Annotated in this window: 51 protein-coding genes, 1 tRNA gene and 1 pseudogene (1 of these 53 only partly in view); 29 read left to right on the top strand and 24 right to left on the bottom strand. The window is 71.9% G+C overall.

Translation table 11 applies throughout. The features are described 5' to 3' along the window. Positions 1 to 36, bottom strand: partial view of a lipase family protein gene (locus tag ACM9LD_RS20040; protein WP_415678305.1) — the start only. The gene continues 1,266 nt to the left of window position 1, outside the view; only the first 36 of its 1,302 coding nucleotides appear in the window; its start codon is at positions 34 to 36; its stop codon lies beyond the left edge, outside the window. A 224-nt stretch (positions 37 to 260) separates the two neighbouring features. Between ACM9LD_RS20040 and ACM9LD_RS20035 the strand changes: the two genes are divergently transcribed. After that, positions 261 to 404 (top strand): hypothetical protein, encoded by a 144-nt coding sequence (locus tag ACM9LD_RS20035; RefSeq protein ID WP_415678304.1) that lies wholly within the window; start codon positions 261 to 263, stop codon positions 402 to 404. A gap of 37 nt (positions 405 to 441) precedes the next feature. Here the strand turns inward: ACM9LD_RS20035 and ACM9LD_RS20030 are convergent, their stop codons facing one another. Beyond that, positions 442 to 1,065, bottom strand: a complete 624-nt coding sequence (locus ACM9LD_RS20030) for a TetR/AcrR family transcriptional regulator (RefSeq protein WP_224644870.1) — start codon at positions 1,063 to 1,065, stop codon at positions 442 to 444. A gap of 60 nt (positions 1,066 to 1,125) precedes the next feature. Between ACM9LD_RS20030 and ACM9LD_RS20025 the strand changes: the two genes are divergently transcribed. From ACM9LD_RS20025 to ACM9LD_RS20015, 3 genes are read left to right on the top strand one after another with little or no spacing between them, the layout of a single operon-like run. Then, entirely contained in the window at positions 1,126 to 2,016 is an 891-nt protein-coding gene (locus tag ACM9LD_RS20025) for an SDR family oxidoreductase (protein WP_415678303.1), read from the top strand. After that, positions 2,013 to 2,930 (top strand): patatin-like phospholipase family protein, encoded by a 918-nt coding sequence (locus ACM9LD_RS20020; RefSeq protein ID WP_415678302.1) that lies wholly within the window; start codon positions 2,013 to 2,015, stop codon positions 2,928 to 2,930. The genes ACM9LD_RS20025 and ACM9LD_RS20020 overlap by 4 nt, the downstream gene beginning before the upstream one ends. Continuing rightward, entirely contained in the window at positions 2,927 to 4,393 is a 1,467-nt protein-coding gene (locus ACM9LD_RS20015) for a flavin-containing monooxygenase (protein ID WP_415678301.1), read from the top strand. The genes ACM9LD_RS20020 and ACM9LD_RS20015 overlap by 4 nt, the downstream gene beginning before the upstream one ends. A gap of 3 nt (positions 4,394 to 4,396) precedes the next feature. Here the strand turns inward: ACM9LD_RS20015 and ACM9LD_RS20010 are convergent, their stop codons facing one another. The 3 genes from ACM9LD_RS20010 to ACM9LD_RS20000 form a co-directional block, all read right to left on the bottom strand. Then, positions 4,397 to 4,603: a sigma factor-like helix-turn-helix DNA-binding protein gene (locus ACM9LD_RS20010; protein WP_415678300.1), complete on the bottom strand. Its 207-nt coding sequence runs from the start codon at positions 4,601 to 4,603 to the stop codon at positions 4,397 to 4,399. Positions 4,604 to 4,680: 77 nt separating this feature from the next. Then, positions 4,681 to 5,424, bottom strand: a complete 744-nt coding sequence (locus ACM9LD_RS20005; RefSeq protein WP_415678299.1) for a TSUP family transporter — start codon at positions 5,422 to 5,424, stop codon at positions 4,681 to 4,683. A 47-nt stretch (positions 5,425 to 5,471) separates the two neighbouring features. Beyond that, on the bottom strand, positions 5,472 to 7,325 hold the full coding sequence (locus ACM9LD_RS20000; protein ID WP_415678310.1) for an alkyl/aryl-sulfatase: 1,854 nt from the start codon (positions 7,323 to 7,325) through the stop codon (positions 5,472 to 5,474). Between the two features lie 378 nt (positions 7,326 to 7,703). Between ACM9LD_RS20000 and ACM9LD_RS19995 the strand changes: the two genes are divergently transcribed. Then, a complete protein-coding gene (locus ACM9LD_RS19995; RefSeq protein WP_415678298.1) occupies positions 7,704 to 8,297 on the top strand; it encodes a TetR/AcrR family transcriptional regulator in 594 nt (197 codons plus the stop codon). A 15-nt stretch (positions 8,298 to 8,312) separates the two neighbouring features. Here ACM9LD_RS19995 and ACM9LD_RS19990 read toward each other — a convergent pair whose 3' ends face one another. Both ACM9LD_RS19990 and ACM9LD_RS19985 read right to left on the bottom strand, forming a co-directional pair. Next, positions 8,313 to 9,332 (bottom strand): agmatine deiminase family protein, encoded by a 1,020-nt coding sequence (locus ACM9LD_RS19990; protein ID WP_415678297.1) that lies wholly within the window; start codon positions 9,330 to 9,332, stop codon positions 8,313 to 8,315. Next, complete coding sequence (locus tag ACM9LD_RS19985) at positions 9,329 to 10,306, bottom strand: nitrilase-related carbon-nitrogen hydrolase (RefSeq protein ID WP_415678296.1); 978 nt, start codon at positions 10,304 to 10,306, stop codon at positions 9,329 to 9,331. Before ACM9LD_RS19985 ends, ACM9LD_RS19990 begins: the two co-directional genes overlap by 4 nt. A 120-nt stretch (positions 10,307 to 10,426) precedes the next feature. Between ACM9LD_RS19985 and ACM9LD_RS19980 the strand changes: the two genes are divergently transcribed. Further along, positions 10,427 to 11,068, top strand: coding sequence for a TetR/AcrR family transcriptional regulator C-terminal domain-containing protein (locus ACM9LD_RS19980; RefSeq protein ID WP_415678295.1), 642 nt, complete (start codon positions 10,427 to 10,429; stop codon positions 11,066 to 11,068). Here the strand turns inward: ACM9LD_RS19980 and ACM9LD_RS19975 are convergent. After that, on the bottom strand, positions 11,039 to 12,565 hold the full coding sequence (locus ACM9LD_RS19975; protein WP_415678294.1) for a PucR family transcriptional regulator: 1,527 nt from the start codon (positions 12,563 to 12,565) through the stop codon (positions 11,039 to 11,041). The genes ACM9LD_RS19980 and ACM9LD_RS19975 overlap by 30 nt on opposite strands. Before the next feature lie 114 nt (positions 12,566 to 12,679). Between ACM9LD_RS19975 and ACM9LD_RS19970 the strand changes: the two genes are divergently transcribed. The 10 genes from ACM9LD_RS19970 to ACM9LD_RS19925 all read left to right on the top strand — a co-directional run bounded on the left by ACM9LD_RS19970 (position 12,680) and on the right by ACM9LD_RS19925 (position 25,924). Beyond that, complete coding sequence (locus ACM9LD_RS19970) at positions 12,680 to 14,107, top strand: aminobutyraldehyde dehydrogenase (protein WP_415678293.1); 1,428 nt, start codon at positions 12,680 to 12,682, stop codon at positions 14,105 to 14,107. 57 nt (positions 14,108 to 14,164) lie between these two features. Further along, a complete protein-coding gene (locus tag ACM9LD_RS19965; protein WP_415678292.1) occupies positions 14,165 to 16,153 on the top strand; it encodes a primary-amine oxidase in 1,989 nt (662 codons plus the stop codon). Beyond that, a complete protein-coding gene (locus ACM9LD_RS19960; RefSeq protein ID WP_415678291.1) occupies positions 16,150 to 17,016 on the top strand; it encodes a universal stress protein in 867 nt (288 codons plus the stop codon). Before ACM9LD_RS19965 ends, ACM9LD_RS19960 begins: the two co-directional genes overlap by 4 nt. Further along, complete coding sequence (locus tag ACM9LD_RS19955) at positions 17,013 to 18,524, top strand: APC family permease (protein ID WP_415678290.1); 1,512 nt, start codon at positions 17,013 to 17,015, stop codon at positions 18,522 to 18,524. Before ACM9LD_RS19960 ends, ACM9LD_RS19955 begins: the two co-directional genes overlap by 4 nt. After that, positions 18,521 to 19,885 (top strand): 4-aminobutyrate--2-oxoglutarate transaminase, encoded by a 1,365-nt coding sequence (gene gabT, locus ACM9LD_RS19950; RefSeq protein ID WP_415678289.1) that lies wholly within the window; start codon positions 18,521 to 18,523, stop codon positions 19,883 to 19,885. The genes ACM9LD_RS19955 and gabT overlap by 4 nt, the downstream gene beginning before the upstream one ends. Beyond that, the gene (locus ACM9LD_RS19945; protein WP_415678288.1) at positions 19,882 to 21,339 is read left to right on the top strand and encodes an NAD-dependent succinate-semialdehyde dehydrogenase; all 1,458 of its coding nucleotides are present in this window, start codon (positions 19,882 to 19,884) and stop codon (positions 21,337 to 21,339) included. The genes gabT and ACM9LD_RS19945 overlap by 4 nt, the downstream gene beginning before the upstream one ends. Before the next feature lie 51 nt (positions 21,340 to 21,390). Further along, on the top strand, positions 21,391 to 21,948 hold the full coding sequence (locus tag ACM9LD_RS19940; RefSeq protein ID WP_415678287.1) for a YdcF family protein: 558 nt from the start codon (positions 21,391 to 21,393) through the stop codon (positions 21,946 to 21,948). A gap of 90 nt (positions 21,949 to 22,038) precedes the next feature. Next, positions 22,039 to 24,162: a DUF6421 family protein gene (locus ACM9LD_RS19935; protein ID WP_415678286.1), complete on the top strand. Its 2,124-nt coding sequence runs from the start codon at positions 22,039 to 22,041 to the stop codon at positions 24,160 to 24,162. Next, positions 24,159 to 24,863 carry an SDR family NAD(P)-dependent oxidoreductase gene (locus tag ACM9LD_RS19930; RefSeq protein ID WP_415678285.1) on the top strand — a complete coding sequence of 235 codons (705 nt, stop codon included), beginning with the start codon at positions 24,159 to 24,161 and terminating at the stop codon, positions 24,861 to 24,863. The genes ACM9LD_RS19935 and ACM9LD_RS19930 overlap by 4 nt, the downstream gene beginning before the upstream one ends. Then, positions 24,860 to 25,924, top strand: a complete 1,065-nt coding sequence (locus ACM9LD_RS19925; protein ID WP_415678284.1) for a threonine aldolase family protein — start codon at positions 24,860 to 24,862, stop codon at positions 25,922 to 25,924. The genes ACM9LD_RS19930 and ACM9LD_RS19925 overlap by 4 nt, the downstream gene beginning before the upstream one ends. Here ACM9LD_RS19925 and ACM9LD_RS19920 read toward each other — a convergent pair. The 3 genes from ACM9LD_RS19920 to ACM9LD_RS19910 are packed head-to-tail and all read right to left on the bottom strand — an operon-like array spanning position 25,902 to position 28,230. Further along, on the bottom strand, positions 25,902 to 26,261 hold the full coding sequence (locus ACM9LD_RS19920) for a hypothetical protein (protein WP_415678283.1): 360 nt from the start codon (positions 26,259 to 26,261) through the stop codon (positions 25,902 to 25,904). The two genes, ACM9LD_RS19925 and ACM9LD_RS19920, sit on opposite strands and share 23 nt — an antisense overlap. Beyond that, a complete protein-coding gene (locus ACM9LD_RS19915; protein ID WP_415678282.1) occupies positions 26,258 to 26,671 on the bottom strand; it encodes a hypothetical protein in 414 nt (137 codons plus the stop codon). The genes ACM9LD_RS19920 and ACM9LD_RS19915 overlap by 4 nt, the downstream gene beginning before the upstream one ends. 20 nt (positions 26,672 to 26,691) lie before the next feature. Beyond that, positions 26,692 to 28,230 (bottom strand): sugar transferase, encoded by a 1,539-nt coding sequence (locus ACM9LD_RS19910; RefSeq protein ID WP_415678281.1) that lies wholly within the window; start codon positions 28,228 to 28,230, stop codon positions 26,692 to 26,694. A 440-nt stretch (positions 28,231 to 28,670) separates the two neighbouring features. Between ACM9LD_RS19910 and ACM9LD_RS19905 the strand changes: the two genes are divergently transcribed. The 4 genes from ACM9LD_RS19905 to ACM9LD_RS19890 are packed head-to-tail and all read left to right on the top strand — an operon-like array spanning position 28,671 to position 32,367. Next, entirely contained in the window at positions 28,671 to 29,918 is a 1,248-nt protein-coding gene (locus tag ACM9LD_RS19905; protein ID WP_415678280.1) for a methyltransferase domain-containing protein, read from the top strand. 3 nt (positions 29,919 to 29,921) lie between these two features. Continuing rightward, positions 29,922 to 30,704, top strand: coding sequence for a glycosyltransferase family protein (locus tag ACM9LD_RS19900; RefSeq protein ID WP_415678279.1), 783 nt, complete (start codon positions 29,922 to 29,924; stop codon positions 30,702 to 30,704). After that, positions 30,701 to 31,354 carry a PIG-L deacetylase family protein gene (locus ACM9LD_RS19895; RefSeq protein ID WP_415678278.1) on the top strand — a complete coding sequence of 218 codons (654 nt, stop codon included), beginning with the start codon at positions 30,701 to 30,703 and terminating at the stop codon, positions 31,352 to 31,354. Before ACM9LD_RS19900 ends, ACM9LD_RS19895 begins: the two co-directional genes overlap by 4 nt. Further along, positions 31,351 to 32,367 carry an NAD-dependent epimerase/dehydratase family protein gene (locus ACM9LD_RS19890; protein WP_415678277.1) on the top strand — a complete coding sequence of 339 codons (1,017 nt, stop codon included), beginning with the start codon at positions 31,351 to 31,353 and terminating at the stop codon, positions 32,365 to 32,367. The genes ACM9LD_RS19895 and ACM9LD_RS19890 overlap by 4 nt, the downstream gene beginning before the upstream one ends. A 5-nt stretch (positions 32,368 to 32,372) precedes the next feature. Here ACM9LD_RS19890 and ACM9LD_RS19885 read toward each other — a convergent pair whose 3' ends face one another. Next, positions 32,373 to 32,927: a dTDP-4-dehydrorhamnose 3,5-epimerase family protein gene (locus ACM9LD_RS19885; RefSeq protein ID WP_415678276.1), complete on the bottom strand. Its 555-nt coding sequence runs from the start codon at positions 32,925 to 32,927 to the stop codon at positions 32,373 to 32,375. A 14-nt stretch (positions 32,928 to 32,941) separates the two neighbouring features. On the opposite strand from ACM9LD_RS19885, the gene ACM9LD_RS19880 reads away from it, so the two are divergent. The 3 genes from ACM9LD_RS19880 to ACM9LD_RS19870 are packed head-to-tail and all read left to right on the top strand — an operon-like array spanning position 32,942 to position 36,482. Next, on the top strand, positions 32,942 to 34,045 hold the full coding sequence (locus ACM9LD_RS19880; protein WP_415678275.1) for a class I SAM-dependent methyltransferase: 1,104 nt from the start codon (positions 32,942 to 32,944) through the stop codon (positions 34,043 to 34,045). Beyond that, positions 34,042 to 35,394, top strand: coding sequence for a glutamate-1-semialdehyde 2,1-aminomutase (locus ACM9LD_RS19875; RefSeq protein WP_415678274.1), 1,353 nt, complete (start codon positions 34,042 to 34,044; stop codon positions 35,392 to 35,394). Before ACM9LD_RS19880 ends, ACM9LD_RS19875 begins: the two co-directional genes overlap by 4 nt. After that, positions 35,391 to 36,482 (top strand): glycosyltransferase family 4 protein, encoded by a 1,092-nt coding sequence (locus ACM9LD_RS19870; protein ID WP_415678273.1) that lies wholly within the window; start codon positions 35,391 to 35,393, stop codon positions 36,480 to 36,482. Before ACM9LD_RS19875 ends, ACM9LD_RS19870 begins: the two co-directional genes overlap by 4 nt. Positions 36,483 to 36,508: 26 nt before the next feature. On the opposite strand, the gene ACM9LD_RS19865 is transcribed toward ACM9LD_RS19870, so the two are convergent. Then, complete coding sequence (locus ACM9LD_RS19865) at positions 36,509 to 37,705, bottom strand: glycoside hydrolase family 5 protein (RefSeq protein WP_415678272.1); 1,197 nt, start codon at positions 37,703 to 37,705, stop codon at positions 36,509 to 36,511. Between the two features lie 99 nt (positions 37,706 to 37,804). Here ACM9LD_RS19865 and ACM9LD_RS19860 point away from each other — a divergent pair, with 99 nt between their 5' ends. Then, positions 37,805 to 38,539 (top strand): WecB/TagA/CpsF family glycosyltransferase, encoded by a 735-nt coding sequence (locus ACM9LD_RS19860; RefSeq protein WP_415678271.1) that lies wholly within the window; start codon positions 37,805 to 37,807, stop codon positions 38,537 to 38,539. Between the two features lie 47 nt (positions 38,540 to 38,586). Here the strand turns inward: ACM9LD_RS19860 and ACM9LD_RS19855 are convergent, their stop codons facing one another. The 3 genes from ACM9LD_RS19855 to ACM9LD_RS19845 form a co-directional block, all read right to left on the bottom strand. Beyond that, positions 38,587 to 39,615: a glycosyltransferase gene (locus tag ACM9LD_RS19855; protein ID WP_415678309.1), complete on the bottom strand. Its 1,029-nt coding sequence runs from the start codon at positions 39,613 to 39,615 to the stop codon at positions 38,587 to 38,589. A gap of 8 nt (positions 39,616 to 39,623) precedes the next feature. Beyond that, the gene (locus ACM9LD_RS19850) at positions 39,624 to 41,612 is read right to left on the bottom strand and encodes a glycosyltransferase (RefSeq protein WP_462933955.1); all 1,989 of its coding nucleotides are present in this window, start codon (positions 41,610 to 41,612) and stop codon (positions 39,624 to 39,626) included. A 179-nt stretch (positions 41,613 to 41,791) separates the two neighbouring features. After that, positions 41,792 to 42,730: a glycosyltransferase family 4 protein gene (locus tag ACM9LD_RS19845; protein ID WP_415678270.1), complete on the bottom strand. Its 939-nt coding sequence runs from the start codon at positions 42,728 to 42,730 to the stop codon at positions 41,792 to 41,794. Positions 42,731 to 42,990: 260 nt separating this feature from the next. Between ACM9LD_RS19845 and ACM9LD_RS19840 the strand changes: the two genes are divergently transcribed. The 3 genes from ACM9LD_RS19840 to ACM9LD_RS19830 all read left to right on the top strand — a co-directional run bounded on the left by ACM9LD_RS19840 (position 42,991) and on the right by ACM9LD_RS19830 (position 47,019). Further along, entirely contained in the window at positions 42,991 to 44,391 is a 1,401-nt protein-coding gene (locus ACM9LD_RS19840; RefSeq protein WP_415678269.1) for an oligosaccharide flippase family protein, read from the top strand. 97 nt (positions 44,392 to 44,488) lie between these two features. After that, entirely contained in the window at positions 44,489 to 45,532 is a 1,044-nt protein-coding gene (locus tag ACM9LD_RS19835) for a hypothetical protein (protein WP_415678268.1), read from the top strand. Beyond that, a complete protein-coding gene (locus ACM9LD_RS19830; RefSeq protein WP_415678267.1) occupies positions 45,529 to 47,019 on the top strand; it encodes an O-antigen ligase family protein in 1,491 nt (496 codons plus the stop codon). Before ACM9LD_RS19835 ends, ACM9LD_RS19830 begins: the two co-directional genes overlap by 4 nt. Here the strand turns inward: ACM9LD_RS19830 and ACM9LD_RS19825 are convergent. From ACM9LD_RS19825 to ACM9LD_RS19815, 3 genes are all read right to left on the bottom strand, one after another. Further along, positions 46,982 to 47,962, bottom strand: coding sequence for an NAD(P)H-dependent flavin oxidoreductase (locus ACM9LD_RS19825; protein WP_415678266.1), 981 nt, complete (start codon positions 47,960 to 47,962; stop codon positions 46,982 to 46,984). The genes ACM9LD_RS19830 and ACM9LD_RS19825 overlap by 38 nt on opposite strands. A 145-nt stretch (positions 47,963 to 48,107) precedes the next feature. Next, on the bottom strand, positions 48,108 to 49,019 hold the full coding sequence (locus ACM9LD_RS19820) for a metal-dependent hydrolase (protein WP_415678265.1): 912 nt from the start codon (positions 49,017 to 49,019) through the stop codon (positions 48,108 to 48,110). Between the two features lie 97 nt (positions 49,020 to 49,116). Next, the gene (locus ACM9LD_RS19815) at positions 49,117 to 49,422 is read right to left on the bottom strand and encodes a hypothetical protein (protein WP_415678264.1); all 306 of its coding nucleotides are present in this window, start codon (positions 49,420 to 49,422) and stop codon (positions 49,117 to 49,119) included. A gap of 510 nt (positions 49,423 to 49,932) precedes the next feature. Here ACM9LD_RS19815 and ACM9LD_RS19810 point away from each other — a divergent pair. Next, positions 49,933 to 50,922: an alpha/beta hydrolase gene (locus tag ACM9LD_RS19810; RefSeq protein ID WP_415678263.1), complete on the top strand. Its 990-nt coding sequence runs from the start codon at positions 49,933 to 49,935 to the stop codon at positions 50,920 to 50,922. Between the two features lie 46 nt (positions 50,923 to 50,968). Here the strand turns inward: ACM9LD_RS19810 and ACM9LD_RS19805 are convergent, their stop codons facing one another. From ACM9LD_RS19805 to ACM9LD_RS19785, 5 genes are all read right to left on the bottom strand, one after another. Next, positions 50,969 to 51,511 (bottom strand): FAS1-like dehydratase domain-containing protein, encoded by a 543-nt coding sequence (locus ACM9LD_RS19805; protein WP_415678262.1) that lies wholly within the window; start codon positions 51,509 to 51,511, stop codon positions 50,969 to 50,971. Further along, entirely contained in the window at positions 51,508 to 52,074 is a 567-nt protein-coding gene (locus ACM9LD_RS19800; protein WP_415678261.1) for a TetR/AcrR family transcriptional regulator, read from the bottom strand. Before ACM9LD_RS19800 ends, ACM9LD_RS19805 begins: the two co-directional genes overlap by 4 nt. 175 nt (positions 52,075 to 52,249) lie before the next feature. Next, a complete protein-coding gene (locus ACM9LD_RS19795; protein WP_415678260.1) occupies positions 52,250 to 53,125 on the bottom strand; it encodes a 3-hydroxyacyl-CoA dehydrogenase family protein in 876 nt (291 codons plus the stop codon). A gap of 208 nt (positions 53,126 to 53,333) precedes the next feature. Next, positions 53,334 to 54,158 (bottom strand): DUF4253 domain-containing protein, encoded by an 825-nt coding sequence (locus ACM9LD_RS19790; protein ID WP_415678259.1) that lies wholly within the window; start codon positions 54,156 to 54,158, stop codon positions 53,334 to 53,336. A 370-nt stretch (positions 54,159 to 54,528) separates the two neighbouring features. Further along, positions 54,529 to 54,614: transfer RNA gene (locus ACM9LD_RS19785), tRNA-Leu, on the bottom strand. A 212-nt stretch (positions 54,615 to 54,826) separates the two neighbouring features. Between ACM9LD_RS19785 and ACM9LD_RS19780 the strand changes: the two are divergent. Beyond that, a pseudogene (locus ACM9LD_RS19780) lies at positions 54,827 to 55,466 on the top strand (DUF3662 domain-containing protein); the annotation flags it as partial. Positions 55,467 to 55,583 lie beyond the last annotated feature (117 nt).

Below are 55,583 nucleotides of genomic sequence, written 5' to 3'. Positions count from 1 at the left end.
CTCGGCGAGCTCCGTGCGGTTCTGCACAGCCGTCATGTCGCGTCCTCCTGATCGGGCGTTCGGAGCGACTGTACACATGTTTGGGACAGATCTGAATAATCTGTCCCATTGCGGTTCGGTTGCGGAACGACCCCGGCGCCGGGGCCACCGCTGCTCGCGCGCACGATCGGGCGCTGTGTGAACATCCGGTGAATCCGTCCGCGGACATCCCCGCGACGGCTAATCTTCAGTTCGCTTAATGGCGGATTGAGGTGAATGGCATGGCCCCTGGCGACCGCGTGCAGTTGCGCGACGAGGTGCTCGGATTCGGAACGGTGCTCAGCGCCGACGACGAGGCGGTGTCCGTCAAGCTCGACGACGGCCGTGCCGTGGCAGTGCACCGCGAGGCCCTCGTCCTCTTGTGAGCCCGATCGCCGGCCCGGGCCGCGGATGGTTCCGCCGCTAAGAGCCGGCTGCCGCCAGCATCATCAGCGTGGCCCGCATGGACTCGATGACGGGCTCGGTGGCGATGGTCGGATCGATCGCGCGCTGAATACCCAGCCCGATCCCGGCCGAGAGCAGCAGCTCCGCGGCGGATTCGAGCGTGCTCCGCAGGTGCGGTTCGATCTCCTCGGCGCCGGACTCGCCCCGCACCAGGTCGACGAGCATCTCGACGACGGTGCTGCGCGCCGCGGCCCGGAGCTCCACGATCATGGCGAGCAGATCCGGGTCGTTGCGGGCGACGGTGATGAACTCGAGTTCGAGCATCGTCCAGCCCACGTCGCCGGCGGTCCGCTGCACCCAGTCGGCGAGCAGATCGATGCGGTCCTGCAACTGCCCCTCACCCGTGACCACGCCGGCGAGCTCGCCGATCTTCTCGTCATGGATGGCCTGCAGCACCTCGCGGCACAGGTTCGGCTTGTCGACGAAGTTGGAGTAGACGGCCCCCTTGGAGTATCCGGCTCGGTCGGCGATGTCCTCCAGGCTCGCGGCGGCGTACCCGACCTCCAGGAAGCGATCGCGCGCGGCGATCAGCAGGTCGGCGCGGGTCTGCGCGCGTTGTTCCACCCTGGTCAGCCTGGCCACGGGAGAAGAATACGCGACAGGGTATTCAAAAACTCGCAGTATTCGGATACTGTCGGTCACATGAACCTGTTCTCTTCTCGCGACCACCTCGCCCGGCTCGACGGTGCGCTCGTCGTCATCACCGGCGGCGCCCGCGGTATCGGCGCCGCCACCGCACGCCTCTTCGCGCAGCACGGCGCCCGCGTCGTGCTCGCCGACGTCGACCTCGACGTCGCGGAGACCACCGCGGCGACGATCCCCGGCTCGCGCGCCGCCCGCCTCGACGTCACCGACCGCGCGTCCTGGGCGGCGCTCGTCGCCGGCCTCGACGCCCCGGTCGACGTGCTCATCAACAACGCCGGCGTCATGCCGCTCGGGCACTTCGAGGAGGAGTCCGAGACCACCACCGACCTCATCCTCGACGTCAACGTGCGCGGCATGCTCAACGGGATGCGCGCGGTGATCCCCGGGATGGCCGAGGCCGGCGGCGGCCACGTCGTGAACGTCGCGTCGATGGCCGGGATGATCCCGATCCCCGGCATGGTCACCTACAACGCCAGTAAGTTCGCCGCGCTCGGCGCCTCCCTCGCCGCCCGCCGCGAGTACGAGGTCGCGGGCGTCGCCGTCTGCGCGATACTCCCGTCCGCGGTCCGCACCGAGCTCTCCTCGGGCGCCCAGCTCGGCGGCGGCATGCCCACGGTCGACCCCGAGGACGTGGCCGCGGCGATCCTCGACACCCTGCGCACCCGCGCGGCGCGCACGTCCGTCCCGAAGTGGGTCGCCCCGGGCTGGAGCCTCGTCGAGGCCTTCGTCCCCGAGCCGATCGAACGCCTCGCCCGCAAGCTGGTCGACGACCGGCGCACGCTCGCCCTCGACGCCGCGGCCCGCAAGGCCTACACCGACCGCATCGCCCGGCAGGCCACCGACCACGCGGATCACGCCGCCCTGACCGACGGGGAGGCCGCCCGGTGACCCGCGCGCTCGTGATCGGTTGCGGCGGCACGATCGGCGGGGCGTGGACCATCGCCGCGCTTGCCGCGCTCGAGGAGCAGCTGGGCTGGGACGTGCGCGAGGCGGACGTGCTCCAGGGCACCTCCGCCGGCTCGGAGATCATCACCGCCCTGCAGGCCTTCTCGGTCCAGGACCTCGTCGCCATGCAGGAGGGGCACGCGGGATCGCCCGTGCTGCACCACCACCTCGCCGCCACGCCGGCGCCGCTGCCGCGGATCCCGTTCTCGCTGCCCGCCGACCCGTCGACCCTGTGGACCCGCCGCGGCGGGCACGCGCCGCTGACCGGCGTCGCCCCGCGCGGCCGCGGTGATGCGACGTGGCTGCAGGAGCTCGCCGACGCCACCGTCGGGCCCGGGGCGCTCGTGCCGCCGAAGGCCCGGCTCGTGGCCTACGAACCCGCCACCGGCGAGCGCGTCGCCTTCGGCGCGCCCGGGGCCCCGAAAGCCACTGCCGGCCAGGCCCTCCGCGCGTCGTGGGCGATCCCCGCGTGGATGCCGCCCGTCGAGATCGAGGGCCGCACCTACGTCGACGGCGGTGCCGCCTCGACCGCCTCGGTCGACCTCGTCACCCCGCAGGACGCGGACGAGATCGTCGCCGTCGTCTCCATGGCCTCGGCGCCCGGCGTCCGCGGCCCGGGCCTCGGCGGCCTCCTGGAGTACGCGGCGCTGCGCCGCCCCATGTCACAGGTCCTCTGGAACGAGGTCGCCGTGGCGCGGGCCCGGGGGCAGAAGGTCACCGTCATCGCGCCCGACGGTGCCGATCTCGCCGGCCTCGGAGCGAACTTCATGGCCCGGGGCAAGCGGGCGGAGGCCTTCGCGGCCGCACAGCGCACCGCCCCGCTCGCCGTCCGCCGCGGACTGGAGGAGGCGCGATGACCGAGCCCCGCATCGTGGTCATCGGCGCCGGCGTCGCCGGCATCTCGACCGCGCACGTCCTGCAGGAGAAGGGATTCACCGACTGGGTGGTCCTGGAGAAGGGCGCCGACGTGGGCGGCGTCTGGTTCTGGAACCACTACCCCGGGCTCACCTGCGACGTGCCCTCGCAGATCTACCAGTTCGCCTTCGCCCCGAAGCCCGACTGGGAGAAGATCTGGGCCACCGGCCCGCAGATCCAGCAGTACCACCGCGACGTGGTCGAACAGCTGGGCCTGCAGGACCGGATCCGCTGCAACACCGAGGTGCTCGCTGCCGAGTTCGACGACGCCTCCGCCACCTGGTCGCTCACCCTGAACACCGGCGAGACGATGACGGCCGACTTCGTCGTCTGCGCCACCGGCGTGCTGCACAACCCCGCGATCCCCGACATCGAGGGCCTCGCCGACTTCGCCGGCGACGTCGTGCACACCGCGCGCTGGGACGACTCCCTGGTCACCGAGGGCCGCCGGATCGCCGTCATCGGCACCGGATCGACCGGCGTGCAAGTGGTCTCGGCGCTGCAGCCGGCGGCGAAGCACCTCACGCACTTCGTCCGGTCGCCGCAGTGGGTGCTCTGGGCACCGATGCGGATCCCCCAGATCGGCGCCGTCACAGCGCTGTTCGAGCGGGTTCCGGGGCTGCTCGACCAGGTGCACCAGGGGCTGCTCTGGGGCTCGGGCATCCTCGCCGACGTCGTGACCAAGCCCTCCTGGCGGCGGCGCGCCGTGCAGGCCTACGCACGGCTGTCCCTCCGCGCGCAGGTCCCGCCGTCGCTGCGGGATGACCTCACGCCCGACTACGAGCCGCTCTGCAAGCGACAGGTCGTCTCCGGCACCTACTACTCGGCGCTCAAGGCCCGCAACGCCTCCCTGGTGACCGACGGCATTCAGCGGATCGAACCGACCGGCATCCGGACCGCCGACGGAAAGCTCCACGAGGCTGACCTCCTCGTGCTCGCCACCGGCTTCCGCGCACACGACTACATGCGGCCCATGCGCGTCACGGGCCGCGACGGCGTGAAGCTCGACGACGCCTGGGCCGACGGCCCCCGCGCCTACTGCATGACGGCGATCCCCGGCTTCCCCAACCTGTTCACCGTGCTCGGCCCCAACTCCCCCACGGGGTCCATCTCCCTGCAGTTCTCGGCCGACCTCACGGCGAAGTACATCGCGCAGTGGCTCGATCGATTCCGCCGCGGCGAGGTCCGGGCGGTGGAGGTCACCGAGGAGGCCACGGCGGTCTTCAACCGGCTGGTGGCGGAGGCCATGGGCCCGACGGTCTGGAACACCGGCTGCAACTCCTGGTACTTCACCGAGGGCGGGTCGATCGACCTGTGGCCCTTCGACCGGAAGACCATGGTGCGCATGCTGTCCGCGCCCGACGACGCGGACTTCCACGTCCGACGGTCCGCCGACCGCACCTGACGATCACGGCGTCCCGAGGCGGGCGCGCAGGACGGAGAGGGCCCGGTGCTGCGTGAGCAGCACTTGGCCCTCCGTCATCGTGAGCACCTCGGCGCACTCGGCGACGCTGCGCCCCTGCACGATCCGCAGGAGCAGGACGACCCGCAGCTCGTCGGGCAGGCGGTCCACCAGGGATCCGCGGGCCCGCGTCGCGGCATCGGAGTCGATCATGACGCGATCCTCCGACGCGGGTGCGGCGGCCGGACCTTCGTATCGTCCCGGCCGCGTCACGATCGTGTCGCAGAACCTCAGAACCACACGCGGGCGAGCCACGCGGCGAGGCCGAGGCCGCAGATCGCCACCACCACCCGCAGCTTCCCAGCGTCGATGCGAGCCACGACGGGCGGGCCGCACCACCCGCCGGCGAAGCCGCCGATCGCCATCGCGATCGCCGCGGGCCAGTGCACGGGCCCGAACACCGCGAACCCGAGCGCGGCCGCGAGGTTCGCGAGGCCGAGGGCGTAGCTCTTGAGCATCGCCGCGCGCCACAGGGGTTCGGACGTGGCCAGCAGGGTGAGCGCCAGGATCAGCACGCCCGCGCCCGCGCCGAAGTAGCCGCCGTACACCGCGACCAGGAAGACGCCCGCCGGGTACAACCGCGCGAGGCGCCGCACCGCCGGGCGCTCGTGCAGGTGCGGCTGCAGCAGGATCGCGATCGCCGCGATCGCGATGAGGACGGGCACCACCCGCTCGAAGGTGTCGCCCGGCGCGAGGAGGAGCAGCGCGGATCCGGCCGCGCCTCCGGCGACCGCCAGCGCGGCCAGCGACCGCATCTGCGAGCGGTCCTTCGCGAGCTCCGACGCCGACGAGGCGATCGACCCGCCACCCACAGCCACCATCGCGACGGTGTTGGTGACGTTGGCCGCGACCGGGGAGAGGCCGAACGCGAGCAGCGCGGGGTAGGAGACGATCGAGGCGAGCCCGGTGATGTAGCCGATGAGGCCCGCGCCGAATCCGGCGATCACCATCGCGGCGATCGTCAACGCCGTCATCGTCTCCCCTGTTCCGGGCGTTCCACCAGTGAGGAGACCCTAGCGCGTCACGGCGTGACGATCGAGAAGGCCGGATCGGGCTCGTCCGTGACCGAACGCAGCGCCGCGAGCGGATCGGGCGGGCCCACGATGCGGAGCTTGCCGGCGTGGACCAGCTCAGTCGCATTCGTCCCGCCGAGCAACTGCGCCAGCGCCTGCTTCGACACCCGCACCACGGTGCCGGCCGCCGGCAGCCCCTCGTACCCCGCCGTCTCGAAGTGGGTGAACACGCCGTTGCGGAGTTCGGTGCGGTACACCTGCCCCGGCACGTCGGTGATCTCCCAGTCGATGACGGCCACGACGTCCCACGCCTTGCGCCCGTCGATCCGCAGCGCGACGGCGTCGAAGAGCTGCGGGACCGTCAGCGCCGCGGTCAGGCTCGGCGTGGCCACGGCCGACGACGGCGGGATCTTGCCGTTGCGCAGTTCGTGGGCGCCACTGAGGTAGAAGTTCCGCCACGTGGCGTTCTCCGTGGCGTACGCCAACTGCTCGAAGGTCGAGGCCTGCAGCCGTTTCGCGGTCTCGTTTCCGGCGTCGGCGAAGATCACATAGTCCGCCACCTGCGTGGCCCACCGGAAGTCGCCGTCGTCGTACGCCTCCTGCGCGATGCGCAGCGCGGCGTCCGCTCCGCCCATCGCCGCCACGTGGCGCGTCGCGCTCTCGACGGGCGGATGCTCCCAGAGGTGCGCCGGATTGCCGTCGAACCAGCCCATGTAGCGCTGGTAGATCGCCTTGACGTTGTGGCTGACGGAGCCGTAGTAGCCTCGGGTCGACCAGGTCCGCTCGAGCGCGGGCGGCAGTGCGAAGTCCTCCGCGATCTCGCTGCCGACCCGGCCCTGGTTGAGTTGCCGGAGCGTCTGGTCGTGCAGGTAGGCGTACAGGTCGCGCTGCGCGCTCAGGTACTGGACGATCCGCTCGGTACCCCAGGTCGGCCAGTGGTGCGAGCCGAAGCAGACGTCGACCCGGCGGCCGTAGAGGTTGATCGTCTCCGTGAGGTAGCGCGCCCACACGCGGGCATCACGGACCAGCGCGCCGCGCAGCGTGAGCACGTTGTGCATGGTGTGCGAGGCGTTCTCCGCCACGCACAGGGCACGCATGCCCGGCAGGTGGATGTTCATCTCGGCCGGGGCCTCGGTTCCCGGGGTCAGCTGGAAGACCAGCTCGACGCCGTCCACCGTCTCCGCCCGGCCCGTCCGATCGATCGACACCGTCGGGGCGATCAGGCCCTTGTCCCCGAGCGACGTGGTCTGTCCGAGGCCGGCGCCCACCGAACCGCGCGGCCCCTTGGGGAGCGCGGCGCCGTACATGTAGGTCGCTCGGCGCGTCATCGCCGTTCCGGCGTAGACGTTCTCGGCGACGGCCTCGTCCATGAAGCCGGACGGGGCGATGACGGCGCACCGGCCCGATTCGACCTCGTCGGCCGTCGTCACCCCCAGGACGCCGCCGAAATGATCGACGTGCGAATGGCTGTAGACCACGGCGACGACGGGGCGATCGGCACCGCGCTGCGCCCGGTACAGACCGAGCCCCGCGGCGGCGGTCTCCTTCGAGATGAGCGGGTCGATGACGATGATGCCGGTGGCGCCCTCGACGACGGTCATGACCGAGAGGTCGAGCCCGCGCAGCTGGTAGATGCCCGGGGCCACCTCGTACAGGCCCTGCCGCGTGTTCAGCTGCGACTGCCGCCACAGGCTGGGGTTCACCGAGGGCGGGCACTCGCCACGCAGGAAGCCGTAGGAGTCCATGTCCCACACCACCTTCCCCTGCTCATCCTTGATGACACCACTCGCGGGACCGCGCAGGAAGCCGCGGTCCGCATCGGCGAAGTCGGTGGTGTCGGCGAAGGGCAGGGCGTCGCGCATCCGGTTGTTGGCATCGATCGCGTGCCGTGTCGGATCGGTCTGCTTCGCCGACGGTGCGAGGGCCGGGCCGGTGGACGTCCCGCCGGTGGAGCACGAGGCGGTGGCGCCGACACCGAAGACGGCCACGGCGGCGGCACCGAGTCCCATCGCGCGGCGGCGGGAGACGACGGTCGGGTCGGCGGGCGGAGTGCTGTGGTCGCGCATGGATGTCCTGGTTCAGTCGGCGGGCGGCGCCGGCGGCGCCACGATCTTTCTATTGCAGTATGACTGCAATAGCGGATCGCGCGCCCGGATCGGCCACAATGGAGGCGCACGCCACCGCACCGGAGGCCCGACCGGGGCACACCGGGCGCACCGTCGACCAGGAGGAGCACGCGGATGCCCGACGCAGCCCCGCGCCGTCGCCGCAATCCCGAGGAGACGCGCGCGGCCCTGGTGGCGGGCGCGTTGGACCTGGTTTCCGCGGGCGCGGGCGATCCCACCGCGAAGCAGGTAGCGGCCCGGGCCGGCACGTCGGAGCGCAGCGTGTACGTCCACTTCCCGGGATTGGACGATCTCCGGACCGCCGTGGCCGAGCGACAGGCGGACCAGGTCCGCGCGCTGGTGACCGCGATCGAGCCGACGGGTCCCCTGTCCGATCGGATCGACGCGGCCGTCGCGCAGAGCATGGCGATCTACCGGCTCCAACGACACGTGCGGCCGGCGGGGCTGATCGCGGCCGTCCGAGTGCCCGCGATCGATGCGTCGATGAGCGAGACCGAGGAGCTCATCCGGTCGACGTGGGCCCGCGCCTTCGCGCCCGAACTCGACCGGGCCCCCGACCCCGGCCTCATCGATGCGATCGACACCGTCCTCGGGTGGAGCACGATCTTCCACCTCGTCGAGCGCCGCCGCCTCTCCGAGGCCGACTGCAACCGGACGCAGGCGCGCATGCTCGGTGCCCTGCTCGGAACCGCCGCCGACGACCGCTGACCGCGGACGGCCCGGTCAGACCGCGGGCTGCTGCTGCGTGATGCAGTGGATGCCGCCGCCGCGGGCGAACAGGGGCCGCGCGTCGACGGTGACGATCTCGCGTCCGGGGTAGGCGGCCGCCAGGACCTCCACCGCCACGGCGTCGTTCGGGTCGTCGAAGGAGCAGGCCACCACCGCGCCGTTGACCACGACGTGGTTGATGTAGCTGTAGTCGACGAAGCCCTCGTCGTCGCGGAGCACCGTCGGGGCGGGGACCGAGAGGACCTCCCAGGCCCGGCCCGCGGCGTCGGTCGACCCCGCGAACGTCTCCCGCAGCGCGGCGCACCGCGGGTGGTCGGGGTGCGACGGGTCGCGCTGGTCGTGCAGCAGGACGGTGCCCGGCGACGGGATGGTCGCGACGATGTCGACGTGGCCGCGGGTGCCGAAGGTGTCGGAGTCGCGGGCGAGCCCGAAGGGCAGCCACACGGCGTGCGTCGCACCGATCGTGCGCGCCATCTCGGCCTCCACCTGCGCCTTCGTCAGGTCCGGATTGCGACCCGGATCCAGCTGGACGGTCTCGGTCAGCAGGACGGTCCCGGCACCGTCGACGTTGATGCCCCCGCCCTCGTTCACCAGCTCGGACCCGATGTACTCGGCGCCGGCGAGGTCGGCGACGAACCGCCCGATCCGGCTGTCCCGGTCCCAGGTCGCCCAGGACTGGCCGCCCCAGCCGTTGAAGACCCAGTCGACGGCGCCGAGCCGGCCGGCCTCGTCGACGACGAAGGTCGGCCCGATGTCGCGCATCCAGGCGTCGTTGAGCGGCGCCTCGGCGATCTCGACGCGGCCGGACAGGTACCCCGCCGCTGCCGCGCGTTCGGCGGGGTCCACGACGACCGTCACGGGCTGGAAGTCGACGATCGCGTTCGCCACCGCCGCCCACGTGGCGCGGGCGGAGTGCTGCTCCTCGGCGGTGTCGCCGAGGGAGTAGCCGGCGGACGGGTAGGCCATCCACGTGCGGGTCTGGGGCGCCGTCTCCGACGGCATGCGCCACGTCATCGCGCACCCCCCAGCGGGCCGTTCGCCTCGACGGGCTCGACGAGCGGGCCGTAGGTGTCGGGCCGGCGCGTGGCGAGGAAGGGGAACAGGGTCAGCCAGTCGCGCCGCTGGTCCAGGTCGAGGTCGGCCACGAGTACGGCCGAGGCGTCGCGGGGCGCCTCGACGAGGATGCGGCCGTACGGGTCGGAGATGAAGGAGCTGCCGTAGAAGGTGATCGCTCCCTCGTCGCCCCACCGGTTGGGCACCACCATGAAGGTGCCACTCGAGATGCCGTTGCCGACGATCACCTGCCGCCACAGCGGGGCGGTGTCGAACTCGGGGTGATCGGGCTCGGAACCGATCGCCGTGGGGTAGGCGATGACGTCGGCGCCGCCCAGGGAGTACGCCCGCGCGACCTCCGGGAACCACTCGTCCCAGCAGGTGGGGAGGCCGAAGCGGGCGCCGCCGAGCTCGGCGGGCGCGTGCACGGGGTACGGGTCGGCACCGTCGGCCTGCGCCGGGCCGCGCAGGAAGTAGGTGTCCTCGTAGTAGCCGGCGGTGACCGGGATGTGCAGCTTGCGGGTGCGCGCCAGCAGCTCGCCGGAAGGGGAGACCATGATCGCGGTGTTGTAGCCGAGCGGCTCCGCGTCGGGGTGGCGCTCGTAGAGCGAGGCGTGCACCACCACGCCGTGCTGCTTCGCCGCGGCGGCCGCGAGGGCGAAGGTGGGCCCGGTCAGCAGGTCCTCGGCGAGGGCGCTGGGCTGCGCGCCGCCGCGCTCGAACGCCGGGTAGCGCAGCAGCGTGATCTCGGAGAGGAAGACGACCTTCGCCCCCGCCCCGGCCGCCTGCCCGATGGCATCGGTGAGCTCGGCCGCCAGCAGCGCGGCGTCGTCGTGCCAGCGGTGCTGCACGAGCGCGACGCGCAGCGGCTCCCGCTCGGGGGCGTCCACGCGGGCGGGCGACGCCGGAACCCCCGGCGCGACGATGAGCTCCATCTCGGTTCCTCCAGAATTTATCGATAGGCTTTCGATAAACGATAGCCCCGGGTGACCGCCGCCACAAGAGGCAAATCGAAAGCCTGTCGATTAGGCCTCGCGTCAGGTAGGTTCGTGCAGGTGAGCAGACGCGTCGGCCGGCCGAGCACCCCGCAACTCGACCGCGCCTCGATCGGCGCGGCGGCCCTGGAGCTCGTCGACCGGGAGGGCGCGCTGAGCATGCCGGCGCTCGCCCGCCGGCTCGGCGTCCAGGTCTCGTCGATCTACCACCACGTCGACGGCCGCGCCGGCGTCATCGGCCTGGTCCGCGACCTCGTGACCGCCGACATCGACGCCACGTGCTTCGCGACGGAGCCCTGGGACCGCGCCCTCGACACCTGGGCCCGCACCTACCGCACCGCGTTCGCCGCGCACCCCGCCGCGGTCCGCCTGCTCGCCACCGAGACCATCGGGGGGCGGCAGAACCTCGCGATGTACGCGGCCGCGACCGCCGGCCTGCTCCGCGCCGGGTTCCCGATCGAGCAGGTCATGGGCATCGTCGTCGGCGTCGAGAACTTCCTCCTGGGGGCGGCGCTCGACGTCTCGGCGCCCGAGGTCCCCATCGCGGTGGACGACGACGAGGCCGCGACCGACGACCTGCGCCGGGCCCTCGCCGCGGCACCGTCGGGCCCGGAGCGCTCGCTGCAGGCCTTCGACCTGGGGCTCGCGGCGCTCATCGAGGGCCTGCGGGCGCTACTCGTCGCCGAGCAACAGCGCCAGTAGCAGCTCGGCCCGCACCCGCGCCGACTTCAGGTCCACCCCGAGCAGCTCCTCCGCCCGCTCCACCCGCGCCCGGGCCGTGTGCCGGTGCACCCCCAGCGCCGCGGCCGTCCCCTCCCACTGGCCGTGGTGCTCGAGGTACGCCCGGAGCGCCTCGGTGAGGCCGTCGTGCGCGCGCAGCGGGTCCAGCAGCGCGCGGTCGAGCCGCGCGAGGGCGTCGCGGGTGCCGGGGTCCGTGAACAGGGTCCGCCCGGCCAGCGCCGCGGCGTCGACGGTGCCGCCCCCCGGCCGCGCCGCGCGGGCCGCGAGTTCCGCCGCCGCGACCGCCTCGGCCACCGCGCCCGGCGCGTGCGGCGCCCCGAGCCCGAGCTGCAGCCGGCCGCGCTCGCCCGGCGCGAGGCCCGCGACCAGGGCGTCGGCGAAGGCGGGGCCGTCGTCGCCGCCGAGGAGCGCCACCACGCCGCCCGGGCCGGCCGCCTCGGAGACGAACACCGGGCGGCCCGCGTCGTGCAGCGCCGCCCGGACCGCGGCGATCACCGCCTCCGGGTCGGCACCCCCGCGGATCATCAGCGCGCGGACCCCGGACGGATCCGCCGCCTCCGCGACCAAGGGCGCGGCCTCGTCGAGGTCCCCACCCGCGGACAGGACCAGGCGCAGGGCCGCGGCGTTCATCCGCCACTGCGCGAGCCGCAGCCGCAGCGGTCGCTCGAAGTCCAGCGCGAGCAGGGAATTGGCGTGGCCGATGAGCACGTGGTCCGTCGCCGAGGGTTCGCGCGGCAGCACCACCCCGAGGTGGCCGTGGCCGCGGTCGCCCACGCGGATGGGCTGGGTGACGATGGTGCCGTGCCGGGCGGCCGGGTCGGTCGACGGCGCCGTCACGGGCCCGACCGCGGACGCCGCGACGTGCGCGCGCGCCTGCTCACCCACCTCGCGCGCGACCGCCGGATCGAGTTCCGCCGGATGCGCCTGGACCACGCGCCCGCCGCGATCCAGGAGGAGTGCCGCGCCACCGGATCCCACCGACAGCTCGCGCAGCGTCGCCGACGGCCCGCCCGCGACCGCCGCGCGGGTCATGCGCTGCTGGGCCCGGCCCGCCGCCGCCTGCGCCGCGTTCGCGCGTCGCGCGATCTCGTCGATGACGGTGCGCGCGACGGCCACGAAGGGCGTCGGCAGGGGCACGTCCACGAGTGCGAGCCCGAACTCGTCGGCCGCGTCGACCAGGGCCGACGGTGCGCTGGCGCGGGAGACGCCCACGCCGAAGCCCAGCCCGGAGACGCCGCGGTCGGTCAGGCGCCGCACGTACTCCCGACAGCCCTCGTCGCCGGGCGGGATGCCGATGCCCGTGGTCAGGAGCATCTCGCCGCCGGTGAGCCACGGGGTGGGGTCGGCGAGCTCGGTGGTGATGACGAAGGTGATCGGGACGTCCGTCGCCGCCGCGCCCGCGCGCAGCCCGAGGCCGAGGTCGCGCTGCCCCAGCAGCCAGCGCACCGTGACCGCCATGCCGCTCCAATCCGTCGAGTCGACGTCGTCGATTTCGCCATTCTGGCAGATGCGCGGCCCAGTGACCCAGCGCACAGTGAGAGGACTTCCCCGTCCCCCACCGAAAGGGCCGCGATGTCCGACCGCCTCCAGAACTTCATCGACGGAGCGTTCGTCGACTCGGCGTCGTCCGCGTCGATCGACATCGTCGACCCGGCCACCGAGGCCGTGGTCGCGGTGTCCCCCGTCTCGACCGACGAGGAGGTGGCCGCCGCGGTCGCCGCGGCCGAGCGCGCGTTCCTCACCTGGGGCCGCACCACGCCGAGCGCCCGCCAGGCCGCGCTGCTCAAGCTCGCGGACGCCATCGAGGAGCACGCCGACGAGATCGTCGCCGCCCAGGTCCGCAACACCGGCCAGCTCGCGGCCATGGTGAAGTCCGAGGAGGTCCTGGTCTGCGCCGACCAGGTGCGCTTCTTCGCCGGCGCCGCCCGCCTGCTCGAGGGCCGCGCGGCCGGCGAGTACATGGAGGGCTTCACCTCGTACGTGCGGCGCGAGCCGATCGGCGTCGTCGGCCAGGTGACGCCGTGGAACTACCCGTTCATGATGGCGATCTGGAAGATCGCGCCCGCCCTCGCCGCGGGGAACACCCTGGTGCTCAAGCCCTCCGACACCACGCCCGAGTCGACGCTGGTGCTGGCGCGGATCGCGCAGGACATCCTCCCCGACGGCGTCCTCAACGTCGTGCTCGGCGACGGTGCCGTCGGCGCCCGGCTGGTCGGCGACCCCGCGCTCGGACTGGTCGCGATCACCGGCTCCGTCCGCGCCGGGATCGCCGTGGCCACCGCCGCCGCGACCGACCTCAAGCGCGCGCATCTGGAGCTCGGCGGCAAGGCGCCCGCCGTGGTCTTCGGCGACGCGGACGTCGCCCGTGCGGCCGAGGGCATCGCGCAGGCCGCGTTCTTCAACGCCGGCCAGGACTGCACCGCCGCGACCCGCGCGCTGGTGCACGAATCCGTGTACGACGCCTTCGTCGCGGCCCTGGTCGCCCAGGCGCAGACCCTGCGGCCCGGCGCCCCCGACGATCCGGACGCCTTCTACGGGGCCCTCAACAACGTGCACCACTTCGGCCGCGTCATGGAGAAGCTGGCGGCGCTGCCCGCGCACGCGACGGTGGCGACCGGCGGGAAGCGCGCGAGCGAGACGGGCTTCTACGTCGAGCCGACGGTCATCACGGGCGTGCGGCAGGACGACGCGATCGTGCAGGAGGAGACCTTCGGCCCCATCATCACCGTGCAGCCCTTCGCGACCGAGGACGAGGCGGTCGCGCTCGCGAACGGCGTGCAGTACGGCCTCGCGTCCAGCGTCTGGACCACCGATCACGCCACCGCGAACCGGATGAGCATCCGGATCGACGCGGGCGCGGTGTGGATCAACTGCCACATCCCGCTCGTCGCGGAGATGCCGCACGGCGGATTCAAGCACTCGGGTTACGGCAAAGACCTGTCGGCGTACGGCCTGGAGGACTACACCCGAATCAAGCACGTCATGAGCAGCAACGACTGACCCCGACCGCACCGCCGATCACCGCCCGCCGAAGCCGCCGAGAAAGGCACCCCCGCGATGCAGAACGCCTCCCCCGCCGCCCACCCGCTCGATCCCCTCTCCGCCGACGAGATCCGCGCCGTCACGGCGCTGCTCGCCCGCGAGCACGGCGTGAACGCCGACTGGCGCTACGCCTCGATCGAGATGTTCGAGCCGAGCAAGGCCGAGATCACCGCCTTCGACACCGACGGGACGCCGGCCGAGCGCGTCGCCGTCGCGGTGCTCTTCGACCGCACCGCCAACCGCACCTACAAGGCCCGCGTCTCGCTGACCTCCGGCACCGTGACGTCGTTCGACCACATCCCGGACGTGCAGGCGAACGTCACCGTCGACGAGTGGGACGAGGCCGATCAGGCCCTGCGCGCGCACCCCGACGTCATCGCGGCGCTCGCCGCGCGCGGCATCACCGACATGTCGCTGGTGTTCATGGACACCTGGACGTACGGCGCGGTGCTCATCCCGGAGGAGTTCGCGGGGCGCCGGATCGGCTGGTCCGACACCTGGGTCCGCGGGTCCGACGGTGCCAACCCCTACGCCGGTCCCGTCAACGGCTTCCACTGCGTGATCGACCTGAACACGATGGAGCTGCTGCGCATCGAGGACACCTTCCGCGTGGACCGCCCCGAGATCATGGGCGAGTACGTGCCGCGGATGCTGCCCAAGGAACTCCGCGAGGCGAGCACCCGCCCCGAGCGCAAGCCACTCGAGATCACCCAGCCCGAGGGCCCCGGCTTCACTCTCGAGGGCAACAAGCTCACCTGGCAGAACTGGTCGCTGCGGGTGGGCTTCAACTACCGCGAGGGCATGACGCTGCACGCGATCACCTACAACGACAACGGGAACGTGCGCAAGATCGCGCACCGGCTCTCCTTCGCCGAGATGATGGTCCCCTACCGCGACCACTGCGAGGATCACTACCGGCGCACCGCCTTCGACATCGGCGAGTGGGGCCTCGGCTTCATGACCACCTCGCTGGCGCTGGGCTGCGACTGCCTCGGCGAGATCCGGTACCTGGACGCCACGCTCCACGACAGCAAGGGCGAGCCCTACGACATCGCCAATGCGATCTGCATCCACGAGGAGGACAACGCCGTCCTCTGGAAGCACGTGGACCACCACGCCGGCGCCGAGGTCCGCCGCATGCGCCGGCTCACGGTCTCCTTCCACGTCACCGTCGCGAACTACGAGTACCTCACCTACTGGCGGTTCTACGAGGACGGCAACATCGAGTGCGAGGTGCGGGCCACCGGCATCATGGTCGTGAGCCACTTCCCCGAGGGCGGCTCGCACCCGCACGGCACCCTCGTCGATCAGCGCACGTACGCGCCGTTCCACCAGCACTTCATCGTCGCACGCATGGACCTCGACGTGGACGGCGAGAACAACACCGTCTACCGGTCCGAGACGCAGATGGTGCCCACCGGGCCGGACAACCCGTACGGCCTGTCGCTGCAGCAGGTGAACACGCCGCTGCGCACCGAGTCCGAGGGCAAGCAGGACCCGCACTACCCCACGCAGCGCTCGTGGAAGGTGGTCAACGACAACGTGAAGACGGGGCTCGGCACGTCCCCGTCGTACAAGCTGGTCGCCTCCGCGAACGTCCCCGCGATGTTCGATCCGGCCTCGCCGATCCTCGACCGCTGCCGCGCCATCGAGCACACGCTGTGGGTCACCCCGAACGACCGCGAGGAGCGCTGGCCCGCCGGCGAATTCGTGAACCAGGGCGGCGGCGGCATGGGCCTGCCTGCGTGGACCGCGGCGAACCGGTCGATCGAGAACACCGACGTGGTGCTCTGGTACACGTTCGGCATCCACCACATCACCCGGCCCGAGGACTGGCCGATCATGCCGGCCGACACGGTGAGCTTCTGGCTCAAGCCCTTCGGCTTCTTCGACCGGAACCCGTCGATCGACGTGGCGCCCACCCCCGCGAAGTCCACGTCCTGCTGTTCCACCGAGACCGACGGTGCCGCCGCCGGATCCGCCTGTTGTGAGGGAGAGAAATGAAGGTCTACGTCGCCTACCTCGCCACCGACGGCGGCCGCGATGCGGTCGCCCTGGGCGTGCAGCTCGCCCGCTCCCTGGGCGCGGAACTCGCGCTCGGCATGGTGGTCCCGCCCGATCAGACCGGCGCCTTCGTCTCCGGCGACCTCGTGGACCAGGTGCTCACCGACCAGGCCGAGGCCTGGCTCGCGCAGGCGCGCGAGCAGGTTCCGGCCGACGTCGAGGTGTCCACGCACATCGGCGTGTACGACTCGATCGCGGAAGGCGTCATCGCCGAGGCGCAGCGCCTCGACGCGGCGATCGTGTGCGTCGGCGCGACCGGCGGCGGCCTCCTGGGCCGGCATTCGCTCGGCCCCGTGGTCAACGACCTCATCCACTCCTCCCCGGTCGCCGTCGCACTGGCCCCGCGCGGCCAGCGGCACAGCAGGGCCGAGCGGGTGCGATCGGTGACCTGCGCCGTGGGCGCGCGGCCGGGCGCGGAGGAGCTGCTCGACGCCGCCATCGCCGGTGCCGAGCGGGCGGGCGTGCCGCTGCGCCTCGTCTCGCTCATCGCCGTCGATCTCATGCCGACGGCCCGGCAGGGCGACGAGGCCAAGCTCGAGGAGGCCCGCCGGCACTCCGCCGCGGTGCTCGACGAGGCCCGGAACCGCCTGTCCGGCACCGTCGACGTCTCCTCGGTGGTCGTCCTGGGCGACACGGTCGAGGACGCCGTCAACGGCCTCGACTGGCACCCGGGCGACCTGATCATGGTGGGCTCGAGCCGCCTCGCCGCACCGCGGCGCCTGTTCCTGGGCTCCACCGCCGCCAAGATGCTCCGCGTCCTCGACGTCCCGATGGTCGTCGTCCCCAGGGCCGGGCTCGCATGACGGAGATCGTCGACAAGGGCCTGGCGAAGGGGCGGATCGGCACCCTCGCGGGCGCCGTGCTCGGCATCTCGACGGTGGCGCCGGGCTACACGCTCACCGCGAGCATCGGCCTGATCGTCGCGTCGGTGGGGCTGAAGATGCCCGCGATCTTCATCGCGGGTTTCATCCCGATGTTCCTCACGGCCTACGCGTACCGCGAGCTCAACGCGCGTGTGCCGGACTGCGGCGCCTCGTTCACGTGGTCCACCAAGGCCTTCGGGCCGTACGTGGGCTGGATGTGCGGGTGGGGCATGGTGCTCGCCACGATCATCGTGCTGTCGAACCTGGCCGCGATCGCCGTCGACTACTTCTACCTGTTCCTGGCCCAGGTCATGAGCAACGACGGCATCGCCGACCTGGCCGGCAACAAGCTCGTGAACATCGCGACCACGCTGGTCTTCATCGTGATCGCCACGTACATCTCGGGGCGCGGCGTCACGACCAGCGCCAAGGTCCAGTACGCGCTGGTCGGCTTCCAGATGGTGGTTCTCGTGGCCTTCGCGGTCACCGCGATCGTGCGGTCGCGCGGCGTGCCCACCGGGCTGTCGTTCTCCCTCGACTGGTTCAACCCCTTCACCGGCATCACGATCGCGGCCTTCGTCGTCGGCCTCACCGGCTCGATCTTCGCGTTCTGGGGCTGGGACACGTGCCTCACGCTCGGTGAGGAGTCGAAGGATCCGAAGACGGTGCCGGGGCGCGCCGGCCTGCTCGCGGTGGTCTCGATCCTCATCACCTACCTGCTGGTGGCGATCGCGGTGATGATGTACGCGGGCGTCGGGACCGAGGGCGTGGGGCTCGGCAATCCCGACAACTCCGAGAACGTCTTCCGCCCGCTGGCGACCCCCGTGCTGGGCGGCTTCGGCGGCCTCATGCTGTTCCTCGCGATCTTCGCCTCGTCGATCGCGAGCCTGCAGACCACGTTCCTGCCCGCGGCCCGGACGATGCTCGCGATGGGCTCCTACGGCGCGTTCCCGCGCAAGCTCGCGACGATCCACCCCCGGTACCTGGTGCCGACGTACGCGACGGTCGTCTCCGGCGTCATCACCGGCGTCTTCTACGCCGTGGTGAAGCTGCTCTCCGACCGCGCCCTGCTGGACACGATCGCCGCCCTGGGCATCATGATCTGCTGGTACTACGGGATCACCGCCTTCGCGTGCGTGTGGTTCTTCCGCCGCGAGCTCTTCACCGGCCCGCACAACATCGTCTACAAGTTCCTGTTCCCGCTGATCGGCGGCACGATCCTCGCGGTCGTCTTCGTGATCTCGGTGCAGGAGAGCCTGAATCCCGAGAACGGCAGCGGTTCCTCGCTGTTCGGCATCGGGCTCGTCTTCTACATCGGGTTCGGCCTGCTCCTGCTGGGGGCCGTGCTCATGTTCGTCCGGCGGGCCACCCACCCCGCCTTCTTCCGCGGCGAGACCCTCCGCCGCACCATCGCCCCCGTCGACGTCGACAAGGAGACCCTGCCATGACCGCCACGACCCCCTCCCTCAGCTACCGGCTGCCCCAGGTCCGCAACCTCGTGACCGCCCTGCCGGGACCGGAGTCGGCCCGCCTCGCCGAGCGCCGACGGTCCGCCGTCGCCGGCGGGGTCGGCTCGTCGGTGCCCGTGTACGCCGCGGACGCCGACGGCGGAATCATCGTGGACGTGGACGGCAACTCGCTCGTCGACCTGGGCTCCGGCATCGCCGTGACCAGCGTCGGCGCCTCCGACCCGCGGGTCGCGGAAGCCGTCGCCGCGCAGGCGCAGCACTTCACCCACACCTGCTTCATGGTGACCCCCTACGAGGGCTACGTCGCGGTGGCCGAGCGGCTCAACGCGCTCACGCCCGGCGATCACGACAAGCGCACCGTGCTGTTCAACTCGGGCGCCGAGGCCGTCGAGAACGCGATCAAGGTCGCGCGCCTGGCCACCGGCCGCGATGCCGTCGTCGCCTTCGACCACGCCTACCACGGGCGCACCAACCTGACGATGGCGCTGACGGCGAAGACCATGCCGTACAAGAAGGACTTCGGGCCCTTCGCGCCCGAGGTCTACCGGATGCCGATGTCGTACCCGTACCGCGACGCGGCGGCCGGCCTCGACGCCGACGGCAAGGCCGCGGCCGCCCGCGCGATCAGCCAGATCGAGAAGCAGATCGGCGGCGACGCCGTGGCCGCGATCATCATCGAGCCCATCCAGGGCGAGGGCGGCTTCATCGTGCCCGCCCCCGGCTTCCTGCCCGCCCTCGCCGCGTGGGCGAAGGAGAACGGCGTCGTCTTCATCGCCGACGAGGTGCAGACCGGCTTCGCCCGCACCGGCGCCTGGTTCGCCTGCGAGGACGAGGGCGTGGTGCCCGACATCATCACCATGGCCAAGGGCATCGCCGGCGGCATGCCGCTGTCGGCGATCACCGGCCGCGCCGACCTGCTCGACGCCGTGCACGCCGGCGGACTCGGCGGCACCTACGGCGGCAACCCCGTCGCCTGCGCCGCGGCGCTCGCCGCGCTGGACACGATGGAGGACCTCCAGCTGCCTGCCCGCGCCCGCGCCATCGGCGAGCGGGCCGTGGCCCGCTTGCGCGCCATCGCCGACGAGGTCGGCGTGATCGGCGACGTCCGCGGCCGCGGCGCGATGATCGCGATCGAACTGGTCCACCCCGGAACCTCGGAGCCCGACGCCGAGCTGACGAAGGCCGTCGCGGCCAAGGCCCTCGCCGCCGGCGTCGTGATCCTCACCTGCGGCACCTACGGCAACGTCGTGCGCCTGCTGCCCCCGCTGGTGATCGGCGACGAGCTGCTCGACGACGCCCTCACCGTGCTGGAGACGGCGATCCGCGAGGCGGCCGCGTGAACGTCACCGACCTGCTCCGTTCCGTCCCGACCGGCCTCTGGCTGAACGGCGCTTCGACGCCGAGCGAGTCCGGCCGCACCTTCGACGTGGTCAACCCCGCGACGGGCGAGGTCCTCGCCGCGGTCGCGAACGCGACGCCCGCCGACGCGGCCGCCGCCCTGGACGCGGCGAGCGCCGTCGCCGACGAGTGGGCCGCCACCGCGCCCCGCGTGCGCGCCGAGATCCTGCGCGCCGCATTCGAGGCCGTCACCGCCCGCGCCGACGACTTCGCGCTGCTCATGACCCTGGAGATGGGCAAGATCCTGCCCGAGAGCCGCGGCGAGGTGGCCTACGGCGCCGAGTTCCTGCGCTGGTTCTCCGAGGAGGCCGTCCGCATCGGCGGCCGCACCGCGACGGCGCCCGCCGGCACCGGCGAGATCGCCGTCGTCAAGGAGCCCGTCGGGCCGTGCCTGGCGATCACGCCGTGGAACTTCCCCCTCGCGATGGGCACCCGCAAGATCGGGCCCGCCCTGGCCGCCGGCTGCACCGTGATCGTCAAGCCGGCCGAGGACACGCCGCTGACGATGCTGCTGCTCGCGCAGGTCTTCGCCGAGGTGGGGCTGCCGGCCGGCGTGCTGTCGGTGCTGCCCACGCTGGACGCGCCCACCGTCGCGGGCGGGCTCATGGAGGACCCGCGGCTGCGCAAGGTCTCCTTCACGGGCTCCACCGGCGTCGGGAAGATCCTCCTGGCCCAGGCCGCGAACAACGTGCTGCGCACCTCGATGGAGCTCGGCGGCAGCGCCCCTTTCGTGGTGTTCGACGACGCCGACCTCGACAAGGCCGTCGACGGCGCCATGCTCGCCAAGATGCGCAACGGCGGCGAGGCGTGCACCGCCGCCAACCGCATCCTGGTGCAGAACGGCATCCGCGAGGCCTTCACCGCCAAGCTCACCGAGCGCGTCGCGGCGATGCGGGTCGGTCCCGGGTGGGAGGCCGACTCCGCCATCGGCCCGATCATCAACGCCAAGCAGCGCGGCTCCATCACCGCACTCGTCGACGAGGCCGTCGCCGCCGGCGCCACCGTCCGCACGGGCGGCAAGCCCGTCGACGGTGCCGGGTTCTTCTACGAGCCCACCGTCATCGACGGCCTGCCCGACGGTGCCCGCATCCGCCGCGACGAGATCTTCGGTCCCGTCGCCGCGATCGTCGGCTTCGACACCGAGGAGCAGGGCGTCGCCATGGCGAACGACACCGAGTACGGGCTGGCCGCGTACTTCTTCACGGAGAACGTCGGGCGGGCGCAGCGCGTCGCGCGGCGGCTGCAGGCCGGGATGGTCGGCGTGAACCGCGGCGTCATCTCCGATCCGGCCGCCCCGTTCGGCGGGATCAAGCAGTCCGGCCTCGGATCCGAGGGCGGCAGCGAGGGCATCGAGGAGTACCTGAACACGAAGTACATCGCGCTCCCGCCGGTGTGACCGCTCCCTCACCCCGGCGGCGCCGCCGACCAGCGCCGGTAGGGTGACCACGTGCGGCGATTGCAACGACTCCTGTGGGGCGCGACGCTCGCCGTGGTCCTCCTCCTCGCCGCGGTCGGCGGCGTCGGCTACGTGCTGTTCGGCGTCGACCGGCAGGATCCGTTGCGCAAGGTCGACGCGATCATCGTGCTCGGCGGCGAGCACGACGGCCGCGAGCAGTACGGCATCCGGCTGGCCCAGGAGGGCTGGGCGAAGAACGTCGTGCTCTCGAACCCCTACGACCACGACCGCACGATGCGGGAGCTGTGCGGCACCCGCGTGGGCGACATCAGCGTGACCTGCGAGGTGCCCGTGCCGAGCACCACCCGCGGCGAGGCGATCTTCACCGAGCGGCTCGCGAAGCAGCACGGCTGGTCCTCGGTGATCGTGATCAGCTGGGGCTATCACCTGACCCGGTCGCGGTACATCTTCGGCAACTGCTTCTCGGGCGAGACGGTCATGCGGGCGGTGCCCCGCGACTACGACTACGGCCCCGCCGACTGGGAGCTGATCTACCTCTACCAGTTCGTGGGTACCGCGAAGGCCGTGGTCCAGGGCGGCTGCGGCTGACCCGCAGACGGCCGTTCCGCTTTCTCAGGACGTGTTCTGGCGTTAAGATTGCGTCAAGATACACGTAAGAGGTGAAAGGCCGGTACGGTTATGTCAGACGATGCGGTGTTCGCGCGCGTCCAGGTCGAGCAGGCCCGGAGCTGCGCGTGGGCGACCACCCTGGACCGGGCGCGCGAGATGGTTCCCCCGAACCCGGCCGACGCCAGCCTGGCCGAGGCCGTCGACACCCTCCGCCGCCGCGGTATGACGGTGACGGACGCCGTCGCACCGCACATCGGCGCCGCAGAGCTCGCCGCGGCCGACGTCTACGTGATCCCGCACCTCGCGCGGCCGGGCGTCGAGCGCGTCACCGGTGACCTGCCGCCCGTCTACGCCACCGACGAGCTCGACGCGATCGAGCAGTACGTCCGGGACGGCGGCGGGCTCGTCGTACTCGCCGAGTGCGACACCGCGACGTCGGGCAACAACCTGGACGAGCTGCTCGGGCGGTTCGGGGTCCACGTCGAATCGGTGGTCGTGCAGGAGGCCGCGGGCGACCGCCGGCACGGCGGCAACGCCACCTGGGTCCGCTCGGAGATCGCACCCGACCTGAACGGGCAGGGCATCGTCGCCGCGGTCGACGGCGCCTGCTTCTACCGCACCGGCGTCCTCGACCTCACGGCATCGCCCGGCGCCACCGTGCTGGCCCGCACGAGCGACACGGCCTCCCCCGCGGGCCGGCCGCTGGCCGCCGCGCTGCAGGTCGACCGCGGCCGCGTCGTCGTCTTCGCGGACTCCGACCTCGTCGGCGACGACTCGATCGACGACCTCGACCAGCGCACCCTCTGGGCCAACGCCGTCACCTGGGCCGCCGGGGCGCACGAGGACACGCCCGCGGACGCCGGCACCGGCGCGGCGGACAGCCCGGACTGGGCCGCGCTCAAGGCCGCGGTGGAGGAACTGCGTGGCCTGCAGGACGAGTCCGGCGCCGTTCCGGACCCCGCCGATCACACCCGCGCAGGCGACCTGGTCGACGAGATCGTGATGCGGATCGCCGCGCTGGCCCCCCGCTTCCCCCACGACGCGGAGTACCTCGCCGCGCTGCCCTTCGACTTCCGGCGGTGGATCGAGGGCGGCTTCGAGCGCCCCGAGTTCGACGAGTCCCTCGCGGCCTTCCGGCCGGACCGGGATCGGGTCGACGGCACCGAGCACCTCGTGGTCTTCCCGATGTACACGCAGAACGGCAACGCGGGCAAGGTCTTCGAGGCCGTGATCCTCCGCGTCGTCTGGCCCGCATGGCTGGCCGAGACCGAGCGCACCTTCGACAACCGGCAGTTCCTGGCCGTCGCCTTCGAGGACTTCACCCCCGGCTACGACACCCACTCCGCGGTGCTCTTCCCCGAGACCGTGACCGTCGCGCAGACCCCGGAGTTCCACTGGGGCGCCATCTTCTGCGACCGCGAGGCCGCCCGGTTCCGCCGGGTGACGAGCGCGGCCGCCGAGATCCTCTCGCTGCGCCTGCCGCCCGACGGCGAGCGACTCGTCGCCTCGCAGTCCCTCGCCCAGTCGACGTTCGCCCTGTGGGACCTGATCCACGACCGCACCCACAGCCGCGGCGACCTGCCCTTCGATCCGTTCATGATCAAGCAGCGGATGCCCTACTGGCAGTACTCCCTCGAGGAGCTGCGCTGCGATCTGACCACCTTCCGCGAGGCCTACCGACTCCAGCAGGAGGGCCACCCGTACGGGCTGCCGGTGCAGCTGGCGATCCTCTGCGACCGCCTCTTCCGCTTCCCCATCACCGGTGACCGCGTGCGCAACTACGACGGCCTCGGCGGGCAGCTGCTGTTCGCCTACCTGCACCGGCACGGCGCGCTGCGCTGGCACGACAACCGGCTCTCCTTCGACTGGAAGGAGCTCCCGCTCCAGGTGATCCGGCTGACCGAGGAGATCGAGGAGCTCTACCGCACCGGCATCGACCGGTCGAAGGTGGGCCAGTGGCTGGCGAGCTACGAGTTCGTCTCCTCCTACGTCGCGCCCGGCCCCGGTTCGACCTGGGCGAAGGGCCCGTCGGCCCTGCCGCTCGACGGTCCGCCGAAGGCCCTGGTGGACCTCGTCCTCGCCGACGAGTTCCCCCTCAACATGTTCTACGAGGCGCTGCGGCGCAAGATGGCTCCCGTGATCGAGAGCGCAAAGGGCATCACGGCGGCGACGGCGACGGAGGTACCGGCATGAGCGGGGTGACGGGGCGCACCGTCGTGGTGACGGGCGCGAACGGGGCACTGGGCCAGGAGGTGGTGCGGCGGCTCGTCGCCGCCGGGGCGAAGCCCGCGGTGATCACGCGCGGCGCGCCGGCGGAGTCGATCGCGGACCTCGACGGCGTCAGCGCCTACCGCGCGGACCTGTCCGACCGGGAGGCCACCGCGGAGGCGGTCCGGCGCATCGTCGCCGAGCACGACGGCGCCGACGGCCTGCTGCACCTGGTGGGCGGCTGGCGCGGCGGCACGCCGATCGACCAGGCCGACCCGGCGGACTGGAGCTTCCTGGAGGTCGGCCTGATCCGCAGCCTGCAGAACGTCTCGCAGCCGCTGTTCCCGGCACTGGCCGCGAGCGAGGACGCGCGCGTCGCCGTCATCTCGTCGGTCTCGGTCGCGAAGCCGACGGCGAAGAACGCGATGTACGCCTCCGCCAAGGCGGCGGCCGAGGCGTGGACCCTCGCGCTCGCCGACGGCTTCGCCGGCACCGGCGCCGCCGCGGCGGTCGTCCGCGTGATGGCGCTGCTCACCCCGCAGATGAAGGCCGACGCCCCCGAGCGGAAGTTCCCGCGCTACACACCCATCGGCGACGTGGCCGACCACCTCGTCGCACTGTGGGACGCCCCCGCGGCCGAGGTCAACGGCACCGTCGACACCCTGGTTCCGGAGGTGACCGCATGACCCGCCTGCACGACCCCGACAAGCGCGGCTTCGCGAGCGACAACTACGCCGGCGTGCTGCCGGAGGTGCTCGAGGCCATCGCCGAGGCCAACCTCGGGCACCAGGGCGCCTACGGCGCCGATGACTACACCGCGGCGCTCGGCGACCGGATCGCCGAGATCTTCGGTGCCGGGGCGCGTGCCTTCCCGGTCTTCAACGGCACCGGTGCGAACGTCGTCGCCCTGTCGGCGGTCTCCGATCGCTGGTCCGCGGTGGTCTGCGCCGACTCCGGCCATATCCACGTCGACGAGGGCGGCGCCCCGGAGAAGCTGGCCGGGCTCAAGCTGTTCGTCGTGCCGACCGTCGAGGGCAAACTGACGCCCGAGGCAATCACCGGCGCCGTGCCCGACCGCGCGGGCGACGTGCACTGGGCGCAGCCGCGCGTGCTCTCCGTGGCGCAGTCCACCGAGCTCGGCACCGTCTACACCCCGGACGAGCTGCGGGCCCTCGCGGACTACGCGCACGAGCGCGGCTGGCTGCTGCACATCGACGGCTCCCGCCTCGCGAACGCCGCCGCGAGCCTCGGTACGAGCCTGCGGGCGATCACCACCGACGTCGGCGCCGACGTCGTGAGCGTGGGCGGCACCAAGAGCGGCCTGCTCGGCGCGGAGCTGGTGGTCGTCCTCGACACGGCCACGGCACCCGGGATCGAGTACGTGCGCAAGCTGTCGATGCAGCTGGCGTCGAAGCAGCGCTTCCTCGCCGCGCAGTTCCTCGCCCTGTTCTCGGACGACCGGTACCTGCGCGTCGCCGGCCACGCGAACGCGATGGCCCGGCTGCTCGCCGAGCTCGTCGGCGGGATCGACGGGGTCGCCCTCACCCAGCCCGTGCAGTCGAACGCGGTCTTCGCCGAGCTCCCGCACGCCGCCGCCGAGGCGCTCATGGAGCGGGTGCCGTTCTACTTCTGGGACGAGATCCGCGGCGAGGTCCGCTGGATGTGCGCCTGGGACACCACCGAGGACGACGTCCGCGCCTTCGCCGCCCTCGTCGCGGAGGAGCTCAGCCGAACCTCGGGAATTTGATGTAGGCCAGACCCATGAGGTCGATCGACAGGTAGCCGAGGATCGCCGCGGCGACGCCGCCGCCCACCACGAGGGCGGCGCGCCGCCAGTCCCGGCGCGGCGACGCCGTGAGCCACCAGCCGATCCCGGTGAACGTGACGATCGGGCCGAGCAGGGCGACCGGGAGCGCCGCGAGGCCCGTGTCGCCCACGATCCGGACCAGCCGGGCGACGCCCCCGAGGAGCACCGACACCGTCACGGTGGCGCACAGCATCGTCGTCCACCGCGGGCCGCGGGCCACCAGGAGGTAGCCGAGCACCGAGCCGACGGCGCCGCCCACGGCGACGAGCGCGATCACCGCCGAGCCCGCCGCACGAGCGCGTACCCGGCCGCGATCCCCAGAGCGGAGACGAGGGGCGCGCCGAACAGGAACCGCACGCCCGCGGACGGCGGCATCCCGAGCAGGGACACCAGCCCGTAGACGCCGATCGAGCCGAAACCGGCGAGCACGCCGAAGGCGAGGAAGGCGAACCAGCGCTCACCGACGACGTCGCGCAGGGCGAACAGCGCTCCGGTCAGCAGGGAGAGGACCGCGATGCCGACGAACCGGGCGTCGAGCTCGAGGGCCCGCCACGCGGGCGCGGCCGAGAGCTTCGTGGTGGCGATGCCGACCAGGGCGCCGCCGAGCGCGACGCACGCGAGGGTGCGGCGGTCGGTGGGCAGGCGGGCACCGTCGGGCGCCGGCCGGTCGGGGGAGGTCTCCTGCACTCCGTCGACGATACGGACCGTCAGTACGCGCCGTCGGAGGCGAGCACCGTGCGCACGGTCCGCGCGATGATGCCGACGTCCCGGCCGAGCGACCAGTTCTCGACGTAGCCCACGTCGAGCCGGATCGACTCGTCCCAGCTGAGATTCGACCGGCCGTTGACCTGCCAGGCCCCGGTGACGCCGGGCTTGACCAGCATTCGGCGGAGCATGACCGGCGGATACTGCTCGACCTCGTGCGCCAGCGCCGGGCGCGGTCCGACGACGGACATCGACCCGCCGAGCACGTTGAAGAACTGCGGCAGCTCGTCCAGGCTGTACCGACGGATGAACCGGCCCACCCGGGTGACCCGCGGATCGTTCTTGACCTTGAACAGCGGGCCGGCGCCCATGTCGTCGCCCGCCAGCACGTCGCGCCGGACATCGGCGTCGACGTACATGCTGCGGAACTTGATCATGTCGAAGAGCTCGCCGCCCGCGCCGACGCGCTGGGCGCGGTAGAGGACGGGGCCGCGGCTGTCCGCCTTGACCGCGGCGGCGATCACGAGCATCACGGGTGCCGCGACGAGGACACCCGCGCCGGCGACGGTGAGGTCGAGGAGGCGCTTGCCGAGGCCGTAAGAGCGCGCGGGCTGCGGCGCGGCGACGTGCGTCATCGGGGTCCGCCCGACGGAGCCGCTCACGAGCCGGGCACGCGCGACGTCGGGCAGGCCGGCCGTGACCACGAGTTCGACGCCCTCCGCGGCGAGCTGCCACATCAGCTCGCGGATGTCGTCGGGGCCGAGCGAGTCGGTCGCGGTGAGCACCACGATCCCGGCGCCGGTCTCGCGCACCGACTCGATCACCGTCCGGTCGGTTCCCACGACGGGGATCCGCGTGCCGGACAGCTCGATCGCGTCGACCACGACGGCGTCGTTCGCGGGGAGGCAGACGCCCACGACCTCCGCGCCCGCGGTGTCGGCCTGGAGCAGGCTCCGGGCCGATGCCGTTGCCGAAGCGAAACCGCCGACGACCAGGGTGGGCACCGGTGCCGCCGCGGCGGCGCGCCGCCGGAACCGGAGGCGCACGAGGAGCGCGCCGGCCAGCGCGACGGGCGCCGAGGCGACGAACAGCGCGTGGGGGAGCATCCAGGGGAAGAACAGCTCGATCAGGATCAGCGGGCCGTAGACGAGCTGGGCCGTGACGAGCACCCGGCGCAGCTCGGGCGAGCCGAGCTGCAGCAGCGGAACGGCCATCGGCCGGGAGCGCCACAGGCGGAGGAACCAGAACAGGTTCACTCCGACGACGAGGGCCGCCAGCTCGGGGACGCTCTCGCCCTCGGCGTAACCGACGGTGAGCCCCGCGGCGGAGGCTGCGACCGCCACGACGGCGTCCGCGGCGACGATCCGGCGGGCGAGACGGTTCCGGTGCGCCTCGGCGACCGCGCGCGCCGGCTGCGGACGGGCGACGGTCGGAGCCGAGGCCTCTGCGGCGGGAGCCCGCACGGGCTCGGGCGCGATCACGGTGACGGGCAAGGGCTCCGCCGGGGCGACAGGGGTCGCCGCCCAAGTGTCGATCGACATTGTCCCGCTCCTCACATCCATTCACCGCGACTGGACGCGGAATGCGACGCCTCGACCGGATCAGAATCGCTAATCTACATATTGCAGTTGCGAATAGCTAATCCCGTGAGCCTCGTCTCACCCACTACGCCTCCTGAGCGCTCCGTCGCACCTCGTGAGCGTGACGGCGCTCACAGCCGCTCCCCGGATCGTCGAGGAGCGTGCCGCCGAGAACATCGTTCGCACTGTTCACAGGCCGTACTCTCGTCGTCCGATCTCGCTCCGCGTCGCGAACGCCCCACGCTTCCGAGAGCCCCGCGCAGCGGATCCGAGCGACCGCCGGTTGCTACCGTAGACGCTCAGCATTGCAATCGCAAGCTGAATTAGCCGTTTGCAACCAGAAAAGATGTGAGGGTTATGCTCAATCACCGAAGCACCCCCCGAGAGTTACGGAAGTCATCATGAAATGCCGACTGTGCGGGTCGTCACAGCTACGGAGCGTGGTCGACCTCGGTGCCACACCACCTTGTGAAATGTTCCTCACGGCAGCGGAACTGGACGGCCCCGAGCCCACCTATCCCCTGCACCTGCGGATCTGCGACGAGTGCCTGCTGCTCCAGATCCCCGCGCTGATCGTCCCCGAGGAGACCTTCTCGGAGTACGCGTACTTCTCCTCGTTCGCGGCGAGCTGGGTCGACCACGCGCGTCGCTTCGTCGACGAGTCGATCCGCCGGCTCGAGCTCGACGGCGACAGCCTCATCGTCGAGGTCGCGAGCAACGACGGGTACCTGTTGCAGCACGCGGTCGCGGCCGGCGTGCCCTGCCTCGGCATCGAGCCGTCGGTCAACGTCGGGCAGGCCGCCCGCGACAAGGGCGTCCCGACGGTGACCGCCTTCCTCGGCCCGGAGACCGCCGCGCAGGTCCGCGCCGAGCACGGCCCCGCCGATCTCGTGGTGGCGAACAACGTCTACGCGCACATCCCCGACCTGCTGGGTTTCACCCAGGGCCTGCGGGGGCTGCTCGCGGACGACGGCTGGCTGAGCGTCGAGGTGCACCACGCGCTCGCCCTCGTCGCCGAGGGCCAGTTCGACACGATCTACCACGAGCACTTCCAGTACTACACGGTGCTCAGCGCCCAGCGCGCGCTCGCGACCGCGGGCCTCACGGTGGTCGACGTCGAGACCATTCCCACCCACGGGGGCTCGATCCGGGTCTGGGCGCGCCCCGACGGGGTCGCGCAGGCACCGTCGGACCGGGTGCGCGAGGTGCTGCGGATCGAGGAGGAGGCCGGGCTGCACGCACTCGCCGGCTACACCGGCATGCAGGCGCAGGCCGACCGGGCCCGGCAGGACCTGCTCCGCTTCCTCCTCGACTGCCGCGCCGCCGGCAAGCGGGTCGCCGGCTACGGCGCCCCGGGCAAGGGCAACACGCTGCTGAACTACTGCGGCATCCGGCCCGACCTGCTCGAGTACACCGTGGACCGCAATCCCTACAAGCACGGCCGGTTCACCCCGGGCACGCGCATCCCCATCCACGAGCCCGAACGGCTCGACGCCGACCGCCCCGACGTGGTCGTGGTGCTGCCGTGGAACCTCGAGACCGAGATCACCGAGCAGCTGCGTCCCCTGATCGACCGGGGCACCGAGGTGGTCTACCCCATGCCCCAATTGCACACCGCGCGGCCGGTGGCCGCCACCACGGAGGTCTGAGCGATGAAGGTTGTCCTGTTCTGCGGCGGCTACGGCATGCGCATGCGCAACACCGCCGACGACATGGTGCCCAAGCCCATGCAGCTCGTGGGGCCGCGTCCGCTGATCTGGCACGTGATGCGCTACTACGCCCACTTCGGGCACACCGAGTTCGTGCTGTGCCTGGGCTACGGCGCGCAGCACATCAAGAACTACTTCCTCAACTACCGCGAGACCGAGTCGAACGACTTCGTCATCCGCGGCGGCGAGGTGGAGTTGCTCGGCGCGGACATGCGGGACTGGACGATCACCTTCGTCGACACCGGCCTGGAATCGGCCATCGGGGAACGCCTCCGGCGCGCGCGGCCCTACCTGGACGGCGACGAGTACTTCCTCGCCAATTACGCCGACGTGCTCAGCGACGCGCCGATGAACACCATCATCGACCGGGTCAAGGAGACCGGCTCCGCCGCGTCGATGCTGCTGGTGCCGCCGCAGTCCTCGTTCCACTGCGTGGACGTGGACGGCGACGACAAGGTCACCGGCATCACCCCCGTCTCCGAGTTCCCGATCTGGGAGAACGGCGGCTACTTCGTACTGACCCAGGAGGTCTTCGACCACCTACCGCCCGGGGGCGACCTGGTGGCGGACTCGTGCACGGCGCTGTCCAAGGAGGGGAAGCTGTTGGGCTACAAGCACCGCGGCTTCTGGAAGCCCGCCGACACGTTCAAGGAGCGGGCCGACCTCGACGCCGGCTACGCCCGCGGCGACCGCCCCTGGATGGTGTGGAAGGACCCGGTCGGATGATCGGGCTCTCCGCCGGCCGGATCTCGGAGATCGCGGTCCTCGGCGCGCACTGCGACGACATCGCGATCGGCATGGGCGGAACCCTGCTCCAGCTGGCGGAGGCCAACCCCGGCCTGCGCGTGCGGGCCTTCGTGGCCAGCGGCGCCGGGACCCCGCGCGAAGCGGAGGAGCGGGCGGCGCTCGCCGCCTTCGCGCCCGAGGCGGAGCTGCACATCACAGTGCTGGACCTACCCGACGGGCGGGCCCCCGCGCACTGGCAGCGGGAGAAATCCCTGCTGGCGCAGTTCAAACGGTCGGCGTCGCCCGACATCGTCTTCGCCCCCCACCGGGGCGACGCGCACCAGGATCACCGCCAGCTCGCGGAACTGGTGCCCCAGGAGTTCCGGGACCACCTGATCCTCGGCTACGAGGTCCTCAAGTGGGAGACCGACACCCCGCGGCCCACCGTCTTCAACCCGCTCTCGGCGTACGCCGCGATGACGAAGGCGCGGCTGCTCTCGGAGCACTACCCCTCGCAGGTCGACCACGACTGGTTCGACGACGAGTCCTTCCTCGGCCTGGCACGGCTGCGCGGCATCCAGTGCCGCGCCACCTACGCCGAGGGTTTCATCTTGGAAAAAGCGATCGTAGATCTCGGAGGAAATCGATGAAGGTCCTGCTCACGGGCAGCCAGGGGTACCTGGGAACGGTGATGGCGCCGATCCTGCGCGCGGAGGGGCACGAGGTCACCGGCCTCGACTCCGGGCTCTTCGCCGACCGCGTCCTCGGGCCCGCGGTGGCCGACCCGCCCACGATCACCACCGACCTGCGGGACGTGACCGTCGAGGAACTGCAGGGCTTCGACGCGGTGATCCACCTCGCGGCTCTGTCCAACGACCCCCTGGGCTCGCTGGCACCGGAGATCACCTACGACATCAACCACGCCGCGTCGAGCCGGCTCGCGCGGCTGGCGAAGGACGCGGGCGTCTCCCGGTTCCTGTACGCCTCCACGTGCTCCGTCTACGGCGCCGCGGGGGACGGCCTCGTCGACGAGGAGGCCCCGCTCAACCCCATCACGCCGTACGCGATCAGCAAGGTGCGGGTCGAGGACGACGCCGCCGCCCTCGCGGACGCCGACTTCACGCCCGTCTTCCTGCGCAACGCCACGGCCTTCGGCTTCTCGCCGCGCCTCCGCGCGGACATCGTGCTGAACAACCTGATGGGCTACGCGGTGCTCACGGGCGAGGTGCTGGTGCTCTCCGACGGGACGCCGTGGCGCCCGCTGGTGCACGCACAGGACATCGCCCGCGCCTTCGCCACCTGCCTCACCGCGCCCAAGGAGACGATCTCGGCGCGCGCCTACAACATCGGCACCGAGCGCAACAACGTCACCGTCGCCGAGATCGCGCAGGCCGTGGTCGACGTGGTGCCCGACGCCGCCGTCCGGATCACCGGCGAGGCCGGCAACGATCCGCGCTCCTACCGGGTCGACTTCTCCCGCGCGCGCGACGAACTGGGCTTCGAGGCGCAGTGGACGGTGCCGGACGGCGCGGCCGAGCTGCACAAGGCCTACACCGAGTACGGGCTCACAGAGCACACCTTCCACGACGACTTCACCCGGCTCGCGGTGCTCAAGGAGCTGCAGGCCGGGGGCGCCATCGACGCCTCGATGCGCCGGCGATGACCGGGTCAGCCCAGGCGGGCGCGCAGGTCGGCCCAGGAGCCGGCCGCGCGGTCCCGCGCCGAGACGATCGACGCGGCGAGCGGCCACTGCAGCGCCAGCTCCGGATCGGCGTGGTGCACCGCGAGATCCTCGGACGGGTCGTGCGGGCGGTCGATCCGGTAGCAGACGTCCGCCACGTCGGTCAGCGCCTGGAAGCCGTGCAGGAATCCCGGCGGTACGTACAGCGTGCGGAAGGCCTCGTCGTCCAGGCGGAAGGCCTGACTGCGGCCGAAGGTGGGCGAATAGGGTCGCGCGTCCACCAGCACGTCGTGCACCGCGCCGTGCGCGCAGCGCACGAGCTTCGCCTCCCCGCGGCCCGAGCGACCGTGCATCCCGCGGAGCACGCCCCGCACCGAGCAGGACTGCGAGTCCTGTACGAATCGCGCTGCGGCACCCGGCTCCCCGAGGTACTCGTCGAAGATCTCCGCATCGAAGGTGCGGGTGAACAGTCCCCGGTCGTCGGCGTGCGGGGTCGGAACCAGCAGCAGGACGTCGGCCAGGTCGGTCTGCTCGATGCGCATGAGGACATGCTGCCATGAGACACGCACGCGCGTGCCGCGCCTGCGGCTCCGTCAAACTCACCCGGGTGCTCGATCTGGGCCGGGTTCCCGCGGCCGATCACTTCCCGCCCGCCGGATCCCCGGTGGATCCCGGCGAATCCGCCCACCCGCTCGCGATGGACCTGTGCGCGGCGTGCGGCCTCGCGCAGCTCGCCGACGACGACACCGTGACCGACGAGCCGCGCGGCGTGGAACCGCGCGCCCTGCGCGAGCAGGCCGCCGACGCCGTGGCCCGGGTCGCCGAGGCCGGCCTCCTCCCCGGTACGACGGTGCGCGAGTTCGGGAGTCCGCACGGCGGCACCTGGCTGCCGCTGCTCGCGGACCGCGGCTTCCACGAGACCGACGGCCCCGCCGACGTCGTGCTCGACAGCTTCGGGATCATGCACGAGCCGGATCAGCGGGCCGCCTTCGCCGCGCGGGCCGCGGCCGTCGCGCCCGGCGGCGTGCTGCTCCTGCAGTACCAGCCGCTCGGCGGCATCGTCGACCAGCGGCAGTGGACCGCCCTGCGGCACGGCCACTTCGGCTACTACACGCTGACCGCCCTGCTGCGCCTGCTCGACGCCGCCGGCCTGGAGCCCGTGCGCGCCTTCGAGTTCGACCTGTACGGCGGCACCGTGCTGCTCGCGGTGCGGCACGCCGGCGCGGCCGACGTGGTGCCCGGCGCCGGGGCCGCCGGCCCCGTCGTGCGCCGGATCCTGGCCACCGAGGCCGACGCCGGCCTCGGCACCCCCGCCGGCCTGCGCACCCTCAGCGCGGCGCCCGCCGACCAGGCCCGCGCGCTGCGGGAGTGGGCGCAGGGGCACGCCGCCGCCGGCCGCACCGTCGCGGCCTACGGCGCCGCGTCGCGGGCCGTGGCCCTGTTCGCGCTCGCCGGGCTCGACGCGTCCCTCGTGACCTGCGTGGCCGACGCGTCACCGTCGAAGCAGGGGCGCCGCATGCCCGGCACCGACATCCCGATCGTCGCGCCCGAGCACCTGACCACCCTCGACGGCCCCGTCGTGCTGACGCTGCCCGACCTGTACGACGAGGTGCTCGACGCCTGGCCCGCCCTCCGTGGAAGATTGGTGAACCAACCATGACCGAACCCGGATTCGCCCGTTCCCGCGCGCTGCAGGACCGCCTGCACCACCTGGTGCCCGGTGGCGCGCACACCTACGCCCGCGGCGCCGACCAGTACCCCGAGTTCATGCCGCCCGTGCTGACCCGCGGCCGCGGCGCGCGGGTGTGGGACGCGGACGGCAACGAATATGTCGAGTACGGCATGGGCCTGCGCGCCGTGACCCTGGGGCACGCCTACCCGCCCGTCGTGGAGGCCGTGCGCGCCTGCCTCGACGACGGCCTGAGCTTCAGCCGGCCCACGACGACCGAGCTCGACGCCGCCGAGGACTTCCTCGAGCTTGTACCGACCGCGGACATGGTGAAGTTCGGCAAGAACGGCTCCGACGCCACCACCGCCGCCGTCCGGCTGGCCCGCGCCGCGACCGGCCGCGACCTGGTGGCGGTGTGCGACCAGCCCTTCTTCTCGGTGGACGACTGGTTCATCGGCGCCACCGACATGGCCGCCGGGATCCCCTCCGCCATCAGCGATCTCACGGTCCGCTTCCGCTACAACGACGCGGACTCCCTGCGCGCCCGGTTCGCCGAGCACCCCGGCCGCATCGCCGCCGTCTTCCTCGAGGCCGCCTCCGCGCTCGCCGAACCGGAGCCCGGCTTCCTCGAGACGGTCCGGGCCCTGTGCGACGAGCACGGCTCCCTGCTCGTCTTCGACGAGATGATCACCGGCTTCCGCTGGTCGGCCCACGGCGCGCAGTCCGTGTACGGCGTGACGCCGGACCTCTCCTCCTGGGGCAAGGCGATGGGCAACGGCTTCCCGATCTCGGCGCTCGCGGGCAAGCGCGAGTACATGGAGCTCGGTGGGCTGAACACCGACGCCGAGCGCGTCTTCCTGCTCTCCACCACGCACGGGCCGGAGTCGGTCTCGCTCACCGCGTTCCGCGCCGTGGCCCGGGCCTACCGCGAGGGCGACCCGGTGGGCGCGATGGAGCGGGCCGGGCGCCGCCTCGCCGACGGGGTGAACGCCGCGGCCGAGGCCGCGGGCGTCGGCGACGCGGTGCGCGCGATCGGCCGCCCGTCGTGCCTGGTCTTCACCACCCGCGATGCCGAGGGCGCGCCGTCGCAGCCGTACCGGACCCTGTTCCTGCAGGAGCTGATGCGGCGCGGCGTGCTCGGGCAGTCCTTCGTGATCTCCGCCGCCCACACCGACGCCGACGTCGACCACACCGTCGACGCCGTCGCGCAGGCGCTCGTGCCGTACCGGAAGGCGCTGGAGGCGGGCACCGTCGACGGGCTCCTCGAGGGTCGGCCCGTGGCGCCCGCGCTGCGCCGGACCGCCGCGCCGCGGCGGCTGCGCGGCGGAGCACCGTCATGACCGCGCCGATCCGCGTCCTCGTCGTGGGCCCCGCCCCTCCCGGACCCACGAGCCGCGGGGGAATGGCGACCGTGGTCGGTCACATGGCGGCGCAACCGGATCCGTCGATCGAGGTGCGCCTGCTCACCACGTACGTGGACGGCACCGTCGGGCAGCGCCTGCGGGCCGGCCTCGGCGGGATGGCGGCAGGCACCGCGGCCGTTCTCCGCGGCGATGTCGACGTGGTGCACGTGCACCTCTCGCACGGCGGCAGCGTGGTGCGCAAGGCCCCCATCCTCTGGGCGGCGCGCCTGCGCGGCGTCCCCGCGATCGTGCACGGCCACAGCTTCGACTTCGGCGGCTGGGTGACCGGGCTCCCGCGGCCGGTGCGTGCCCTCGTGCGGGCGGCCCTGCCCGCGGACCGCTGGCTCGTGCTCGGCACGGGCCTCGCGGCGGAGTACGCGGCCGCCCTGGACCTCGCGCGGGACCGCGTGGAGGTGCTCTACAACCCCGTGCCCGCGGCCCCCGACGGTTCCGCCGGCCCGGCCGCCGGCGCCGCGACGGACGAGGTCGTCCGGGTGGTCGCGCTCGGACGGCTCGGCGTGCGCAAGGGCAGCTACGACCTCGTCGCGGCGGTGGCCGCACTGCCGCCCGCCGTCCGCGCGCGGCTGCACCTGACGCTCGCCGGCGATGGCGAGGTGGACCAGGTGCGCGCGGCCGTCGCGGCGGCGGGTGTCGGGGACGCCGTGACGGTGAGCGGCTGGGTCGACCCGGCGGGGCGCGACGCACTGCTCGCCGCCGCGCAGGTCTTCGCGCTGCCCAGCTACGACGAGGGACTGCCGATGGCGCTGCTGGAGGCCATGGCCGCCGGCCTGGCGCCGCTGACCACCCCCGTCGGCGCCATCCCCGACGCGATCACCGACGGCGAGGACGGCCTCCTCGTACCGCCCGGCGACGTGCCCGCCCTCAGCGCCGCGCTGGCGCGGTTGGTCGAGGACCCGGAGCTGCGGAACCGCATCGCCGACGGCGCCCGGCGCCGGGCCCGCGACTTCGCCATCGGGCCTTGGCACGCGCGGCTGGCGGCGCTGTGGGCCGAACTCGCGGACTGAGCGCTTTCCCGGCCACCGCGCCGAAGTCATCCCTGCGAGAGGTGCTCGGGCTTCTCGATGATCGCGGCCTGGGACTGCTTGCGGGACAATCCCGCCGCCGGGAGCCACACGTCGGGCCCCGGCGCGTCGTACGCCCACAGCGGCCCGTGGAACGCCGACGACGTCCCGAAGTAGGTGACGTCCATGCCGTATCTGTTGGCGAGCGCGTACCAGCGATCGCCCAGCCGGTTCCACTGTTCCGCGCTCGCCGCGGATTGGCCCGGCCCGTACCAGCCGACCTCACCGACGGAGCATTCGACCTCGCTGCGGGCGCACCAGTCGCCGAACATCCGCAGCCGCCCGAGGAAGCCCCGCTCGTACCCGAGATCCACCCACGACCGTCCCTGGTCCCGGACGTAGCCGGGGTCGAGCTTGGCCGGGTCGAAGACCTCGCCCACGCCGCTGTTGCGCACGGGATACATGTGCTGGGAGTACACGACCCGACGCAGGGGATCCTCCACCCAACCGCCGTTCGGATCCGTGTACGCGAAGTCCGAGAACCGCGAGCAGCACAACGACTCCACCCACAGCACGGTCCTGTCTCCGGCGGCGCGCAACGTCCTCACGACCTCGTTGACGTGCCGCTGGTACACCGCGTAGGCGGGCTTGTCCGCGGACTGCAGATCGGCACGGGTGGGATGGCTGAACCGGGTCGGCTCGTTGAACAGGTCGTAGGCGGCCACGGCGGGTTCGTCACGGAAGCCGTCCGAGAGCTTGCGCCACACCTGGTTGGTCTGCGCGGGAGTGAGGCCGGCACCGCAGACCAGGGGCGCCGTCGTCGCCCTCGGCGCGCGCCACTCGCAACCGTTGTGCAGGCCGAGCACCACGCGCATGCCCGCCGCCTTGATCCTGGCGACCTCCGTCCGGATCGCGGCCCAGTAGGCCGGATGGAAGCTCTCGTCGCCCGAGCCGAGTCCGGGTTGCAGGTAACTCCAGTCCACCGGGAGCCTGATCACCCGGTGTCCCAACTGCTGCAGCCGCTCGTACGACAGCGGCGGCTCCCCCGTGCGGGTGTCCTCGGGGTGGTCGTAGATCGTGACCGCCTGCGTGAGCAGGGTGGCGACGTTGATGCCCCGCATCCTCGCCGTCGACGGCTCCGGCGACCGGACCACGACGACGAGCGACGTGGCTACGAGGGCCACGACGAGCAGGGCGATCAGGGCTCCGCGCCGGATCGCAGTCATGCGCACACCCCCGCGGCGGTCATCGACGGGTCCGCGGCACTCCGGGACCCAGCGACCCGAGCCTACTGCATTCGCAACACGCAACGGTAACCTGAACCCGTGCTGCACTACGTCCACATCCTCGGGGTCCGATTCGACGACCTCTCCTTCGACGCGGCCGTGGCCCGCCTGCAGGACGCCGCGCGCGGGGACCGGCCGCGCACCGTCGTCTTCCCCAACGCCGCGACCCTGAACCTGGCCGCGCAATCCCCCGCCTACCGGGCCGCCCTGAACGCGTCGACCTACGTCTTCGGCGACGGCACTGGCGTGCGCTGGGCGGCGCGGATGCGCGGGGTACGGCTGCGCGCGAATCTCAACGGCACCGACGTCGTCCCCGCACTTCTGCGCGCGACGCCGGGCCTCCGGGTGTACCTGCTCGGCGCGACCGAAGAGGTGAACGCGGCCGCGGCCGACGCCGTGGCGCGGCTCCACCCCGTGGACGTCGTGGGCCGCCACCACGGCTTCTTCGACCACGACGACTGCCCGGACATCCTGGCCGCCATCGCCGCTGCGGCCCCCGACGTGCTCCTCGTCGGCTTCGGCAACCCCTTGCAGGAGGAGTGGATCACCCGCAACCGCTCCGCCCTGTCCGTACCGCTCACGGCCGGTGTGGGCGGGCTCTTCGGGTTCTGGGCCGGAACCCGCACCCGCGCACCGGGCTTCGCCCGCCGCATGGGCGTGGAGTGGGTCGACATCCTGCTCCGCGAGCCGCACAAGGCGCGGCGGTACCTCCTGGGCAACCCCACCTTCCTGCTCCGGTCGGTGCGTTCCCGCGCGGCCGACCGCCGGGCCTGACCGCTCGAACCAGACGTCGGAGTCCCGGAAGGACCTGACGAGTCGTACTAGGCGCGGCTGCCCTTCGATCGGCGGACGACCCGCAGCAGCTCCGCGCCGAGCGCTGCCGCCGACACCGCCGCCGCGTACCCGCGGTCGTAGTGGCCGCGGGCCGCCACGCCGCGACGTTCCGCCGCGGAGGGATCGGCCAGGGCGTCGAAAGCCGCGGCCAGGCCCGCCACATCGTCCACGCCGACCGGATCCTCGCCCGGGGGCTGGAATTCGGGGAGCGCTCCTTCCGGGGAGACGATCGGCGTCACCCCGAGCTGCATCGCCAGAACCTGGACCCCGCTCTGCGTCGCACGGCTGTAGTGCACCACCGAGCCCTTCGCCCGGGCCATCGGCTCCAGCACGTCCGCGTACGAATACCGCCCGCGGTGCCACCGCACCGAGGGTGGCCGACCGGACGGGAGGTCACCGTCGCCGATGAGGACCAGTTCGTCGCCGCGCCAGCCGGGGCCGGCGACGTGGCGCTCCCACGCCGCCAGGGTCACGCCCAGGTTCTTGTACTCCGCGAGCCGTCCGACCGCCACGAAGTCCCGCCGGTCCGCGGCGCCCACCACCTCCGGCACGCGGCTCTCGTCGAGATCGCTGGTCAACGGTGCCACCGCCGTGGCGCCGACACGGCTACCGACGTAGTCGCTGAACGCGACCGTCGCCGCCGCCGTCCGCGCCCATCGGCCGAAGAGGGCCCGCTCCCACGCGGGGAAGACCTCGTCGGCGCCGTGCGGGCGGTCGTCGTGGATGAGGTTCACCCGCGGCGCGCCGCCGGCCAGCAGCATCCAGCGGGGGTCCCGCACCAGCTCGGTGACGACCACATCGGCCGAGTACGCCCGCGCGTCGCGGAGGGCGCGCGCGAAGCCGGGCCAGGTGGACGCCGTCCGCGGGCGGGCGTCCAGCACCCACTCGTAGGGCCGCACCCCGTCGGATTCCGGGTGCTGATCGGTGGTCACCAGGACGACGTCCCAGCCGGCTTCGATGAGCTGCTCGCAGTAGACCCGGGCGAGGGGCCGCATCCACGGCGAGAGCCAGAGCACCCTGCCCGTCATGCCAGAACGCCGTCGAAGGCCGCCTCGTAGGCGTCGGCCATCGCCTCGACGGAGTAGTTCGCCCGTACCCGCTCGAAACCGCGGTCGCCCAGGGCGCGCCAGTCCTGCGGATGCGCGAGCAGGTCGGTCATCGCCGCGCGCCAGCCGGCGACGGAGACGTCCTCGACGAGGCGCCCCGCCTCGCCGTGGGCGAGGATCTCCGGGATCGCGCCGACCGCGGACGCGACCACCGGCAATCGCCGGACCATGGCCTCGAGGATCACCAGGGGGAAGGCCTCGTCCCGGCTCGGTACGCAGAGCAGATCGGCCTCTGCGAGAGCCGCTTCGGGACCGGGCGCCCAGCCGTGCCAGTGCACACGGTCCCGGACCGAGTCCGGCGTCATCGCCTCGAGCCGCTCCCGATCGGGACCGTCGCCGTAGATCGCGAGCTCCCAATCCCCATCGGGGACCCCGGCGAGCGCGGCCGCGAGGACGTGCGGGTTCTTGAACTCGACGGCGCGAGCCAGCATGACGAGGCGGCGCGGTCGGCCGAGCGGCGGCCGAGGCGGGACGTCGCCCCGGGCGGCCACCCGGTCGATGCCGTTGGGCGCGGTGAAGACGGGGGCAGTCAGGTTCCGGAACTGCGGACCGACGTCCCAGTGCCCGTCCGCGAGGCCGACGAAGCCGTCGGCGCGGCGCATCGCCCGGGCAAGAGGCGCGGAGAAGGTGGGCTCCTGCGCGTCGAACCACGAGTGCGCCGCCACCAGCCACTTCCGGTCACGACGGCCGGCGCGCCACAGCGTCGCGAATCCGGTCTCGGTGTTCGTGGTCGCACTGATGAGGATCTGCGGGCCCGCGACGGGATCGAGCGCCGGTGCGAACCAGGGCTGCCGGACGACGCGCACCGAATGCGGGATCTCGGCGACCATCGGCCCCAGTCGCTGCATGCAGGCGATGGTGACGGGATAGCCGCGCCGGTCCAGTTCCTCGGCCAGGAGCACGTGCTGGCGCTCAGCACCGCCGTAGACCAGACGGTTCGTGGTGATGACGATCGCCGGCCGATCGGAGCGCCGCGCCGCGCGGGCGTGCGCACGTCGCGTGGACCGCTGCAGGCGGTCGAGGATCGACGTACCGGCGAGGTACAGGTCCCCCGTGGCCGCGCGGCCGTCGTGCTCGAGGTTGAGTGCGATGTTGGCGCGCAGCAGGTCGCCGGAGCGGCGACTCGCGCGCGCGTCGTCGGCGACGGTGCCGCCGCTGGTATGGGCGATCCCCTCGTCGCCGGTGAGGATCAGCCGCCATCCCGCGCGCCTGGCCCGCTCCTGCCAGTCGGATTCCTCCCCGTAGAGGAAGAACTCCTCGTCGAACGGACCGATCGAGTCCCACGCATCGCGCTGAATCGCGAGGCACGCGCCGGTCAGGTAGCCCTCGACGACATCGGGGGCATCCGCGTACAGGTCCGAGAACGGGGTGCCGCGCAACGCCGGCGCGTACCCGGCGTAGGACACCAACGCGCGGACCGGGCCCCGTCGCCTATGCGCGACGTCCCAGTCCCGTCCGGCACCGCCACTGTGTGCAGGATCATAAATTCTTGGCGCCGCTGCCGCGACGCCCGGCGTGCGCAGCGCGGCCCGCGTGGCGGCGAGGTCACCGCGCACCACCGCATCCGGATTGAGCAACAGCAGATCGGCATCGGGCACACGCGCGGCGAGGCGATTCACCGCGGCTGCGAAACCTGCGTTGGCTCCGTCGCCGTTCCACGCGACATCGGGGTGATCCGCCCGGACCTCCGCCATTCCCGGCCAGTCCGCTCCCGAGTTGTCCCAGATCAACGTCCGTGCGTCGGGCAGGTGCTCCGCCACCGACGCGAGACACGCGCGCAGGTCCCCCGGGTTGCGGTACGCCACGATGAGCACCGCGAGCGGATGCACGCCGGCTGCGGCGGGCGGCGGGGCGGTGCGGACACCGCCGGGGAGATAAGCACGGTCGAGCTCGCTCGGCACGAACATCCCCTCTCACGTAATCGGGCCTTTCAGCTTCGACATACTATACGTAATGACAGCGTGGCACGATTCGACATTGCACAAGCGGTCACGGCGCGACGGTGAAGGGACGACCCGTGAAGAGGACGATCGGCCGACGGGCGCATCGGGAACGCGCCCAGGGGTTCACCCGGGGCCGGCGCTCGTCACATCCCCGTCAGCATGTCGGCCAGGTGCGCGGCCATGACCTCCGTCGTGAATCGCTCCCGCGCCCGGGACGCCGCAGCCCGGCCCATGGCGATGCGCGCTTCGTCGTCCGCGAGCAGCTCTCCGATGGCCGCGGCCATGGCCTCGGGGTCCTCCGGCGGCACGAGCAGGCCGGTCACGCCGTGCTCCACGTAGTCTTCCACCCCCGGATTGTTCGTGACCACGACCGGGCGGCCGCTGGCCATCGCCTCGAGCACGACCGTCAGCCCGGACCCGGTGACTGTACGATGAAGTGCAATCGCAACCAGGGAAGCTCGGGTGTAGAGGTCACGGATCCGTCCGTCCAACCGCTCCGTGTGCACCGTGACCAGGCCCTCCGGCGCATCGAAGGGCAGACCGGAGGCCAGCTCGAGATGAGTTTCCGGACGCCGCGCACGAACCTGCGCCATCGCGCGGATCAGCGTCGCGTGGTCCCGGAAGCGGTCCTCGCCGGCGCTCACAACGAGGTCCGACGTCTCCGGAATCGGTTGCTCGACATAGAATTCGGTATCGATTCCCAGGGGGATGAAGTGCGTTCGGGAAGCGGCCAGTCCCCACTCCCGCTGGAGCACCGGGAGCACGGCGGAGCATTGGGCCCAGACCGCGCCGGCGCGCGGAAGCGCCAGCCCGGCCAGGTCGCGGTGCACGCGGCCGGAGCCTGCGCGAGTGGTCAACCAGCCGATGCCCGCGGCGACCGGCGTCCTGCCGGTCAGCAGCGCGGGAACGCCCGTGCGTTCGTCGTAGGAGAGGATCGCGTCGCTCCCCCGCGCCCCCGCACCCAGCGCCCGCTCGACGAACTCGTATCCGCCGGTGCGGTGCCGCACCGACTGCGCAATGCGCTGCTCGACCCTCCCGCGGACGCCGTCGGCGGCCCGCGCCGAGGCGAACTCGACGCGCATGCCGTGGTCCTCGAGCCGATGGAGGCCGTACGGTGACCGATCAGGAACCTCGCCCGCCGCATGCCGGCGAGCCCATGCCGGAGCCGTCAATCCCCCGGCAAGAGGCACCGTCACCCGCACAGAATCACCCCTTCGAACCGACGGCTCCCTCGTCCTCGGGGACCCACGCCCCGACACCGTCCGAGAATGACAGTATCGAGTCGCAAACGGATACCAAGCGGGGGCGCGCAACTCCGGCACGGATCGCCAAAGCGTTCGGCATGCAAATGGGGGCCCGCGTGGTCGGCCTCGTCGCCTCGCTCGCGACGATGGCGATCACCACGACCCACCTCGGCCTGGTCTCCTACGGGCATCTGACGGCGGCGATCGTCTTCATCGGCCTGTGGACCAGCCTCACCGAGCTCGGCATCGGCGCCGTCGTGGTCCGCCGCGTCACCTCCGGCACCGGCGACCTGCAGCACCTCATCCGCGTGAACGTCGGATTGTCGCTCGCCTACTGCGTGCCGTTATCGGCCGCAGCCATCGTGACCGGATGGCTCATCTACCGGGACACCGCCGAGGTCCCGATGATGATCGCGATCATCGCCGGCGGCCTCGCGCTGACGACACTCGCCTCCTGTTTCCAGCCGCTGTTCATGACCGACGTGCGGTTCGGCGCGGTCGCGGCGTCCGACGTCGGCGGACGTGCGCTCTCGCTGATCGGGACCATCGTGCTGGTGCGGATCGACGCCGACCTGGTGTGGTTCGCCGCCGTGCAGCTGATCCCACCGCTGGTGATGCTGCTGGTCCAGGGCTTCGTCGCGCACCGCGCCGTGGGGGTCCGCCCGATCTTCTCGGTCCGGCAGAGCTGGGACCTCGTCCGCGAGAGCCTCCCCCAGACGGGTGTGCTCATCGTGGCCGCCCTGTACTGGCGCGCCGACGCCTTCCTGCTCAGTGTGCTCAGCACCCCGGCGCAGACCGGTGCGTACGGCCTGGCGTACCAGATCACGTCGAACGGCACGATGATCTCCGCCGTCTTCCTGGCGTCCTCGCTCTCCACGATGACGAACCTGTTCGCCACGGACAAAGCCCGGTTCGCCAGGTTCGTCCAGCGCAGCGCGGAGGCGTTGATCTTCGTGGGCGCGCCGATCGCGGTGGTGGGACTCGTCCTCTCGCCCAGCCTGATCGGCCTGCTCGCGACCCAGGAATTCGTCACCGCGGGCGGCCGGACGCTCGCGCTGCTGTTCATCGCGCTCGCCGTCACCTTCGTCACCGCGGTCCTGAGCCAGGGGCTCTTCGCGGCGCACGACCAGGTCTTCCTCCTGCGCCTGAACGTGATCAACCTGATCGGCAACATCGTGCTGAACGTGATCCTGATCCCGCAGTTCGGTGCGGTCGGGGCCGCTGTGGCGCTCATCGCCAGCGAGGTGATCGGGATGGTCGTGGCCGGCTGGCGCCTGCGCACGCGCGCGCCCTTCCAGCCGCCCTGGGGTTACCTGCTGCGCCTGACCGTGCCGCTCGCAGTGGCCACCGGCGTCGCGATCGTGCTGCGGCACGAGTTCGTGCTGATCCCGCTCACCGCCTCCGCGGTCGCGTACTTGGCCACCAGCGCACTCGTCGGCCCGATCCGCCTGCGGACCCTGATGGCATCGGCGCGCGGCTCCGACGGCGATGAGGTGTGAGCAGACCGTCGCACACGATGTGCGTTTCGGTGAATCCGCGTAGTACAGTCAACGTTCATAACAATGCAATTGCAACTGCGCTAGGGGATCCTCTGCCATGAACGTCGCCGGCTTCCTGCGCTGGGCACTGACCAAACCGGTGATCATCGCTCTGGTGATCGTCGCCGGAATCGCCGGCGGGGCGATCGGGTGGAAGTCGACCACTTCCCACTTCGAGAGCACCGCCGCGGTCCTGGTGATTCCGCCCGGTGCCGGCAGTACCAACGCCAAGGACAACCCGTTCACCGACCTGGGATACGGGGCGGCCCAGGTCGCGCAGGTGCTCACCGTCGTTGCGCAGGGCCCCCGCGGCCGTGCAGCACTCGAGAAGGTCGGCGCGTCCCCGGACGTCACCATGATCGCCTCGGTGGGCGACGGCAATCCCAAGCAGATCTCCCCGCTCATCACCTTCACCGTGTCCGCGCCGGAGGCCCGGCAGGCCGAGGACGGCGCGAAGGCGCTCATCGAATTCTGGCGCGCCGAGTTCAAGCGGATGCAGGTCGATGCGGGCGTCGTCGGCAACACCTTCGCCGACCTGCGCGTCCCCGTGGCGCCCACCTCCGGCACCGAGGTCGGCGGCAACCCGATGCGCGCGGCCCTGGGCCTTGCGATGGGCTCCGCCCTCGCGATGCTGGCGCTGAGCCTCGTCGTCGCAGCCGTGCTGGAAGCCCTCCGGAACCGGCGTGCGAAGGCCGTCGCGAGCACGCCCGGCGCTGCAGCCGCGGACGCGCCGACCACGCAGACCCCGGTGGAGGCCGAAGCTCCGGCCGCGGAATCGTCCGTCCTCTCGGGCATCGTCCCGGTGGCACCCGAGGTGGGCGACGCACCGTCGCGCACGGTGCCCGCTGCGATCCCGATCCGGCCGCCCGGCGACGCCGCTCGGCGTGCGATGACCCGGTGGCGCGACCGCGTCGAAGAGGTCTCGGAGGACGGCGAGATCCCGCTGCCCGAGCTCGACGACACCGCGACCCCGGCCCCGGGCGCCGCGTCCAGCGAGGTCCAGGATCCGCGGACGGCGGCCACATCCGCAGGTGCCACGTCGGCAGCCGACGACACCGAGGACGATGATCTCGAGCTCCCGCGGGTGCAGAGCGCGCGATGACGCTCGTCACCGACCGCTCCGCGCCGTCGGCGGCGGACGCGCCGTCGGCGGCGGACGCGCGGTCGGCGGTGCGGAAGCCCGACCGGACGCACGAGAAGCCGCCCGACCTCGCCTTCGCGCTGTTCGTCGGCACCGCCTGCTTCTTCCTCCTCGGGATGCAGCAGACCTTCACCGTGCCCGGAACGTTCGGATTGAGCGTGGCGCAGACGATGTTCGCCGGCGCCGGCATCACGTGGGTATGCCTGAACATCACGGGGTTCTCGGGCCCGATCCGCGAGCGGATCACGCTCGTCGCGGTGCTGCTGTACGTGACCACCTCGTTCCTGTCCTTCGGCGCCAGCATGATGCGCGGCGTGCCGCACGTCGCCCAGATCGCGCTCGACCGCTACATCCTGGGCGACCTGTATCTCCTCGGCACGGTGCTGTTCCTGCTCACGGTGATCCGATCCGTCGGCGGCCTCCGCATCGTGCTCGGCGGGCTCGTCCTCGGCGCGACGCTGTCGGCCTCGTTCGGCCTCGTCAAGGTGGGCACCGGCGTCGCCCTCGCGGCCTATTTCACCTTGCCTGGACTCAACTTCCGTGACTACCAGATCGTCACGAACCTCATGCGTGAGGGCGTGGCCCGCCCACAGGGCAGTGCCGGCCATCCTCTCGAGCTCAGCGCCGTGCTCACTGTCATGACACCACTGGCGCTGGCGCTGGCCGTCGACGCCCGCGCACGGCGCATCGCGACCTTCTGGCTCTGGATGGGCTGTGCGGCGATCCTGGTCGGCGGGGCGCTCGTCACGCTGTCCCGGTCCGCGGTCGTCGGTTCGATGGCCGCCCTCGTCGTGATGTGCTGGCGCTGGCCGATCACCCGCGTCGCCGCCGGCGTGGTGGCGGGCGGGGCCGCCATCGGCCTGGGCCTGCTGTTCCAGCTCAAGTTCGTCTCCTCGATGTTCACGGTGTTCGCCGGAGCACTCGGTGACGACTCGATCCATTCCCGGCAGCGCGGTATCGACTACGCGCAGGAACACTTCTGGGAGCATCCGTGGCTCGGGCAGGGCGTCGGTGCGTACCCGGCGCTCAAGCAGCCCGTCCTCGACAACCAGTACATCTCCCGCCTCATGGAGGCGGGCTTCATCGGGTTCGCGACGTTCGTCGCCGCGCTGCTCACCGCCCTCGTGCTTGCACTGCGCGCGTCGGCGGCGAAGGACCAGTCCATCGCCGAGCTCGGCGGCGGCATTGCGGGGTCCATCGCCGCGATCATGGTCATCTCCCTGATCCTCGACACGGCCGGATTCATCCAGATCTGGTATATGACCTGGCTCTTCGTGGCCTTCGCGGGCATCGCGTACAGCCTGCGCCGAGAATCCGAACGCACTCCCCCCGACGCGACGGCGGCGCCGGCCGACGCCGCCCCCACCCCGACAAGGACCGCGGCGCGGCCCCGTCGGGCGCGGTGGTCCGTCAGTCGCGGACGAGGCCCGGCAGGCGCCGGGTCATGATCTCCTCGGCGCCGGCGACGACCTTGTCGACGACGGCGGCGACGGTGTCGACCTCCTCGACGAGGCCCTGCGCCTGACCGGCCCACCACATCCCGTCCTCCATCCGGCCCTCGGTGAGGACGTTGGCGCGGCCCCGCGCGCCCGACGCGAGCTCGGCGACGTCGTCGAACGTCGCGCCGGGGCGCTCCCCGATCTCGACGATCTGCTCGGAGACCGTGTTCCGGACGACGCGGGCGGTGTTGTGGAAGTTGCGGAAGACGAGCACGGTGTCGCGCTCGGAGTTCGCGACGATCTGATTCTTGACGTTCTCGTGGATCGGCGCCTCGACCGTCGCCATGAAGCGGGTGCCCATGTTCACGGCGTCGGCACCGAGGGCCAGCGCCGCGGCGAGACCGCTACCGGTCGCGATACCGCCGGACGCGATGACGGGAATCGTCAACTGCCGCACGGCGGCCGGGATGAGGACGAGGCCGGGCACGTCGTCCTCGCCCGGGTGACCGGCGCATTCGAAGCCGTCGATGCTGATCACGTCGACGCCCTTGCGCTCCGCGGAGAGGGCGTGGCGCACGCTGGTGGCCTTGTGGATCACCTTGACGCCGGCGGCCTGGAAGTCGGGCAGGTGCGGCGCGGGGCTCGACCCCGCGGTCTCGACGATCTTGATGCCCGACTCGACGATGACCGCGCGGTACTCGTCGTAGGGCACGGGGTTGATCGTGGGCAGGATCGTCAGGTTCACGCCGAAGGGCTTGTCCGTCAGGTCCTGGGTGCGCTTGATCTCCGCGGCCAGCGCCTCGGGGCTCGGCTGGGTCAGCGCGGTGAGGAAGCCCAGCGCGCCGGCGTTGGCGACGGCCGAGATGAGCGGGGCGGTGCCCAGCCCCGTCATGCCGCCGCAGACCACCGGGTGGTCGATGCCGAACATCTCCGTGATGCGGGTGCTGATCATGCTCTGTCGTGGTCCTCTCGATGGGGGCGGTGAACCCTCACAGTCTGGACGAAACGGGCGGCGCGCGCCATGTTCTGCGTCCCCCTCCCGCGCGGGTCCGACGGTGCGCGGGCACAACGGCTCCGACGGTGCCGTCGGGCGCGGGTCAGGACTCCGCGGCGCGGGCGGCGGGCGAGGTGGCGAGGTACGCGACGGCCTGGGCGGTCGACCCGATCGAGGCGGGATCGAAGCTCGGCTTGAAGTAGACGAGCGTGAACTTGATGACGCTGCGGATCTTGGGCAGCAGCCCCTTGTGCGAGGCCTTGAGGTACTCCCACCACAGCCGCGGGTAGGAGTAGCTGAAGTGCGGGTCCGTGCGCAGCATGTAGCCCGACGAGCGGTGCAGGGTGAGCCCCAGGAAGAAGACGACGGTGAGCATCGCCCGCACGCGGTGCAGGTAGCCGGGGTCGAAGTAGTTCGCCACGTCGTGGGCGACGGACCGGTGCTCGACCTCCTCGGCGCCGTGCCAGCGACAGATGTCGGCCATCACGGGGTTCACGTCGTACTCGTCCCAGGTGTTGTTGAGCGCGAAGACGCCCAGGATCGCGGTGTAGTGCTCGATCCCGGCGATGAGCCAGAGCCGCTGCACCATGTCGTTGTACCGGGCGCGCTCCGAGCTGTAGCGGCGCGGGGCGAGGATCTTGCGGAAGATGTACTCGGCCTGCCGCGCGAGCGGCGCGGTGTCGATGCCGCAGCGCTGCAGGTACTCCGCGAGGGCCCGGTCGTGCGACTCGGCGTGCATCGCCTCCTGGCCGATGAAGCCGCGCATCGTCCGCGCCAGGTCCTCGTCCTTCACGTACGGCAGGGCCTCGGTGTAGACCTCGCAGAACCAGCGCTCGCCCTCGGGGAGGATGGCGTGCAGGATGCTGCTGACGATGTCGCTCGCCACGGGTTCGCCCGGGATCCATTCCAGCGGGACGTTCTCCCAGTCGAATTCGACGTTGCGAGCGTGGATCTCCACGCCGACCGGTTCGGCCGAGGCCGCGTTCTTGCCGGCCCTGTTGCTGAGGGACACCATGCTCGACTCCAGCCCTGTCGGAACGATTCGTACAACGATGTAGGAACTGATCCGAAGTCTGGTGCGCCCTCAGTGATATGTCAAGCGCCGATTTCTATCACTTCGTCGCGGGCGTGACGGTGAGGTCGGCGGAGTCGGCGAAGAGCAGGTCACCGGTGGTCGTGAGGACGGCCCACCGTCGGGCGGGCTCGGCGATGCGCTCCCCGTCGTACTCCGTGGCAACGGGGGTGAAATCGCCGAAGTCGTCGACGATCCGACCCGCGGACTCGCGGTCCGAGCCGGCGAACGCGACGACCTCCGTACCGACCTCGGGCGTGGGGCCGTCGGTCGCGGCGGCACTCGCGGGCGCGCCCGACGCGGCCTCGGACTCGGGGGTGACGGTCTCGGTCTTCGACCTGCGCATGGCGATCGTGCCTTCCGTGGGGGCTGCTCGGCCCGGGTGCGGTCCCGGGTCCGACGGTCCGCGGTACTCCCCGCCGGTTGCTCGACGGAATATCGATCGTGCAGCTACCAGTCGCTGGTGGCGATCTTGTGCGCGATCTTCGAGGAGAAGATAAGCACACTCCACGCCGTGGCGGAACCTCGTGCACCAGCGGTGACGCGAAATCCCCGAATTCCGTCCGAATTCGGACATCACCGCCCACCGACGTTCCGCACACGCTGCGATTACGCAGGTCAGGGCGCCGGGCCTTGCGCCCGCGCCAGGGCCGTGATTGCCTGGCCCCAAGCGTCGCGTGTCCGCGCTGCGATTCCTGTTCCGTCCGGGGATCGCCTCCACTCCCGTCAGGGGCGGCGCCGTCGTCCTGCCGCGTCCCGCCGACTCCCCGTGAGCGGCGCCGGAATGCGCGATGATCGATGGGGCTGTCCGGCTTGTGCGCACGCAACCGGGCCCGCGTGGACGACGGAGGCGACGATGAAGGCTCGATGGATGCTCCTGCCCGTGCTGGGCGCTGCGGGCACCGCCGCGGGATCGGCCGCGGGACGCATCCGCGCCCTGCGCGGCGTGGCGCCCGGGCTGCGGCACCCCGCCGCCGCGATGATCCCCTCGATCGGGCCCGTCTCGCTGAAGGCGGTCCGGGCGGCGCGCGGACCGTCGGGCATGCCGACGCGGGGCGGCGTCACCGTCACGCGGCACGACGTCGACGGTGGGCAGGACGTGTACGTCTACACGCCCGCAGTGCCGAACGGCGGTGCGCTGCTGTGGATCCACGGCGGCGGCACGATCATCGGCGCGCCCGAGATCGACCACCAGCGGTGCGTGCGGATGGCGCGGGACACCGGCGCGATCGTGGTGAGCACGCGGTACCGGCTGGCGCCCGAGCACCCGTTCCCCGCCGGGCACGACGACTGCTACGCGGCGCTGCGGTGGCTGCACGACGGTGCCGCCGAGCGCGGGATCGATGCCGCGCGGATCGGCGTCGGCGGGGCCAGCGCGGGCGGCGGACTCGCCGCGGGTGTGGTGCAGCGCGCCGTCGACGAGGGCCTGCCCGTGGCCTTCCAGCTGCTGGTCTACCCGATGCTCGACGACCGCACCCCGACCCGCCCGGCCGATCGCCGCGGCGCGCTCGTGTGGACGCGGCGCTCCAACGCCTTCGCCTGGGACGCCTACCTCGGCGACGGGCACGCCGAGCGGGAGGTGCCCGCCTACGCGGCGCCCGCGCGCCGCACCGACCTCGCCGGCCTGCCGCCCGCGTGGATCGGCGTCGGCGACTTGGACCTCTTCCACGACGAGGACGTCGACTACGCGCGCCGGCTGGAGGCGGCCGGGGTGCCGGTGGAGCTCCTCGTGGAGCCGGGGATGTACCACGCCGCGGACATCCTGGCCGCCCGCGCGACGTCGATGCGGGCCTTCACCCGCGCCGCGATCGTTTCCACCGGAAGGCATCTCGCGCCGCGGGGATGATCCGAGCCGGGCGCTGCCCACCATCGGCACGCGCGCAGCGGCCCCGTCAGTCGGCTCCTGCCGTGTAGGCGTCGCTGTCGGACGGGCCGGTTCCGGTGAGCATGATCAGGTCGGCCACCGCGTCGAGATCGACCTCGGGTGCCGCGGAACCCGAGTGCGCGAGGGTGATCACCGCGGCGAGGTGCGGCGATCCGTCGGCGTAGGCGGTCACGTCGATGACGAGGATGTCGACGCCCGCCTTGACGACGTGCGACGTGAGCCGCGCCCCGAACCCGAGGCGCTGCCCTATGCGCAGCGGCCGGAGCACCGTGAACTGCTGCGCCGCGTGCACGATCCGGGAGAGGTTGCAGTTCGGGATCGCGCGGCTGACCAGCGCGGCCGCGGCGTCGAACATCGGCGCCGCGAGGAGGGCGACGGGTACCGGGGTGTCGGCGGGCAGTACTCCCCGGGCGCCGTAGGGCACGTGGGGGTCGCGCACCGCGCGGGCGAAGCCGCGCACCGCCTCGGCACCGATCTCGTAGGCGTCGCCGAACCAGAGCTCCCAACCCTCGGGGCGCGCGGTTTCCGGCCGGCTCGCCGGGGCTGTCATGAGCCGCTCCGGACAGACACATCGATCCGGTCGGACAGCCGCACGCGGCCGAGCCGCCCCACCAGGTAGCTCTCGATCGTCTCCGCGCATGGGACGTGCGAGCCCACCGGCTTCGTCGACGCCGCGCCGACCACGGCCTCGCCGATCGCGATCCGCCAGATTCCGCGCACGGTCTCCGCTGCGTCCTCTTCGTCGAAACCGAGGCCGCGCACGCCGTCGGCCAGGTCGCGGAGATGGACCCGGGTGAACTCCTCCACCCCGATGTATCCGTCCAGGATCCCCGCGAGCGCCCAGGGCCGGGCCTCGAGGAAGCGCACCACCGCCACCGACGCCTGTACGACCCGGTCGAAGGGATCGTCCGACGGGCGATCGCGCCGGTGATCGGCCACGCTGCCGTGCCGGTTGAACAGGAAGTCGAGGAGCTCGTCCTTCGAGTCGAAGTAGTAGTAGATGCCCATCGGGCTCGAGCCGAGCCGGGCCGCGAGCCGGCGCATGGAGAAGTTCGCGTACCCGTCGTGCGTGAGGATCTCGATCGCCGTCGCGACGATCTTGTCCCGGCTCATGCGGGGTGGTCTACCTTGGCGGGCCGTCGTGTCCATACGGTGAGCGCCTCCTGATCGGAAACATGGTCACCGGTCATTCGGAGCCGACGCCCCCGTGGATGGGACGGCCCGGATCCTGTTCGGCAGCGACTTCCCCTCCGTCCCCGAGGCTCCCCGCCGTGGTCGAGGTCCGGATTCAGGCCTGCGTCCCGCGGTGGTCGTAGAAACCCTCGCCGGTCTTCATGCCGAGTCTGCCGGCCTCGACGTACGTGCGGAGCAGCTCCCGCGGCCCCGTCGGCAGGTTCGGGTTCTGCTGCGCGTAGTGCTCCTCGATGTCGAGGACGACGTCGAGACCGACGGCGTCCATCATCTGGAACGGGCCGATCGGCGCGCCCAGGTTGAGCCGGAACATGGCGTCGACCGAGCTCGGTTCCGCGACCCCCTCTGCGACGACGGCCAGGGACTCGCGCTTGATCGCCGCCCACACCCGGTTGAAGATGAAGCCGGTGGACTCCCGGTGCGCCTCGAACGGGTGGATGTCGAACTCGGGCAGCACCCGTCGCAGGGTCGCCAGGACCTCCGGATCCGTCCGGCCGTCGGACATGATGTCCGCGGCGTTGGCCGCGGGCGGCATGTAGAAGTGCAGGTTGCACAGTCTGGCGGGGTCCCCGACCGCGTCGGCCATCAGTCGCGAAGGATACGACGACGAGTTGGTGGCGAAGATCGTGTCCGGGCCGGCGGCCGCGTCGATCGCCGACCACATGGCCTTCTTCACGTCGAGCCGCTCGGGCACGGATTCGATCGCGAGCCAGGCGTCATCGAGCGCCGCGGCGACGTCGTCGACCGGCACGACGGTGCCGACGGCTCCCGATCCGCGCGCGGCGAGTACGCCCGGAAGCGTCTCCTCGACGTAGCGCACCGCGTCCGCGGCCGTCTCCGCGCTGCGGCTGTAGATGCGCACCAGCCCACCGCGCGAGGCGAGCATCATGGCGATCCGTCGGCCGAGGGTGCCCGCGCCGAAGACGGCCACGGGGCGATCGACGATGTCGTCGAACGTGTACGAGAACGGCATGGGACTCTCCTCCACCTGCCTTCCGGCCGAAGCCGGCACGGTACTGGTGATCGCAATCTAACGCCGTCGACCGCGCCCGATGTGCGGTTCTCCCGCGGCCGCGGCGCGCAGCGAGATCACGGGCGGCGGCGGCCCCGTCGGGCGTGGACGGCCGCGCGAGCGGCCTCGAGCCCGAACCGTGCCGCGTCCACAGATCCCTTCTGCTGGGTCAGTCCCACCAGAACGCCCAGCGGTCCGCGCCCGCCAGGGCCCGGCTGTGGTCCTCGAGGGTGAATCCCTCGGAGTTGTCGATGCAGAACGCGAAGTGCTCGGCCACGACGACCTTCCGTTGTTCGGCGCCCGTCGGACGGCGCGCGACCTGGAGCACCATGGTGTCGAAGCCGAGGGACACCAGCGTGGCGCCGAACCGGTCCTCCCAGGACCGCAGGATCGCGGTGACGTCCCCGCCCGTGAGCTGTGCGTTCGTCGCGCCCCACCAGCCGATCGCCGCGGGCACATCGGCCGGCCGCGCGACGGGGACCAGGAGAAGCCTCCCCCGCTCGGTCATGGTCAGTCGGTCCGGCGTCGGGCCGGGTCCCGGCTGGGCCGGCGCCAGGGCGGTCACCGGCGGCGCGGGCGGATCGTAGTCGGGGTCGTTGTAGATCGAGTTCTCCCGGCACAGGCGATGGAACACGGTCAGGGCGTCCGGGACGACTGCGATCGGTCGCTTCGGGCCCGTCGACGACCACGGAGCATCGAGACCGTTCCACCCGGCTTCCGGAACGGCGAGCGGCCACAGCCCGGTCCGGGTGTAGGCGGCTGCCAGATCCCGGATCAGGCCGGTGAGACGGTCCGCGCCCAGGACCTCGCTCCCGATCCAGGCGACGGCGTCGCCCGCCTCGTTCGTGACGACCCTCCCGGCCGGCACCGACACGTCGCCCACCTCGCCGGCGCCGGGCGCGGGCAGGGGTCCGGGAACGGCACGGAAGCCGCGTGCGGTCCTCCAACCGTCGTCGGCGGAGCGGGACTGCTTGCGCAGGCAGTCGTCGGACACGGGCGTAGCGCTCTGGGGACGGCTCGACGTACTACTCGGGGCGGCGGGCGGATCGGCCACCCTCCCGCACCCACTCAGGCAGAGCAGTCCGACGACGACCACCGACGCGAGCCGACGGGCACGGGCACGGGCACGGGCACGGCGGGCGGGTCGCAGGACCGCGGCGCACGATGGCCGCCTGCGCGGTTCGGAGCACGCCGGCGACGATCCGGTTGCGTCGGGCATGCGTCGATCGTGCCGACCCGGGCTTGTCACGGGCCAAAGCCGTGCTTGCCGGCCGATCCGCGGGCGCCGGTGGCGGCACCGTCGACCGCCGGTGGCGCGACGAAAGAACCCCGGATCACGTTCTCGTGACCCGGGGTTCTTCGTGTGGTGGGCGAAGGGGGACTTGAACCCCCACGTCCCGAAGGACACTGGCACCTGAAGCCAGCGCGTCTGCCATTCCGCCACTCGCCCGAGCGACCGGAGAAGATTAACACGACACGACGAGCGGCGCGAAATCGGACCGCGACCTGGGGCTCACGCCTTGCCGGGCCACCGTCGTACGTGCTACCAAAGGGGCAGTTGGGACCAATGGGGTTACGCTGACTTCGCCGTGCCCCGATCGCGGCTATCATCATTGGTCAGTACATGCATCACGACACGCTGAGGAAGGGGGAAGTCGTTCCATGGGAATCCTGCAGCGGTTCGAGCGCAAGCTCGAGGGCGCGGTGGGCGACGGCTTCGCCCGCGTCTTCGGCGGCAAGGTGGTCCCCCAGGAAGTGGAGGCCGCTCTCCAACGCGAGGCTGAGGATCAGCTGCAAACCCTCGGAGACGGGGCGTACCTGGTACCCAACAAGTACGTCATCGCCGTCTCCCCCACCGATCAGGAGACCTTCGAGGCGGACCGCGAGCTCGCGATTCGTGCGTTCTCGAAGCACCTCGACGAATACATCCATGACAACGGCTGGCAGACTTATGGTGACGTGGTCGTGCACTTCGAGCAGTCACCAGGCCTGCACACGGGCCAGTTCCGGGCCCGCGGCACCGTGGATCCGGATGCAGTCCCCCAGAACCTTGTACCCCAGCGACCACCTGCAGAATCAGGAGCCGATTCGATGAGCAACAATCCCGGATACGACCAGGGACGGCACGGCGGCCAGTACGACCAGGGCGGCTACCAGCAGCAGCAACAGCCGGGGTACGACCAGAACTACGGTCAGCAGCAGCCCGGTTACGACCAGAACTACGGCCAGCAGAACTACCAGCAGCCGGCCTACGACCAGGGCTACCAGCAGCAGGGGTACGACCAGCAGGGTTACGACCAGGNCGGNTACCAGCAGCNNNCCGNNTACGACCAGAACTACGGCCAGCAGAACTACCAGCAGCCNGCCTACGACCAGGGCTACGGCCAGCAGNNNGNGTACGACCAGGGCTACGNCCAGC

This window comes from Tsukamurella hominis, from assembly GCF_965137015.1.
Lineage (GTDB): Bacteria > Actinomycetota > Actinomycetes > Mycobacteriales > Mycobacteriaceae > Tsukamurella > Tsukamurella hominis.
Note: the sequence above shows the minus strand (reverse complement) of the source record. Positions and strands in the feature narration are given on the sequence as shown.

Excerpts from the sequence above, each read along its gene's own strand:
- ACM9LD_RS19965 (WP_415678292.1), top strand. The coding sequence starts at position 14,165 with ATGCAGAACGCCTCCCCCGCCGCCCACCCGCTCGATCCCCTCTCCGCC.
- ACM9LD_RS20000 (WP_415678310.1), bottom strand. The coding sequence starts at position 7,325 with ATGCGCGACGCCCTGCCCTTCGCCGACACCACCGACTTCGCCGATGCG.
- ACM9LD_RS20010 (WP_415678300.1), bottom strand. The coding sequence starts at position 4,603 with ATGATCGACTCCGATGCCGCGACGCGGGCCCGCGGATCCCTGGTGGAC.
- ACM9LD_RS19830 (WP_415678267.1), top strand. The coding sequence starts at position 45,529 with ATGACGCTCGTCACCGACCGCTCCGCGCCGTCGGCGGCGGACGCGCCG.
- ACM9LD_RS19995 (WP_415678298.1), top strand. The coding sequence starts at position 7,704 with ATGCCCGACGCAGCCCCGCGCCGTCGCCGCAATCCCGAGGAGACGCGC.
- ACM9LD_RS19815 (WP_415678264.1), bottom strand. The coding sequence starts at position 49,422 with ATGCGCAGGTCGAAGACCGAGACCGTCACCCCCGAGTCCGAGGCCGCG.
- ACM9LD_RS19795 (WP_415678260.1), bottom strand. The coding sequence starts at position 53,125 with ATGCCGTTCTCGTACACGTTCGACGACATCGTCGATCGCCCCGTGGCC.
- ACM9LD_RS19850 (WP_462933955.1), bottom strand. The coding sequence starts at position 41,612 with ATGTTCGTGCCGAGCGAGCTCGACCGTGCTTATCTCCCCGGCGGTGTC.
- ACM9LD_RS19900 (WP_415678279.1), top strand. The coding sequence starts at position 29,922 with ATGAAGGTTGTCCTGTTCTGCGGCGGCTACGGCATGCGCATGCGCAAC.
- ACM9LD_RS19880 (WP_415678275.1), top strand. The coding sequence starts at position 32,942 with ATGAGACACGCACGCGCGTGCCGCGCCTGCGGCTCCGTCAAACTCACC.
- ACM9LD_RS19885 (WP_415678276.1), bottom strand. The coding sequence starts at position 32,927 with ATGCGCATCGAGCAGACCGACCTGGCCGACGTCCTGCTGCTGGTTCCG.
- ACM9LD_RS19865 (WP_415678272.1), bottom strand. The coding sequence starts at position 37,705 with ATGACTGCGATCCGGCGCGGAGCCCTGATCGCCCTGCTCGTCGTGGCC.
- ACM9LD_RS19845 (WP_415678270.1), bottom strand. The coding sequence starts at position 42,730 with ATGCGCGTCGAGTTCGCCTCGGCGCGGGCCGCCGACGGCGTCCGCGGG.
- ACM9LD_RS20025 (WP_415678303.1), top strand. The coding sequence starts at position 1,126 with ATGAACCTGTTCTCTTCTCGCGACCACCTCGCCCGGCTCGACGGTGCG.
- ACM9LD_RS20035 (WP_415678304.1), top strand. The coding sequence starts at position 261 with ATGGCCCCTGGCGACCGCGTGCAGTTGCGCGACGAGGTGCTCGGATTC.
- ACM9LD_RS19810 (WP_415678263.1), top strand. The coding sequence starts at position 49,933 with ATGAAGGCTCGATGGATGCTCCTGCCCGTGCTGGGCGCTGCGGGCACC.
- gabT (WP_415678289.1), top strand. The coding sequence starts at position 18,521 with ATGACCGCCACGACCCCCTCCCTCAGCTACCGGCTGCCCCAGGTCCGC.
- ACM9LD_RS19820 (WP_415678265.1), bottom strand. The coding sequence starts at position 49,019 with ATGGTGTCCCTCAGCAACAGGGCCGGCAAGAACGCGGCCTCGGCCGAA.
- ACM9LD_RS19825 (WP_415678266.1), bottom strand. The coding sequence starts at position 47,962 with ATGATCAGCACCCGCATCACGGAGATGTTCGGCATCGACCACCCGGTG.
- ACM9LD_RS19805 (WP_415678262.1), bottom strand. The coding sequence starts at position 51,511 with ATGACAGCCCCGGCGAGCCGGCCGGAAACCGCGCGCCCCGAGGGTTGG.
- ACM9LD_RS19955 (WP_415678290.1), top strand. The coding sequence starts at position 17,013 with ATGACGGAGATCGTCGACAAGGGCCTGGCGAAGGGGCGGATCGGCACC.
- ACM9LD_RS19835 (WP_415678268.1), top strand. The coding sequence starts at position 44,489 with ATGAACGTCGCCGGCTTCCTGCGCTGGGCACTGACCAAACCGGTGATC.
- ACM9LD_RS19875 (WP_415678274.1), top strand. The coding sequence starts at position 34,042 with ATGACCGAACCCGGATTCGCCCGTTCCCGCGCGCTGCAGGACCGCCTG.
- ACM9LD_RS19960 (WP_415678291.1), top strand. The coding sequence starts at position 16,150 with ATGAAGGTCTACGTCGCCTACCTCGCCACCGACGGCGGCCGCGATGCG.
- ACM9LD_RS19840 (WP_415678269.1), top strand. The coding sequence starts at position 42,991 with ATGCAAATGGGGGCCCGCGTGGTCGGCCTCGTCGCCTCGCTCGCGACG.
- ACM9LD_RS19800 (WP_415678261.1), bottom strand. The coding sequence starts at position 52,074 with ATGAGCCGGGACAAGATCGTCGCGACGGCGATCGAGATCCTCACGCAC.
- ACM9LD_RS19990 (WP_415678297.1), bottom strand. The coding sequence starts at position 9,332 with ATGACGTGGCGCATGCCGTCGGAGACGGCGCCCCAGACCCGCACGTGG.
- ACM9LD_RS19905 (WP_415678280.1), top strand. The coding sequence starts at position 28,671 with ATGAAATGCCGACTGTGCGGGTCGTCACAGCTACGGAGCGTGGTCGAC.
- ACM9LD_RS19870 (WP_415678273.1), top strand. The coding sequence starts at position 35,391 with ATGACCGCGCCGATCCGCGTCCTCGTCGTGGGCCCCGCCCCTCCCGGA.
- ACM9LD_RS19975 (WP_415678294.1), bottom strand. The coding sequence starts at position 12,565 with ATGGCGGTCACGGTGCGCTGGCTGCTGGGGCAGCGCGACCTCGGCCTC.
- ACM9LD_RS19985 (WP_415678296.1), bottom strand. The coding sequence starts at position 10,306 with ATGGAGCTCATCGTCGCGCCGGGGGTTCCGGCGTCGCCCGCCCGCGTG.
- ACM9LD_RS19890 (WP_415678277.1), top strand. The coding sequence starts at position 31,351 with ATGAAGGTCCTGCTCACGGGCAGCCAGGGGTACCTGGGAACGGTGATG.
- ACM9LD_RS19970 (WP_415678293.1), top strand. The coding sequence starts at position 12,680 with ATGTCCGACCGCCTCCAGAACTTCATCGACGGAGCGTTCGTCGACTCG.
- ACM9LD_RS19895 (WP_415678278.1), top strand. The coding sequence starts at position 30,701 with ATGATCGGGCTCTCCGCCGGCCGGATCTCGGAGATCGCGGTCCTCGGC.
- ACM9LD_RS19935 (WP_415678286.1), top strand. The coding sequence starts at position 22,039 with ATGTCAGACGATGCGGTGTTCGCGCGCGTCCAGGTCGAGCAGGCCCGG.
- ACM9LD_RS19925 (WP_415678284.1), top strand. The coding sequence starts at position 24,860 with ATGACCCGCCTGCACGACCCCGACAAGCGCGGCTTCGCGAGCGACAAC.
- ACM9LD_RS20005 (WP_415678299.1), bottom strand. The coding sequence starts at position 5,424 with ATGACGGCGTTGACGATCGCCGCGATGGTGATCGCCGGATTCGGCGCG.
- ACM9LD_RS20015 (WP_415678301.1), top strand. The coding sequence starts at position 2,927 with ATGACCGAGCCCCGCATCGTGGTCATCGGCGCCGGCGTCGCCGGCATC.
- ACM9LD_RS19910 (WP_415678281.1), bottom strand. The coding sequence starts at position 28,230 with ATGTCGATCGACACTTGGGCGGCGACCCCTGTCGCCCCGGCGGAGCCC.
- ACM9LD_RS19930 (WP_415678285.1), top strand. The coding sequence starts at position 24,159 with ATGAGCGGGGTGACGGGGCGCACCGTCGTGGTGACGGGCGCGAACGGG.